Below are 57671 nucleotides of genomic sequence, written 5' to 3' on the forward strand. Positions count from 1 at the left end.
ATAGTAAGACTATTGAAAACCACTATATCACTTCTCCGGGCATCTTTTAAACTAAACTTACCCTCTTCATCTGTTTTAACACCATCTGCTTTTCCCTTTATGTTAACCGTTACATCTTTCATTGGTTCGTTGTCTTCGTTTACCACAATGCCCGATATTGAAGCTCTTGCCAAACGAGCAGCGCCGGTTGCAGCTATGTTATCAGTATATGTATGGTCTTTATCTGCCACCTCTTTTTTCTCGATAGGCATTGCTACCGGCGCAGCCGCTACCTGTGGCGGTGCTTCTGCTAGTTTTTCGGTTTCTTTAGTATAAGTGCTATATTTTGCTTGTGGTGCATCTATCACAGCAGTTGCTTGTTCTTCTTTTAATACTGCCTGTGCTTTATTTGTACTAACTGCACTTCGTTTTTGGTGCACTTGTGGGGCTAATGCATCCTGTTTTCTATTTAGGGCGGTTTTATCTTCTTCGGCTATTGGAGCACTGGCTATTGGTTCTGATAAATTTTCTTTCGGCTCAAGCTTTTCTATCGGCACCAAAGCAGTAGTATCTTCATTTTGATTACTCTCTAGCAAATAATATGTTCCGCCAAAAACTAGCAACATAGCAGCCGCAATGCTAATCGGTTTCCAGATTCTAATAATATCGAAACCAACAGCAGGTTTACTTATTGGGGTTTCGAGTCTCTTACCTAATCTTGCCTTTAAGTCAGAAATATTGGTTTCAGTAGAAACTTTATCTTTTTTGATTTTCGATATACCCTCTACCGCATCGGCATAGAAAGGCTGTTCGAGCAGAATTTTTTCTACCCGATGCATTTCCTGAAAAGTCATTTCTCCGGCCTCGTACCGTCTCAGGTCTTCGGCTGTAAGAACATTTTCAGTAACCGAACTATACTTTTTCTTTGCCATTATTTATTCTTTTCCATACAAATTTTCAAATTCCGTTTACCATTCTGAATATAGCTTTTCACTTTGTTCATATCAAACCCAGTTTGTTCGGCTATTTCTTTATAGCATTTCTCTTGCAGGTAAAACAACTCTACACACGACTTCTGTTCAAACTCTAGTTTACCAATGCAATTTTCCAATTTCTGTAAATCACCCTCCAAATCTATTGTTTCATCTGATAGATGCACAAAAGGCTCGTTTTCCATAAATTCATCATCAGAAATTTGCAAACCACCAACTTCTACTTTCCTCACCCGTAGTTGCATCAAACAATAGTTGCGGGCTACACTATGCAGCCAGTTTTTAAAATTACTTATCTGGTGCTTTTTCAAATCTTCTACCAACTGCTCAAAAATCTCCATCGTGGCATCTTTGCTTTCTTCTTCGTTACGCAGGTACTTGTAGCAAATCGAGAAAACCATTTCCATGTTTCTCTCATACAACTCTCCAAGCACGTTCAAATCGCCACTTGCCTGATAGGCCGCTATATATTCAGCATCAGTCTGGGGCTTAGATTTACGTTTGAAAAATTGCATGCGTTATGGTTTTCGGAGCTTGGTAAGACAAATTTAATTTTTTTCTAAAATTTTTATGGAATTTTTATGAAGTCTTCATCAATAGAGAAAATTACAAAGATTTCATGTTCTAACAACTCCCCAAGCCATGAAAACTTTCTGAAAACAATATTGGGGAAACTAAAATTATGGGAATTAAAATATTGCTTCTGACTTTGACTCTTTTCTTAGGGTTCTTTTTTGTACAAGACCGCACAATTACAGGCACGGTTACTTCTGCCACCGATAATATGGCTTTGCCGGGTATTACGGTTACTATAAAAGGGACAAATAAAGGAACTACAACTGATGCTAATGGGAAATACAGCATTAAAATCTCGAATTTGCACAGCACACTTGTTTTTCAAGGAATTGGGTTTACTACTGAAGAAGTAAAGATTAAGGAAAACAAATCTGTTTATGATGTAAAATTAAAAGATGCCGCTGCTAGCTTAGAAGAAGCTGTTGTAATAGGTTATAGCGTTGAAGGCTTACATAATACACAAAGGGTGTCGGTTCATAAATCAAAAATGGGAAGAGAAGCCTATGCAACAGCGCCAATGATGAACCAAATTGCGACAGCAGATTACAATACCGAAGAATATGGCACTTTTGAAGAGAATGTTTTTCATGAAACCAAGAAAGATGCACTGACTACTTTTTCGATTGATGTTGACAGAGCTGCTTACAGCAATATGCGCAGAATGATTAATAGCGGACAATTACCGCCGAAAGATGCGATTCGGATTGAAGAAATGATTAATTACTTCGATTATGATTATAAACAACCAACAGGAAAAGACCCTGTGAGTTTTCAGACCGAAATATCTGATTCACCTTGGAACAAGGGTTTGAAATTGCTTCATATTGGTTTACAGGCTAAAAAAATACCAACCGATAATCTGCCTGCATCTAATCTGGTTTTTCTGATTGATGTGTCGGGTTCAATGAGCGATTTTAATAAACTGCCTCTTTTGAAACAAGGGTTTAAACTTTTGGTTGACCAACTACGCCCTAAAGACCACGTAGCAATTGTAGTATATGCCGGAGCTGCCGGAATGGTATTGCCCTCAACCTCAGGTAAAGAAAAGACCAAAATAAAAGAAGCACTTGAAAATCTGCAAGCAGGTGGCTCAACAGCCGGAGGAGAGGGAATAAAATTAGCTTATAAAATTGCTTTAGATAATTTTATAAAAGGTGGTAACAACCGTGTTATTTTAGCAACTGATGGCGACTTTAACATAGGAGCATCAAGCGAAGCTGATTTAAAGAGTATGATAGAAGAAAAAAGAGAATCGGGGGTGTATCTGAGTGTGTTAGGTTTTGGGATGGGTAATTATAAAGATAATAAGATGGAAACACTTGCCGATAAAGGCAATGGCAACTATGCTTATATCGACGACCTACAAGAAGCCCAAAAAACATTTGTAACCGAATTTGGTGGTACGCTCTTTACTGTTGCTAAAGATGTGAAACTACAACTGGAGTTTAATCCTAAATATGTAAAAGCATATCGTTTGATTGGCTATGAAAACCGTCACTTGAATAACGAAGATTTTAACGATGATAAGAAAGATGCCGGAGATATGGGGTCGGGACATACAGTAACTGCCATTTATGAAATTATTCCGGCAGGAATCGAAAGCCTATATTTAAGCAAAGTTGACCCGCTGAAATATCAAGAATCTAAAAACCTATCGGATGTAGCAAACTCAAACGAAGTGCTTACCATAAAGCTACGCTTTAAACTCCCTGACGAAAAAACAAGTAAGCTAATGGAGGAAGTAGTTTATGACAAACATACAGCTTTTGACAAAACATCTGATAATTTCAGATTATCGGCTTCGGTTGCAGAGTTTGGTTTATTATTAAGACAATCAGCCTTTAAAGGCAATGCCAGTTTTGAACATATTATTGCTACGGCTAAATCGGCACGTGGCGAAGATGAGGAAGGCTACAGAGCCGAATTTATTAAGTTAGTAAAAACGGCTCAGTTATTATCAAACAAAGATTTGGCTAGAGATAAATAAAAACGAAAGCCCTGACGATGGTCAGGGCTTTCGTTTTTATTTACAGTTATAAGTATATGTTTCTTGTTCATCGTATGTTTCAGTGCTACTTTTCCGAGTCGCTGTCATTTTTGAAGGAAATCCTTCGGGAGTGTATTCATATTTATATGTCAATGATTCCATTTCTCCACTAAAAAAGACTAGTGCAGAAGAAGACGTTATATTATTTGAATTATAATAATAGGTCATATTTTCTCCAAACATCGCACCTGCAATTACTAATGGCAATGAGTGTTTAGATATATTAGAATTCAAAAAAACGTTCGATTTATCATCAAAGCTTATGTTCTCTAATACTGTCTGCTTACCAGTTCCTATATCTACCATTACCTTTTTAATGTTAGATTTATTATCATACTCAAAAATGAAATCCAGATTTCCTTCTTCTGATACCCCTTGAATTTTTTCAACTAAGCCTTTTGAATTTGTTGTATAAATATATTCAGAAAATGAAAGTGAGAAAAATGTATTTTGCGCATCATATTTTACTTTAGTAATATTACCTTTAGCATCATACTGGTATTGAAAAGTTTCTTTTCCATCAGAATTTATTACCATTTTAGTAAGGAGTCCGTTAGTATCATATTCATAGTTTGTAATATCGCCATCTTCATCTTTACTTTCTAATAAGTTTTGGGCATTATACTTAAATATAGTTTTGTATTCTGCTTCATCTGAGGTATAAATCATTTCATTTAGATAACACTTTTTAGCATTGCTACCATTGCTTCCATTAGTACCGTCAGGGTTATTCGTCTTACCAGTTCCATCAGGATTAGCAAGAATTACATCTTCTTTACAAGAAATCATTATGAATGTTGATAAAGCAGCTATAATCAACAGCAGTAAAGTTTTTTTCATATAGAGGTATTATTTAGATTTTTTTAATTCAGCGTGCAAAAGTACAAAAAAACACTGGCATCACAATTTTTTCGCCTAACTGTGCTGTCATAATGTGTTCAATATCAAAAATTTAGCTATTTACCTCTAAACGCTGCTTTCCTTTTTTGCAGAAATGCCATTACGCCCTCAGCAAAGTCATGTGTTTTTCCCAATAAATCCTGGTTCACAGCTTCTTGCTCCAATATCTCTTCAAGATTACTGTTTAAAGATTGGTTTAAGACTTTTTTCATCAGCCCAATAGATTTGGTGGCTGCGGTTTTGTAAGTATCTACCAATTCGTTTACGGCCTTATCAAGCTCGGCGTAAGGTACGGCTTTACTTACCAGCCCTATGTTCAGGGCTTCGTCCATAAATACTTTGCGGCCAGTACTGCAAAGCTCAAATGCTTTTTGCATACCTACCATGCGTGGTAGAAAAAACATAGAACCTGCATCTGGCATTAAGCCAATACCTACAAAAAGCTCACTCATGTAAGCATCTTTATTAGCAATTATTACATCGCAGGCCAAAGCTAAAGACATACCCGCTCCGGTAGCAATCCCATTAAGCCTACACACAACAGGTTTCTCGGCATTTCTGATAGCCCTAATCATTGGATTATAATTATCTCTCAACGATTCGCCTAATGACATAAGCCCTTTATCTAAACCTGCCTTCAGGTCGGCTCCCGAACAGAATGCTTTTTCTCCAACACCGGTTATTACAATAGCTCTTATTGTTGGGTCATGACTTGCCGTTTCAAGCGCATTTGTTATCTCTCTTATTAATTCAGTACTTAAGGCGTTATAGACTTGTGGTCTATTAAGAGTAATGGTTGCTGCGCCTTCTGAAACCTCGAAGATTATATGTTCATACATAATTGATAATCAAGTTTTTATTTAACTTTATAATTTATCTTGTCTAAAAATTGTTATATTATTTAGAGAATTAATAGACAAAATTGCCAACTAATGTGAATCCGCAAAACATTTTTATTTAAATTTTATAGTAATTCACATTGATGCAATATATTTGCAAACTTTTTTTAAAATTTCTCCAAATGGAAGTTAATCAACCATTGAATGGTAATGGTAGTGGTAATCACCACCATAATCTTGACAAAGTTTCAGCTGCTGGGCTCCTCATCGCATTAGGTATTGTTTTTGGCGACATCGGTACATCTCCTTTGTATGTATTGAAAGCTATTGCCGGAACAGAAGTGGTTGATGAAGAAATTATTCTCGGTGCTTTATCTTGTGTGTTCTGGACTCTGACACTACAAACCACTTTTAAGTATGTTGTTCTTATTCTGAGAGCCGATAATAGGGGTGAAGGGGGTATTTTCTCATTATACACACTTGTGCGCCGCCATGCCAAGTGGCTTACTATTCCGGCAATTATCGGGGGTAGTACCATGTTGGCAGATAGTGTCATTACCCCTCCTATTTCCGTTTCATCCGCTATTGAGGGGCTTACAAAAATATATCCTGACATTCAAACTGTACCGATTGTCATCGTTATTTTATCTATTTTGTTTCTGGTTCAAGCCTTAGGTACGAATGTAGTTGGAAAGGCTTTTGGGCCTATTATGCTTATCTGGTTTTTAATGCTGGGTACGTTTGGTATTATAAATGTGGTAAAAGATTTTGAAGTATTAAAAGCTATTAATCCTATGTATGGGTTAAGGCTTTTAACGCATCATCCGGGAGGTTTTTTCTTGTTGGGTTCGGTATTCTTATGTACTACAGGGGCAGAAGCACTTTATTCAGACATGGGCCACGTTGGGCGTAGCAATATCCGGATTATGTGGATATTTGTTAAATTATGTTTATTGCTAAACTATTTTGGGCAAGGCGTTTATGTGATGAGCCTGAAAGGCCAGACCATTGATGCCCGTAACCCATTCTATGATATTATGCCGGAGTGGTTCTTGCCATTTGGTATTGGTATTGCTACTATGGCTGCTATTATTGCCAGCCAAGCTATGCTTACAGGGGTATTTACCTTAATCTCGGAAGCAATCCGTTTGAACCTCTGGCCTAAAATAAAGATTAACTTCCCATCAGACCAGAAAGGCCAAATATATGTACCAAGTCTTAATATGCTGCTCTATATTGGTTGTGTTGGCGTAGTTTTATACTTCCAAAAATCATCTTTAATGGAAGCTGCATACGGATTGTCCATTGTACTAACCATGATGATGACTACCTTCTTGTTTAGCTATTACTTATATGCCAAGAAAGTAAATATGTGGATTATACTTGGCTATTTCTGTTTGTTTATATTTATTGAAACCTGCTTTCTGATTGCCAATTTACAGAAATTTACACATGGTGGCTGGGTGTCAATGCTTATTGCAGTTGTGATGATTGCAGTTATGTATATCTGGTTAAGTGCTTCTAAAATTAAAGCACGTTTGACAGAATATGAAAAACTAGATAAATATGTAGAATCTTTGAAAGAATTAAGCAAAGACATAACTGTACCAAAATATGCAACACACCTTGTGTTTTTAAGTAATGCATCAAGAGCGACAGAAATTGAGAATAAGATTATATATTCTATTTTCCAGAAACGCCCTAAACGTGCCGATGTTTACTGGTTTGTGCATGTTGATACCCTCGACGACCCCTATACGATGGAATATAAAGTAAAAACTATTGCTCCTGACGATGTTTACAAGGTCAATTTCCGATTGGGTTTCCGTGTGCCAAATAAGATAAACTTATACTTTAAGAAAGTTTTGGAAGATATGGTAAAATGCGGTGAGGTAGACATCAGAAGCCGTTATGAATCTTTGAATAAACACAATGTGATTGGCGACTTCCGTTTTGTTGTATTAGAGAAATTCCTTTCTTACGATAATCAACTTTCGTTCTTCGAAAACCTGATTATGAGAGCTTATTTCTTTATTAAAGGATATACACCATCTGAAGATAAGTGGTTTGGGCTAGATAGCAGTTCGGTTAAAGTAGAAAAAGTACCGTTAGTAATACGCCAGGCCGAGAACGTTAATCTTAAACGTATTCCTTGGCAGGCTAATAGTTAATACACTTTAAAAATTCATATATGCGTATTTTAATTACAGGAGGCGCCGGATTTGTAGGTTCGTCTTTAGCTATTGCGTTAAAACAAAATTATCCATCTTACGAAATCTTTTGTCTAGATAATCTGAGAAGAAAAGGATCTGAGCTTAATGTAGCCCGACTAACAAAACAAGGAATCAGCTTTATCCACGGTGATATTCGTAATAAAGAAGATTTTGATTCTTTACCAATTGTTGATTCTGTTATTGAAGCCTCGGCCGAGCCATCAGTATTAGCAGGTTTAAATGGGTCGCCCGATTACCTGATGAATACCAACTTATTCGGAACTGTAAACTGTCTTAACTACGCTGTTAAGTGTAAAGCAAGTTTTATATTTTTATCTACAAGCCGTATTTATCCAATCAAAACACTTGAAACCTTAGATTTTATAGAATCTGAAACACGTTTTGAATTGACTGATAATCAGAAAATAAAAGGTGTTTCGGCCAAAGGTATTGCTGAGGATTTTCCGCTTGAAGGCCCAAGGTCTTTGTATGGTACAACAAAACTGGCATCAGAATTAATTATTCAAGAATACAACGAGTTTTATAACCTCAAAACAGTTATCAACCGTTGTGGTGTATTAACAGGCCCTTGGCAAATGGGTAAAGTTGACCAGGGAGTAATGGTACTCTGGATCGCCAAGCACTTCTTTGAGCAACAACTGGCTTACATTGGTTATGGTGGTAGTGGGAAACAAACACGTGATATGCTTCACGTGGCAGACTTATACCGCTTGATAGACTGGCAGCTTCATAACATTGATAAAGTAAACGGCGAAACCATGAATGCCGGTGGAGGGGTAGAAGTAAGTGCCTCATTGCAAGAGCTTACTGCTATATGCCAGAGAATAACAGGTAAAACTATACCTATCAACAAGGTAGCAGAAAATCGCCCGGCAGATATTCGATTGTATGTAACTGATAATACGAAAGTAACCGCTCTTACAGGCTGGAAACCTGAAATAGGCATTGAACAGATTGTAGAAGAAATAACGGCCTGGTTAGCTGAAAACAGAGAAGCGCTAGAGCCAATACTTAAATAAAATAGAAAAGCCTTTCAGAAATTCTGAAAGGCTTTTCTATTTATGCCGAGTATGCTTTTACGGTTTCAAAGAAACACTTCACTTTTTCAGGGTCGGTATCAGGGTAAACACCATGCCCTAAATTGGCTATGTAGCGTTGTGTGCCAAAAGCCTCTAGCATTTGCTTGGTTTCTTTTTCTATCTCCTTAAAAGATGCATATAAAACGCATGGGTCAAGATTTCCTTGCAAAGTTTTATTAGGCAACATCTCTCTCGACTCTCTTATATCCATGTTCCAGTCTAGCCCAACCACATCGCAATTTAGTTTTGCCATATCTTTGCGGGCAAAGAATGCGCCTTTGGCAAAAACTGTAACAGGCACATCGTTAATAGCATCGCAAATTTGCGCTATATAGGGTAAAGAGAATTTTCTGTATTGCTCTGGCGATAGTACACCAGCCCAAGAGTCGAAAACCTGCACTAAATCGGCTCCGTGGCGCACTTGAGCTTTCAGATAACTAATTGTACTGTCGGTTATCTTTTGTAGTAACAGATGAGCTAATTCGGGCTCAGAATACAACATCTTCTTGGCAGCCGAGAAAGTCTTAGAGCCTTTACCTTCTATCATATAACAAAAAATAGTAAATGGTGCTCCGGCAAAGCCAATAAGTGGCACCCGGCCATTCAGTTCTTTTTTTACTATATCTAAAGCTGCCAGTACATAACCCAGGTCGGTTTCAGGGTCGCTTACTTTCAGCGCATCAATATCTTGTTTCGTTTGGATAGTCTTCGGAAAAATCGGCCCTTTGGCTTCAACCATTTCGTAGGGTAAGCCCATAGCTTCGGGCACTACCAGTATATCAGAGAAAATGATTGCTGCATCGGTTTTCAGAATATCAACAGGCTGAATAGTTACCTCAGCCGCCAGTTCGGGTGTAGTAGCTAGTTTTATAAAACTTCCTGCCTGTGCTCTTACGGCACGGTATTCGGGTAAGATTCGGCCAGCCTGGCGCATCATCCAAACGGGCACACGCTCTACGTGCTCACCCTTTGCCGCACGTAAAAGCAAATCATTCTGTAATTTCATGCCGCAAAGATAAACTAAAAGGCTTATTTTTCAATGCATAAAAAAAGCCACGAGCATTGCTCATGGCAGGTAATCAACTGAAAGTCATTGTCTTTTACTAGGTGTTCTTGACTTTAATTATTTACAGCGGTTGACGTTAAAAAATCCTTTGTAATGCGGGATTTATTTTTTTCCAGTTCTCTCTTTAAGAAGTAGGCCGGAAAAAAGCCTTTAAATCTATTAATATATTTATTTTTTGAATCTAACAAAACAAGGGTTGGATACGCATCAATGTTGTAACGGTCGGCAATATCCATACCGTCAAAGGTATCAATATTAACTTTATATACCAAAAAGTTTTTGTTAATATATGCGGCAAAATCTGGGTCTGCAAAAGTTTCATTTTCCATTTTGCGGCAGGGAATACACCACGTTGCCCAGAACTCTAGTATAATTGGCTTTTTTTGTTTTCTCGATTCCCGAAGCAAATCATCATAAGTACCATCATAAAACCTTACTTCGCTTGTATTATTTTTTTTATCACTTTTGTAAGAAGCCAACATCACTAGGGCAATTCCTACGAAACCTAATACTTTGAGTTTCATTTTCATGTACGTTATTGTTAATAAATGGGGTCATAAAACACGCTAAAGACCCTAAAACTGATATTTTTAATCAATTACAAATATTAAGCCATTTTTTTCCTGATTTTTGTAAGCACCTTTGATAACGAATAAATACAACGCTTAATTATGAAGATTTCAATGATTGGTGCAGGTAACGTGGCCTGGCATTTGAGCATTGCTTTTGAAAACCACCATCATCAGGTTTGTGAAGTGTTTAGCCGCCAGCAATCAAAAGCGAAGGCGCTTACGGCTATGTTATATCAGGCAGAGGCCAAAACAGACCTCGACTTTTCGGATAGTAAAGCCGAGCTTTTTATACTGGCAGTAGCCGACGATGCCATAGCCGAGGTATGCTCTATGCTGGTCTTACCCGAAAATGCCATACTGGCTCATACCTCAGGAACAAAAAGTCTTGAAGACCTACAAAAGCTAATAGGCTCGTTTCATGATTTACCAATCAGGTGTGCAGTTTTTTACCCACTCATGACTTTCAGTAAACAAAAAAAGATGCAACTGAAAGAAGTACCTTTTTGCATAGAGTCTGATGATGCAGAGGCCGAAAGTCAATTAGTTAGACTCGCACAAGGAATGAGTAATACTGTATATCTGGTAAGCTCACAAGAACGAAAAGTATTACACGTAGCGGCTGTTTTTGCTTGCAACTTTACTAATCATTTAATGGCATTGGCCAAAGAAATTACAAATGATGAAGATCTGGAGTTTGATTTATTGAAGCCGCTTATCAGAGAAACATTCCAGAAGGCGCTAGCAGCCGAGCATCCGGCCGATGTGCAAACAGGCCCGGCAGTTAGGGGAGATAAATCAACCATTAATAATCATTTGGTTTATTTAAACAACCGACCTGATTTATTTGAGATATATGAGATTATGAGCGAGAGTATTCAGCAATGGCATGCTTAAAAAAAGAAAGTCATCAGTATAAACTGATGACTTTCATCTATTAACTATTGCTTAGGTATTATATCAATACAAACCTTCGCAACGGTTGATACAATCTAAATCTTCGAAAGCGGCTTTCAAACGGCTAACCATGCTTTCTTCACCTTTACGCAACCATACACGTGGATCGTAATATTTTTTGTTTGGAGAGTCAGCACCTTCAGGATTACCTAATTGTCCTTGCAAGTATCCTTCTTTGTCTTTGTAGTATTTCAGGATACCTTCCCAAGTTGCCCATTGTACGTCGGTATCGATGTTCATTTTTACTGCACCGTATTTAATGGCTTCTCTGATTTCTTCACGTGAAGAACCTGAACCACCGTGGAATACGAAGTTTACCGGCAATTCGCCTGTTCCGAATTTCTCTTGGATATAATCCTGTGAGTTTTTCAAAATGATTGGCGATAATTTTACGTTACCTGGTTTGTAAACACCGTGTACATTACCAAAAGCAGCAGCAATTGTAAAGTTAGGAGAAACTTTCAATAGCTCTTCGTAAGCATAAGCTACTTCTGATGGTTGAGTATATAGTTTTGAGCTATCAACATCTGTGTTATCAACACCGTCTTCTTCACCGCCTGTTACACCTAGTTCTATTTCAAGAGTCATACCCATTTTGGCCATTCTCTCAAAATATTTCACACATATCTCGATGTTCTCTTCGATTGGCTCTTCTGAGAGGTCAATCATGTGTGAGCTGAAAAGTGGTTTGCCATGTTGCGCAAAGAATTTCTCGCCAGCGTCTAAAAGACCGTCTAACCAAGGTAATAATTTTTTCGCACAGTGGTCTGTATGTAAAACTACCGGAATGCCATACATTTCGGCAATCTGATGTACGTGAATAGCTCCAGAAATTGCGCCAGCGATTGCAGCTTCCTGATTTTTATTTGGTAATGATTTACCTGCATAAAAAGAAGCGCCACCATTTGAGAATTGCACAATAACAGGTGAATTAACGGCTTTAGCGGCTTCCATTACACCATTTACCGAATTAGTACCTACAACATTTACAGCGGGTAGGGCATAATCGTTTTCGTTGGCGTGGCGTAACAAAGCAGCAAGTGCTTCACCTGAAACTACGCCCGGCTTAATCAAAGATTGACTCATGTTAAGTTTTTTGAATTTTAAAAAGAAAAAATGTTATTATAATTGTAGATGAAGCCAATTAAAGAAATTTTACGCAAATTATGTATTTTTAAAAAATATTAATACAGAAAATACCGAAAACTTTGCTGAGGCAACATCAGTTTTAATCTATTCTAAATAAGTGATTTAGCAGATAAGGTTCTATTTTTTCTCATACAAAGCCTGAATATCAGCCGGAATTTCAATTTCCTTTATGGTTGATTTCTTCTTATCTGTTATTCTCCATCTGTGCAACCATGAAAAACCACCTTTGGCAAGCACAGTATCTTTGTGTTGATACACCTCATCTTGCAAGGCTTCGTCTAGCGTAATAAACGTAAAACCCTTATCGGTCATAACCTTACAAAGCTCGTCGAAATAGTCGGCGTTGAGTGCATTGGCATGGCATAAGAAAATATGCTTGATTGGGCGGCCTATTACTTCTTGTGTATATTTAATGTAGTAGTCGAAATAATCGCTGTTATGCTGTATGTATTTTTCGGCAATGGTTTTCATAAGGTCTTTGTTACCTGCCTTCATAGCATCCATATAGACTTTGTTAAAATACCAGTCGTCGGCCTCTATTGTTACCGGAGCATTAATATAATTGTGGTCTTTCAATACTTTCTCGAAACCATATCGCTTAACGCTATCGGCACCTACCTGTAAGAACGGATATCTGAAATACTTCTTCGGCTGCTTATACTTTTTATTGAGTTCGGTTGTTATCACTTCACCTTTTAGCAACTCTGTTTTATAATCTTCCAGCGGTGTTGTAGTAAGCGAAGGGTGGGAGAAAGTATGGTTTCCTAACTGATTACCATTGATAAGCCATTTTTCTAACATAGCTACTCGTGCATCAATCTCACCTAAGCGCATCACCGTTTTTTCGTTTACAAAACCTACTGCCTTAATCTTGTGTTTCTTTATTTTAGCCAGTAATTTATCGGTTGATTCTTGTGCGTGCTTGAGTGATAACTCTTGTACAAATGGTAGGTCGTCAATAGTTATGGCTATCTGATATTGCGCCTTAACATTTAATACCAAGAAAAAAGCGAATAAAATTTTTAAGTTTGATAGTTTTTTCATAATAAAAAAGCCACTGCTTTAACAGTGGCTTGAGGGTATATTTATTTTACAATTGTTTTCAACATTAAATCGGCTACAAACTGGTTACCGGTTTCGTTAAGGTGTACTCGATCGGTTGTTAAGATACCCGACTCTTTGTTCTGAGGGTTATTTTTTAAGTTATAAGCCAAAAACTCTTTTCTTAAATCAACCAAAGGGCAATCGAATTTTGAAGCGATGCCTCTGATAAGATTTGAGTAGTGATTCAGGTCTCCGTCTTGTGAATTACTGTTATCGTTGCGCTCGCCAATAACAGCCGGCGTACAGCAAATTACCTTTATGCCTTTCGATTGTAATTTTTTGATTATAGCAGTATAGAAACCTGTAAACTTATCGGCGTCTGTTCCTGTGCCGTGGCTTGACTTATGCCATACATCATTTACACCTATGTAGATAACTACTACGTCAGGGTTTTGAGATAGTACATCGTCTTCCATACGTAAGAACAAATCATAAACTTTATTGCCGCCTATACCTGCACCAATCAATTGGTACTTGTCTTTGATTCCTTGTTTTTCGAGCATTTCTTTCATTTTGGTAATATAACCGTTTGGACCAACGCCAGCCTGAGTTATTGAATCACCAAACAAAATTACTTTAGTGGGTTTGTCTTGTGTTAGCGAAAACATGAATAATGAGAGGACGATAAGGGTAAGCGACTTTAGGGTGTTTTTCATTTAATTTTGAGGTTGAATTGTTTAAATAATATCAAGCCTTTAAAATTAGTTTTTTTTACTCTTATTGTCAAAAGACCATTCAGAAGAGCGTTATTTTTTAATTTGTGAACAAAAAAACTCGCTCAAAAAAAATAAAACCTTACTTTTGGATTTATTTTACCTAACTAGACACGCCGTTTTATGTTAACAGTCATTGCTAAAATCTTAGTTAAAGAAGATAAGGTAGAAGAAGCCAAAAACGCTTTATCGGCATTAGTAGCACCTACATTAAAAGAAGAGGGTTGTATCGATTATGTGCTCCATCAAAGCAATGAAGACCCCAAATTATTTTTCTTTTACGAAAACTGGACCGATAAAGAAAGTCTGGAGAATCACCTGGCTAATGTACATATAGCAGAATTTTCGGCAAAAGCAGAGGATTTATTGGAGTCGCCGGCCGAATTGTTTTTCTTATCTAAAGTTTAGTCTCTAATACTTATATTAGTTGTTTCCAGGTGTTTTTTATATAGTTGTACTTGAGTGTACTTGGTAGGGCTTTCCAGAAGTATTTGTTTATTTCTACAGCAAACGATGGTTGCATATAGCAATTAATTACGCAACCTTCGCACTCTTTCAGTTTTCCTTCAAGTGCAACAATTTCTTGTACTTCGGTAGATTGATATAATTCGTAAAGATTATTATTGATAGAAAAGTCTTTAGTACCTAGATGATAGCAGGGGAGGATAAGTTTATTCTCCGGTGATATAACCAATGTTGTAGATGCTGCCTTACAAACGGGATTATCCACGTGGTTTCCACCATTCTGGCGTAGGCTTATAAATGCTTCGTTGAGATACACATTTTTTTGCTTGCCCCACCACAGTAGCTTATTAAGCGATTCTTCGGAAAGACTTCCGCCTGTTTGCACACTATTATAATCAAAAACCGGATTCAGTATCAAAACCAGATTATTCGGTTGGGTGATTTCCTTCCATACTCGTTCAATCTTATCCACATTTTGTTCAAAAACTGTGAATAAGATATCCGGTCGCTCACCATTTGCTTTAGCGATTTTGATAGAATCCAGTACTTTATCAAAGCACTTTACACCTCTCGATTGATTATGCTCTTCTTCATCGGGTGAATCGAGTGAGAAGTGGAGCATATCTATTTTACCTTTCAGGCGCTCGGCGTATTTAGGGTACAATAAGCAATTAGTTGTTACGGTGGTTATCATACCTGCGCCTTTAGCTTCTGTAAGCAATACATCGAGTTCCCGGTGCAGTAATGGTTCACCACCTGTAAAGTCAATAACTTTTACACCTAGTTTTTTCAGGTCACGAAGGTTTTCTCTAAAATTCTGAATTGTAATATAGGGTGATGGCTTCTCCCATATATCGCAAAAACTACACGTTGCATTACAACGATACGTAATGTAGTAATTACATAATACAGGATGCTTGATAAGTCTCATACTATCTACTAGCTTACTTGTTGATGATTGATAAGTATGATTTTACCCTAATACTAGCTGGCTTAATTAAGCCAGCATTTTTAACAGACTCGCCAGTTTATCTTTCAAATCTTTTCTATCTACAATGAAATCAAGGAAACCGTGCTCTAAGACAAATTCTGCAGTCTGGAAACCTTTTGGTAATTCTTTACCGATGGTCTCTTTAATAACCCTAGGGCCTGCGAATCCGATGAGCGCTTGTGGTTCAGAGATATTGAAATCACCTAACATGGCGTACGAAGCTGTAACACCACCAGTGGTTGGGTCTGTTAATAGAGATATATAAGGAATCTTTGCTTCAGCTAATTGTGCTAGTCGGGCCGAGGTTTTGGCCATCTGCATTAAAGAGAATCCTGCCTCCATCATTCGGGCGCCACCAGAGCGTGAAATCATTAGAAACGGGATTTTATTTTTCAATGCATACTCAATTCCTCTTGCTATTTTCTCACCAACAACCGAGCCCATCGACCCACCGATGAATGCAAAATCCATACAGGTGATTACGATGTCAAGGTCTGACATTTTACCATGAGCTGTACGAGCTGCGTCTTTTAAACCCGATTTTTTTTCGGTAGCACGTATTCTGTCCGGATAGGGCTTAGTGTCTACAAAATTAAGCGGGTCGCCTGAGCGTAGATCAGCATCTAATTCAGTAAAGTTTCCGTCATCAAATAGAAGATTAAAATAGGCATCAGAGCCAATTTTTTCGTGATAATTACAATGAATACATGTATAGGCATTATTTTTATGCTCACGTGAATGCATTGCTTTTTTACAGTTCGGACATTGATACCATAAACCGTCAGGCGCTTCGCGCTTCATTTCGGTTGGTGTCTGAATTCCTTTTACAGTACGCTTAAACCAAGACATATCAGAAAAAAAACGTTTTGAGGGGTCAAAGGTAAAGAATCTTGAGGTGTGATTTAAAAGTTTTTTCTTAATTTTTATAAATCTGAGGTTTAATCATATAAAAAAGCTGAGATTCATTTATCTCAGCTTTCTAATTTTGACTTAAAACGTATTGATTGGCCTACCGCTTGCGTCTCGATATGCCTTTCGCTCTACATCGTTTTCGAAATACGTTTCTTCTTTTCTTCCATCCGGGTACAATCGCGTGGCCCTTCCATTCTTCTTATTATTTTCTACCTTGGCTACGAGGCGTACATTATTATTATATATAAAGTAGCCTTTGTCGTCGTTCATCATTCCGTTTTTGAACTTGCCTACATACTTATCTCCGTTTTTAAAGTAGTAGGTACCATAGTTGTTGTACCTTCCGTTCTGAAAATTACCCACATATTTTTTCTCACCATCAGGGTAATACTCTACACCACGACCATCACGTTTTCCGTTTCTCCATTCACCTTCATATCTTTCTTTCGTTACGGTGTTTATCATTTTTCCGAAACCATTTCCACAATCACCTTCGAAACAAGCAGGGCTACGCACAATTTCACCCGAGTTATCAACAGTAGTGGGGTCTATTCTGGGCATTTCTGGTGCGCCACCCATGTTTCCATCTGTTCTTCTGATTGGGTCAATGGGTTTATTCACATCTTTATCCACATTATCCACAACATCGGTTGGTTGTCTTCTTTGTGGTGTAGGCGTATTTTCTGCTTTTGGTGGATATTGTACTTCAGGTAATGGTTTCGACTGATTCGAAGTAATTACGCTTCCGTCGCTTTTCTTCACATTTGGGTATAGGTCCTGTGCATTGCGGTATCCTTTTTCAATGGCAGCTAAGCGTCTGGTTCTTGGTGGGTGAGTACCACCATCATAATCAGAAGTAAGTTTGCTGATAGCTGCTTGAGCTTCTTTCAACGAAGCCCCCATCTGGTACATTACAAAACCCGAAAACTCGTCAGCTTCAATTTCTTTTTGCGGGTCGCTTCCGCCTTCAATAATTGTATGCCCTTGCAAGTGATGGCCTATCTCATGTGCAAGTATGCTTAATGCACCCCAGTCGGTTTTAGATATACTATTAGCTTTTTGCATAAAGGCTCCATCATACACAATCAGGCGGGTTTGTCCGTTTACTGCGGCAAAGCAGTTATCTGTATTAGGGCACTCCATCACATAAAAATTCTTTTTTAATCCACTTCTACGCACAATCTCTTCTACTGCTTTCTCTGCAACGTCTTTCGAGCGGAAACTTACCATATTGCAAATGGCCTTTTCATTAATCCGTTGCCCATAGTAATTATATCCTAAAGTACGTACGCCATTCTGCGCATTTGCTACATAGCTAAGTGTGAATAACATTGTGGACAATGTGAATAACCTATATTTCATAGTGAGATTTTGTTTAGCTTAATATGAAGATTAACGAGGAAAGTTCTTATCAATTGATGGTAGTGGTTGGGCTTAACAATACTTTAACAAATAAGTCTCATAAGCTTATGGTTTATGAGACTTATTAACAATATTAATGTGGAAAACCCTTAATTTATTGTATCACCACGTAGATTTCTGAATCTTTTTCTGGCTTCGGCGCTATAGATACTTCCGGGGAATTTCTGAAGGATTTCTCTGTACAAATCCATCGCTTTATCTTTCTGGCCTAATTTCTCCTGATATATCTTTGCTTCCAGAAATAGGGCATCATCAGCCAAGATATCGTAGTTATAATTCTTACGCAAGGTCTCGAGGTCGTCTAGTGCCTTATTAGCCTCATTAATTTTTACATAGGTATTGGCTCTTAGCCATAATATTTCATCGGCCAGGCTATGGCTTTTGTACTTCTCAAAAGCTACATTAAGTGCCTCTAAAGCTTCTTTGTTTTTGTTTTGGAAAAGCAACAGGTCAATTGAGGCATATTCACGCATGGCGGCTTCGGTTGTATCTAAGCCTATGTTATCCTGAATCAACAAACTCAATTGCATGGCATCGTTGGCGATTTCACGAGTGGTAGCTTTTTTGAGAATATCAAGAATATCTTTCGATAAATCGAACTCGCCGTTGTAGTAATGCAATTTGGCATTTTTCAATTTAGCTTCCTGGCCCAGCATATCTTCTTTCTGAGACTTTTCAACTTGCGAGTAGAGTAAGGTTGCTTCCCAAGGCTCGTTTCTTAGAACATAAATATCGCCAAGGTCTAGCTTACATTTATCTCTAAAATTATTATCACCACCTGCAATGCTGATTGCTTTTTCGAGTACTGTAATGGCTGTATCTCTTTCGTTCAAGTAAAAAGCATAGAGCTGTGCAGTGTTTCTCATGGCCTCCATTGTTTTCTGGTTCTGGCCTAAGTCAAGAAAGAGGTTCTGGTAGTCATTTATGAGCGTTCTGATAGAGGCTAAATCGACCGGATAGGTTGTCTTAATGACTTCTTCCTTGCAGTAGATAGCATTTCGTCTGGCATAGGGGTAATACTGGCCTTGTGGGTACTCTTTCATCACGTATTCGTACATCTGAATAGCGTTCTTGTACTCTTTGTTTACCAAAGCCGTTTGTGCCAGCTCAAAAACCCTTTGCCCTTCAAGTTTGTAGCGTCTGTCTAAGGCACGTGTTTGAATAAAAGCCTTGTTAAACTCTTTCTGTTGCACCAAATGCCATATTAGTATATCAGCATAGTATTGCTCATTCGGAAACTTCTGTACTTTGCTGTAAAGCACCTTTTCGAGCATTTCTATTTCAGCATCTGTTTTAAGATTATCTTGAAGCGTGGCTTTTACATATTCAACATTTCCTTCTTTAAGGCCATATTTCAACATTTCTTCAATCATGGGTTCTTTCTGCCCATTGTACAGATACGCCCTTGCAAACAAAATAGCGTACTTGTTTTCATCTTTTGCTATCTCACGGCCTTTTTTAAGCAACTGAATAACCTGTTCGGTTTTACTGTTCCGATACAGAAAGTCTTGCATTTCGTAAAGTGTCCCGTCTGACTTTGCCGCAAGGTCAATCACGTTGGCAAATTCTTTTTGTGATTCTTCAATTTTGCCTGTCATTTCCAACAACAGGGCATAGTCTGCTTTGTACGAAATGATATTCTCATTACTCTTTATCTGGCGTTTCAGAAATTTTTCGGCCTCGTCCCAATTTTTTAATTTATAAAGGGTTTGCAAGTAATTTGTGTGCACCAGCCTAACCGCATTTTTATCTTTCGACAACTTCACGTAAATCTCTTTGGCCTTTTCATATTCGCCTTGCTTGAAATATTCATTCGCCAGTTCAAGGTCTTGAGCCATTAAGTTTACTCCCATGAGAGTCATCAGCACAATTAATAAACACCTCTTCATGTTTTATAAAAAAAATAAAAATTAAATAATATTTTATTGTTGTTTTTGATTGTTATGCCTGTGGAAATGTGAATAAATATACTCTGTGGATAATGGCTTTGCAACTCATTCACATAAATAATCTCTTTTTCCACATTTTTATTTTACTATTCCACACTTATTTTATTGATAATCAATTATAAGGCCACTTATTTACACTCGCTAATGAAATATTTGTGTTGATTATTTTTACCTCTATCCACATAGTGTTTCCACGTTAATCCACTTGGTGTGAATTGAGGAAAAGGCCATAGTTTGGGGCTTATTCCACAAGCCAACTATTCTTTCCACTATCGTTATTGAATTCTCCACACACCACTCCACGAGGTAGTACACAATATGCATACAGTATCCACATATTTGTCCACAGTGTTTTTTGGATATTTTTTATTTTGAATTGACCTTTTGCCAATTCATAGAAAAGTACCCACATTTTAGTGTTTTAGAGCCACTGGCGGTGGATTGTTTTGAAGTGTTGAGATAGGTGAAAACTCTTGTTTCTTTTGATATGCAGAGAGTAGAAGTCTAGACGATTTAACCTGGAAGGTAGGGGAGATAAAATGCTTTCAGGTTGCGCATTCTTAGGTTTCAAATACTTATTGCAGTTTTATAAAAAAATTGTGGCACAAACTTCCAGTTCGCTGGTGTTATAACTTATCGAAACGATTAAGTATTTACTATCCAAACATAACATATAATAGTACATTACGAATACATATTGCGAACTGGAAGTTCGCGCCACAACTAATTCATAATAGACCTTCCCTGTTTTGTATTTTATGATGTGACACCAAGAGTGGCTTTATAGTTGATATACTACTTTTACACTATTCTATAGATATACACTATTTTAAAATATCCTCTAATAAAAAAGAAGATGGTCCGTATCAAACTATGATAGTGGAACATCTTCTTTGTATTGAATTACTCTTGACTATTTTTGATAAACTAATTTATTCTTTCTTGTCACCAATATTTACTTTTATATCTCGCAATTCAAAATTAGCTTTTACTCTTATTACCTCTTCTGAGAAATAAACTTTTTCGGGTTCTATATCATTTTCAACATTTCCATAATCCCATTGGCCATTGCCATTGCTGTCTACAATTATTCTTATCAGATATGGTTTTGGTTTAACATTGGTAAATAAGAATCTATCTTTCGTTTTTTGCTCGGCTTCTACCTTATAGGTTTCATCGACCAATTGTACGATTTTATTATCCGTATTTCCCTCAATTATCCCCTCAACGATTCCATAGTCTTCGGGTTTCAATAACGGATTTCTTAGCGTTTGCTTTGCACTTGAATCTCCTCTTATGTTCATAAACGCACCTGCTTGAAACTCAAACTTTATTTCCCTTTTTGCTGAAATTTGTTTTGTAAGTGTTAGATGTGTTTTATACATGTTCCACGCTAGCGCCTTTTCATCTAAGGGTTCTACTGTTATGGTATCGCTTAGTAGTTTGATTTTGCTAAAGTCGCTTGTTGCAATGGGGTTATCGAAATAAAATTCATAAACTAGATTATTCTCTACCGGTTCGTTTGATTTAGGGTCAGTCTGAAAAGTGAAGTTATCTTGTTTATTCCTTCTGGTTGTGCGTCTTTCCTGGTCTCTGAATTTTATCTTTTGTAAATGTGTCAACTCATTATCTGCTGAGTCTCTTACTGTAATATTAACTTTAACTGTATCAGTCTTTAGTGGAATGTTATAAAACTTTATTTCATTTCTTTGTGCTGAATACGGAAGCGTATCTGCAGGGTTCACAAATGAAACACTATAGGTCTTGATGTTTTTATCATAAATTACAGTAAAGTCTTCTGCTCTCTGGAGTGTCTTCTGATTTTTAGGTTTATCGTTATTGGCCATATATAAGGCCATATTGATATTTCGGATGTTAGTATCTAGTTTGATAGTATCTTTCACAAAGGCTATCATCTCTGTTTTATTGTCAAATCTTAGGTTACTGTTTTTATCAGTATAAGCATAGAGTCTATACTTTCCTTTTTTTAGATTCTCGAATTTGAAATTTCCGCTTGAGTCGGTTTTCAAAAAGTAGTTAGGCTTTGTCTTTTTTAGACTTAAAGAATCCTGTACTTCATACAACGATACTTGCGCATCAAGAATCGGTTGGTTTGTGAACAAGTTCTTCACATTGCCTTCTATCTCTAATGAATCAATCTTTGCCCCTGTACTAAATGCCAATTTAAGATTTTGCGCTTCATTCCTCTCATTTAGGTCTTTTATTCCTTTTTTGAAATTGAAAGTGTAGGTTGTGCTATCTTTAAATGGTTTATCGAATTTAAGAATAACACTATTTGATTTTGATTTTATGTCATAATACCCATCCTGCTCCGGAATAATGATTAACTCCTGGCGCAGTGATGTTACATCTATTAGTTCATCAAAGTATAGTTCTATCTGATTACCCTTAAAATTGGTTTGCTTATCTACCGGAATAGATTTCACTAGTTTTGGCGCAACTTCATCTTTCTTTCCACCGGTAGGCGGAACAAACTGTGCACAACTCAACAATAGATTGCTGATAATTAAAAATGCTGTTGCTCTATATAAATTCTTTTGTAACATATCTATTATGCCTATTGCTTTTGAAATGCAAAAATAAAACCCTCAAATAACATTTGAGGGTAATTAAGAAAATTTAATAGTTATTATCGACCCAGATGAATCATCAGTACTGAAATGTCAGCGGGAGAAACGCCACTTATTCGTGAGGCTTGTCCTAATGTCTGAGGTTTTAATTTTTTAAGCTTTTGTCTGGCTTCTATCGATATAGATGTTAGTTTATCATAATCGATGTTTGGTACAATGCTAAGGTTCTCGAGCTTAGCCATCTTCTCTGCCATTAATAACTCTTTCTCGATATAACTTTCGTATTTCACATGTATTACTGCCTGCTCTAATACTTCATCATCAAAACTTCCTAAATGTGTTTTTATTTCATCGCTCAGGTTTTTTATATCATCGAGTTCTATTTCTGGTCTTTTCAATATGCTATAATAAGAAGACTTTTCTCTTAGTCCTGCCGATTCTATCGATTCCAAATAAGAGTTTGCCTGATCGGGTGAAACTTTCATTTCTCTCAATGATTTTATGAGTTTCTCTGACTCTTCTCTTTTCTCAATCATTCTATCAAGGCGGCTTTGAGAGGCAAGCCCTAAATCATATCCTTTTTGAGTCAGGCGTATATCTGCATTATCTTGGCGCAACAATGTTCTGAACTCCGCTCTTGATGTAAACATACGATACGGCTCATCTGTACCTTTGTTAACCAAATCATCTATAAGCACTCCTATATATGCTTCATTTCTTTTCAAGACGAAAGCTTTCTTTTCTTGTACTTTGTTGTGGGCATTAATACCCGCAATGAGCCCTTGGCAAGCGGCCTCTTCATAACCTGTTGTGCCGTTGATTTGCCCTGCAAAGAAAAGGTTTTCAATCAGGTGAGTTTCAAGTGTAAGTTTCAACTGAGTCGGAGGGAAAAAATCGTATTCTATGGCATATCCCGGTCTGAACATCTTTGCGTTCTTAAAGCCTGGTATTAAACGTAGGGCTTCGTACTGAATATCTTCAGGTAAAGAGGTTGAGAAACCATTGATATACATTTCAACTGTATTCCATCCTTCTGGTTCTACAAATATCTGATGGCGGTCTTTATCTGCAAAGCGGTTGATTTTATCTTCTACTGACGGACAGTAGCGAGGCCCTAATCCTTTTATTCTACCACTAAACATTGGTGATCTATCAAATCCTTTTCTGAGGGTTTGGTGTACCTGTTCGTTTGTATAAGTTACGTAGCAACTTCTTTGCTTGGTAAGTCTAGGCGTATCGGTATATGAAAACTTTTCAGGATTATCATCGCCTTTTTGTTCTTCCATTTCACTCCAATCAAGCGAGCGTCCGTCTATTCTTGGCGGTGTTCCGGTTTTCATTCTCCCAGACTCAAAGCCTAACTCTATTAATTGCTCTGTAATTCCGTGTGCTGCCTTCTCCCCTGTTCTACCACCACCAAAGGTTTTTTCGCCAATATGTATCTTTCCATTCAGAAATGTTCCGTTGGTAAGTACTACCGATTTGCCTTGTATCTCAACACCCATTGAGGTCTTTACCCCTACTACCCTATTATCTTTTACAAGTATACCTACGGCCATGTCTTGCCAAACGTCTAGGTTTGGGATACTTTCCAACGTATCTCGCCACTCTTGGGCAAACATCATTCTATCGCTTTGGCAACGAGGGCTCCACATAGCGGGGCCTTTAGACCTATTCAGCATTCTGAATTGAATCATGGTCTTGTCACTTATAATTCCTGAGCGTCCGCCTAAAGCGTCTATTTCACGAACTATTTGTCCTTTTGCAACGCCACCCATCGCTGGGTTGCACGACATCTGTGCAATGGTGTGCATATTCATTGTTATCAATAGTACAGAGGAACCCATAGTAGCTGCTGAAGATGCGGCCTCGCATCCGGCATGCCCTGCCCCTACTACTATAACATCATATTCTGGAAACATGGTCTTAATTTGTTTATGGTTCCACGTGAAACTTTTTGATAGTGAAATATGTGTGCGTTCCACGTGAAACAGAAAAACTGTTATAAACTTTTGGATGAAAAACTTCCGAACTTCTATCGGGTAAAAGATATAAAACGATGAAGCCTGAAAGAAGGTTCTGATATATAAATAAAAAGGACACTCGTTAGAGTGTCCTTACAAATTTACGAAGAAATATAATTACTTAATTTTTCTGAAATAATTATCAGTTTGTTTCTTATAGAATGGGGTGTAATTAGGCGGAACTGTTCTAATTAGTTCCACTTGTTTCACCTTCTCTTGCAAGAATTTCTCCATAGATGGTGGAGCTTGGCGATTAAACTGCTGCGCTGTACGAGACTGGCGCGTTGGGTCTTCCTCTTGTTGCTTAATGGCTTTCTCTGCTTCAAGCAAGCGAGTCTGAATTTCTCTTGAGCGTTTCATTAATTCAGGGTTCACTCGTTTATTCACCAGATCAGTTTCGTTCTCGTCCATTTTCTTTTCTAGCTCCTTCAGTTCATTGCCAAGTTTCTTACCAGCCTCAGTGCCTTTAAGGTCTTCTTGTAGCTGTTGTATCATCTTACGAAGTTTCGCTTGTTCTTGCGCTAATCGGGCTGCTTCCTGCGACATCTGTTTTCCGCTTTGGTTGCCCTGCCCCATTTGTTGCATACCTTGGTTTAGTTTCTCCTGCATTTCGCCTAATGGCATTTGTGCAGGGTTCTTACTTTTCTTGCCGCTTTTACCACTGCCTGGCATGGCGTTGGCCATCATTTGCTGCATCTGGTTAAAGGTATCGCTAAGCATCAAAGCAAGGTTATTGATAGAGGTCATGGCAAATTGTTGCTTAGCCGATGCCACATTTAGTTTTCTTTCTTTAATAAACTTCACGCTTTCATCCATCGAATTACGCATAGAGGTTACTTCTTTCGTTACAAATGATTGTATCTGAAGCACACGCTTGGCAAGCGAATAAAGACTGTCTTCGATGATTTTGGCATCATCTTGTAACTTCAACTGGTCTTGCGAGAGTTTCACGAATCTAGGGTCGGTAACAGTCATATTTCTAAAGTCTTTCATTAAGCCTTCTTGGTCGAATGAAAGTTTTACAAGATTCTCCAGAATAGCTCTTAAAGCATCTATATCTTCGTTCATTTCTTTCATTTCCTGGCTTTGCATAGATTCCGACATCTGCTGTGCCATCTTCTTCATTTTATTAGCCGCATTCTTTTGGCTCTTCGATGCCGAATTGTTTTGCTTTTGGTCAAGTTGCTTTTTAGCATTCTGCTGTTCTTTCGAAATATCTTCTTGCTCCTGCTTCTGAGAGTCCATGTCTTTTTTGAGCTCTTTACTTAATTGCTCAATATCTTTCATTTTCTCTTTCATGTCCTCAAACTCTTTATTGAGTTTCTCTTGCTCTTGTTTCAGGCTCTCGTTCTTGTCATCCTTGCCATTCTCTTTATTCTGTTCTTTATTGTCCTTAGAGTCGTCGTTTTTGCCGTCTTTGTTTTGATCTTTATTATCTTTCGCATCATCTTTCTTGCCATCTTTATTCTGGTCTTTATTATCCGACTTCTCGGCCTCTTTATTCAATTGCTCCTGCTTCTTTGTTTCATCGCCAAGTTTGTCTTGTTTCTCGGCAAGTTTCTCCAGTTCTTGTGCAGTCTTCTCAACTTTTTGTTTCAATTGTAATTGTTTGAAAAGTTTAAGCGTACGGTCAATCTCTTTATCCATATTACGCTCTTTATTTTTCAGCTTTTCCAATTGCTCAATCGTTTTCTCGTCCATGTCTTTATCTAGCAGTTTCTTCAACTCTTCATACAACTTACTGGTTTCGTCGTTCATGAGTTCATTCATGAGTTTTTTCAACTGTTGCATTTTCTCCTGAAGTTGGGGGCTTTGCTGCTGAAAACGATTAGTCTTCTCCTGCATCTGGTCAAACTGCTCTTGTAAGCTTTTCAACTCATTATTTAATTCATCACGTTTACGAATCAATTCTTCCAATTGTTTCTTTTCTTGAAAATCTAAATCCTTTTTGCTTTTCAAGCGGTTTTCAAGATTAGCCAATTCATTCTTTAACTTCTTCGATTTCTCACTCAACTTCTCAAGCATATCTTCTGTTTTTTCGGCCGCTTTTTCTATTTCGGCATCATAAAGCTTAGCCGATGGGAGTGCAAGCGTCATAACAGCCGTTTTGGTACTTTTAGAGCCGTTTACGCCGTCGTTGTCCCACAGTTGAAGATAATACTCAACTTTATCGCCTGGGCTCAGTTGAAGCTCTGTCAGCGGCATTTGGTAATAAAAGCTTTGCGATACCTGTGAGCGATTAAACGCAACATCCATAGATGCATAAGGCTGGTTCTGATTATTATCTTTAATGGTCTTGTAAAAAAGCTTAAACTGAGACAAACCATAATCATCAGTAATGTTTCCGCCCAATACAATATAATTAAATAGTGTAGAGTCTTTTAATTGCTCCAATTGAATCTGTGGATACTTATCCGGAATTACATTTATATAGAAATCAACGTTCTCACGGTTGCTACTAAACTCGTTTTTGAGGTGAATCTGGTATGAAGATGAGTTTTTCAAACGTTTCACGTAAGAGAAATTATCGCCAAAGCCATCTTTTGCCAATAACTTACCTTCGTTGTCAAAGCTCAGATATAAAGAGTCTGTATTTACAGCCTTAAAATTCCATTGTACAGTTGTGCCTTCGGGTACTACAAGGTTTCCTACATTATTGAAGCCTTCGTTAGCTTTATTGAGGTATGATGGGTAGTTGAGTGCAACATCAAACGAAAGTAGATTAGGGCGGCTGATAAGCTCTAATTCAAAAGCATTAGATTTAAAGCCTGATGCCAGAAAATGGAAATCGACAGGATTCTGTACTTTAGAGAAAGTAAAAGAATAAGTTTTATTATCTTCCGAACTCATCTTGAACTTACGGTCATTAGCTACCAGATATACTGCTTCCGGTACTGCATTACCAATAAGCTTTAGGTTCAGTACAAAATCTTCGTTTTTTACTGCTTTCAGTTCATCGTTGGTTATCTCAAACTTAAAAGGAGCTTCTTCGGCAAAATCTTTCTGAAAGTACACGATTCTTTCAGTACTACTCTTAAAAAATTTAGGCGATACTGCCGCAATCAATAACACCAATACCAAAGGAGGCAAAGCATACTTGAGGTATCTTTTGTTTTCGCTTATTTTGACAGCATCGGCAAAGCGCACAAACTTCAGCTCTTGCGATTTTTGGTCTATGCTGGCTTGTAACAATGCATTTTCCTTTTCAGAAAACTGAGCCAGTTGCAGTGTATTTAACAGCCTATCCCCTACTTCCGGAAAGAATTTGCCAATTTCGTTAGCTGCTTTTTCATAAGTAAGAGGTTCGTTGAAATGCAACAAGTATAAAACAGGCTTTACTACCCAGAAAATAAGTGAGTAAAGAGCCACCCCGATAAAGGTAAATAGTAAAGCACCTCTGATAACAGAGCTAAAACGGCCAAAATACTCAATTGTATTGAGCAACAGAAACGATGATAACAAGATGGCCAAAGTAAACAAAGAACCTTTAATTAAAAGGTTTTTGTAATACTGACGTTTGTATTCATCAATCTTTTCGAAAAGAGCTTTAACTGAACTTGACATGGTATTGTATTAAAAGATTAAGGATTTTTAAGTGAACAAGTCGCCACAGCGTACTATTGAAATACTATTCTATAACGGAAAGATGCTTATAATAACCGAAGAAAATATTTTCAACAGGCACTTTATTTAAGAAACTCGCCTAATAGTGCCTGTTGAATGCAGATATTAAGCGAACTCTAAACAAAGTTCAATTGGGCAGTGGTCAGAAAAATGTAACTCCGGATAAATGGCAGCACTTTTTAAATGAAGTTGTAATGATTTAGAAGCAAAGTGATAATCGATACGCCAACCCAGATTCTTTGCCCTTGCCCCTGACCTTACTGACCACCAAGTGTAATTATGAGGGTTCTGATTAAAAAACCTGAAAGTATCGATATATCCTTCATCAATAAACCTGCCAACCCAGGCCCGCTCTTCCGGTAAAAAACCTGACGATTTTGCATTTCCTTTAGGATTATGGATGTCTATATCCTGATGACAGATATTTACATCTCCGCTAAGAACAAGGTTAGGAATGGTTTTACTGAGTTTTTCAATATAAACGAAAAAATCTTCCAGGAATTTCATTTTTAGTCCCTGGCGTTCATCACCCGACGTACCTGAGGGGAAATATGTACTAATCAATGAGAAATTATCAAAGTCGGCACGTATCATGCGCCCTTCAAAATCATATTCCGCAATACCCATTCCGTATTCCACGTGCACAGGTTTTATTTTAGAAAGAATAGCTACCCCGCTATATCCACGTTTTTGTGCCGGATACCAATAACAATGGTAACCCAATTCTTCAAACTTTGGGCTTACAAGCTCGGTTTCAGATAGTTTAATTTCTTGCAGGCAGATAGCATCTGGCTGATGATTTTTGAGCCAATCCAATAATCCCTTATTGATGGCGGCACGTATGCCATTTACATTGTAGCTGATGATTTTCATATATGTAGGCCAACTTCTTTTCTGAAATATTCTATAACAAAGTGTTTCAATAGTTTTTCTTGAGATAATAAATCAAAACTTGGCAAAGGCTGTATTAGCTTCCAATGAGGCCAGCCTGCTTCGTCTTTTCCTTCGAGCTCATAATAGCCTCCATAACTTAAAACTTTACAAATGGCTATGTGCATCAGGTCTTGTTTTTCTTCTTTACTAAAAAACTTCTTCCCCTGCCCTAGTTCTTGTACACCTATTACAAATAATACCCCGTTTAGGTCAACGGTTTTTTTTCCTAGATTTTCTTTCAGAAACATTAATAATGTTTGCCAGTTTTCTTTTAATTTGTCGTCTTCTACCATTAGCAATATTTTTATGTACAAACTTAATGAAAGCGCATGAAATGGGTAAATCATTTAATAGATATAATCTATCCGAAAACCTGTGATGCTTGTGGAGAAGCACTTTTAGGAGGAGAAAAACTGATTTGTACCAAATGCCTCGTTGGTTTACCTCGTACAAATGTACACCTAAACTCTGACGTACTCATTGAAAGGCGATTCTGGGGTAAGGTAAATATGGCTCATACGTTGGCTTATCTACACTTTGCAAAAAAGAATAAAGTACAAAAGCTATTGCATCAGCTAAAATACAAGAACAAACCTGACCTAGGCGTTTTGCTTGGAGAATTGTATGGGAGAGATTTAAAAGAAGCAGGTTTCGATAAAAACATAGATTTGATTATAGGTGTGCCGCTGCATATTGAGAAAGAAAAGCAACGAGGCTATAATCAAGCCAATTGCATAGCAGAGGGCCTCTCAAAGGCCTTAGAAGTGCCTTATGATGCCGTGGTGGCTCAAAAAGTTGTAAATACAGCTACACAAACCAAAAAGAACCGTTTTGAACGCTTTATGAACGTGAAAGATGCCTTTTATATAAGAGATAAGTCGAAGATTACAGGTAAGCGGATTGCCATTGTTGATGATGTGCTTACTACAGGTTCTACGATTGAAGCATTTGCCGAGGTATTGATTCAGAATGGCTGTGCAGCCGTTTCGGTAGTAACTATTGCCATAGCTGACTAAGCTTATCGGATATACCTATATAAAACAAAAAACCCTTTCATTCGAAAGGGTTTTTCTATGAAAACGAATTTGGGTTACAATTTTCTTTTGCCTTTCGGGCCAATGGCAATCATTGCACAACGGAAACCGATAGTTGCAGTTGAAGAATCTTGGTCTAAATAACGACGAGTACCAGGTGATAACCAGTAGGCTACATCATTCCATGAGCCACCTTTGTAAACACGTAGTTTGTTGTCTATCAATGAGTTAAAACCTTTTTTATCGTATAAGCTTTCTTCATCAAGGTAATCGCTACGACGGATTGGATTCAAATCGTTTACGTCTTGGAAAGAGTTCGGACGATACACGTCATATACCCACTCATTTACGTTTCCGGCCATGTTGTAAAGACCAAAGTCATTAGCAGGGAACTCATAAACTTCCATAGTAATGATACCACCATCGTTTTGGCGTCCGGCAATACCAGCAAAATCACCACGACCACGTTTGAAGTTAGCTAACATTGTTCCTTTCTGGCCACCTTTTGGCTTACGCATTGATGAGCCATCCCAAGGATAAATACGTTGGCTTGATTGGTTTTCGTCCATATATTGGGTACCAATCATAGCTTTTGCAGCATATTCCCACTCAGCTTCTGTCGGAAGACGGTAGCCAGGTAGTACATTACCTGTTTCGATAGCTAAACGACCACCCGCCTTAGCTTGTGGCGCTTCTGTTGTAGGGGCACTTCTGTCTCTTTTAGATGTTTTCGCTTTAGGACCAAAACGAGCTGCCATTTCACCATTTACTGCTCCGGTTCTCCATTTACAATAGTCAGATGCCTGTACCCATGAAACACCTACAACAGGATACAATCTGAAACCAGGGTAACGAAGATATTGCTCAGTAAACTGGTCGTTAAATGATAGTTTATTCATCCATACCGTAGTATCAGGTAAGGCTGTTTCATAAAATTCTTGCGACGAATCCTTTTGAATACCATGTAAATACTCAAGCCAGTGTAGATTAGTAATTTCTGTTTCGTCCATATAAAACGAAGAAACAGTTACAGTTCTTTCAAGGTTATCGCGTGAGTAGGTTACATCTTCCTCTACAGTACCCATTGTAAAACGCCCCCCCTCAATATACACAAGGTTTGGACCTGCAGGCTGACCTTTAAAGGCATTTACCTGAAAACCATCAGCTTGCTGAGCCTGTCCTTTTTTAGGTTTTTTACCTTTATTGTCTTTAGAATAGGCAATCCCGGTAGCAGTACTATTGCGACCCGGGTCGATACTCGTTCTTTTTTTGCTCGAACAACCACTTAGGATAAGCGCAAAAGCCAACGCACCCGTAATCGAACTAAAAAGTATTCTTTTCATTTTCGGAATGATTTTTGTTAATAGAATTCGTTTTGCAAAAATAGGTTATTTGATGTAAATATCTTAATCTTCTGAGAATCAAATCTTTAGAAAGGTTACTCTTTTCCGACAAATCCGCTCAATAATTTATCTAAATCATCAATGCTTTGTAAATTTTCAACGGTAAGAAGAAGCTTAGATTTTATTTCCTTTAGCGAACATCTTTTTGGATTATGTTTGATGTAATCAAGAATTCTGCCAAACTTATCTGCCTGAAAATATTCTGTTTTCTCTGAGGAAACGAAATAGCATTTCAGGATATTGTTTTTTAAAGTTAATTTTTCAAATCCTAATTGCTCTGCTTTCCATCTGATTCTTACCATTTTAACTAAATTTTGTACTTCCTGAGGCATTGGGCCAAATCTGTCAATGACCGACTTCTGGAATTGTTGTAGTTCTTGTTCCTTCTCAATATTATCTAATTGATTGTAAAGCGACAAGCGTTCCGAAATATTACTCACATAGTTTTCAGGAATAATAATCTGTAAATCGGTTTCAATCTGGCAGTCTGGCAATCTTAAATCAGTAATTGATTCCGAGAGGTCTTTCATGAATAAATCTTTGAATTCATTCTCTTTCAATTCCTGCACCGCTTCATCTAAAATCTTGTGGTAGGTCTCATAACCCAGGTCATTAATAAAGCCACTTTGTTCTGAACCTAACAGGTTACCCGCACCACGAATATCCAAGTCTCGCATAGATACTTTGAAACCATCGCCAAGGTCTGAAAACTCTTCCAATGTTTGCAGGCGTTTACGACCATCGCTAGATAATACAGAAAGTGGCGGTGTGAGTAAATAACAGAATGCTTTACGATTCGAACGCCCTACCCTGCCCCTCATCTGGTGTAAATCAGACATACCAAAATTTTGAGCCTGATTAATAATAATAGTATTGGCATTCGGAATATCAAGCCCCGACTCAATAATGTTGGTTGACACCAACACATCGTAGTCGCCCTCAATAAATTTCATCATTACTTTTTCCAAACGGTCGCCGTCCATTTGTCCATGAGCAATTCCAATTTTAGCATCAGGTACGAGTCTTAATATAATGTTGGCAATAGACTCAATATCGTTTACACGGTTGTGTACAAAGTAAACTTGTCCGCCACGCTTCAATTCATAGCTGATGGCATCTCTGATAAACTCTTCTTTAAATACATGCACCTCGGTAGTAACCGGCTGGCGGTTTGGCGGAGGTGTAGAGATAACCGATAAATCACGGGCACCCATTAAAGAAAAATGAAGTGTTCGTGGTATTGGTGTAGCTGTTAATGTAAGCACATCAACATTAAGTTTCATTTCCTTCAATCTATCTTTTGCTTTTACACCAAATTTTTGTTCTTCGTCAATAATCAAAAGACCAAGGTCTTTAAACTCAATATCTTTATTTAAGATTCGGTGCGTACCTACCAAAATATCTATCTTACCTTCTTTAAGTTTTTTCAAAGTTTCGGTAATCTCTTTAGCCGACCTGAAACGACTTATCTCACTTACATTGACCGGAAGTTTCGAAAGACGCTCGGCAAAAGTTTTATGATGCTGCATTGCCAGAATAGTAGTAGGTACCAGCACGGCTACCTGCTTACTATCGGCCACCGCTTTGAATGCTGCCCGAATAGCCACCTCGGTCTTTCCGAAGCCAACATCACCACATACCAGCCTGTCCATCGGATACGGTTTTTCCATATCGTCTTTTACATCGTTGGTAGCTTTTGCCTGGTCGGGCGTATCTTCATAGAAGAATGATGACTCCAATTCGGCTTGCATAAAACCATCACGTGAAAAAGCAAAACCCGGAGCCATGCGGCGCTTGGCATAAAGACCTATCAGCTCTTTGGCAATATCTTTTACCTGTTTCTTTACCCTCGATTTTTTATTCTCCCATTCGGCCGAGCCAAGCTTGCTCATTACCGGTGGTGCCCCTTCTTTGCCTGAGTATTTAGCTATCTTATGTAAGGAGTGGATATTAACTAAGAGGATGTCGTTATCTCGATAAATTAGCCTTACCGCCTCTTGCTCTTTGTCGCCAACTACTATTTTTTCGAGCCCTGCAAAACGCCCGATACCATAATCTATATGAGTAACAAAGTCGCCAGTTTGTAATGCTCTCAACTCTTTCATGGTAAGGGCTTTCGACTTACTGAATTTGTCTCTTACCTTGAATCGGTGGTAGCGGTCGAATATCTGATGGTCGGTATAGAAAGCTACTTTGGTTTGCTCATCAATAAAACCACCTCTAAGCGAAATCTGTAAAGCGTTGAATTTTGTGAAGGGGTCTATCTCTTCAAAAATCGAATTAAGTCGGCTTAGTTGTTTAAGCGATTCGGCCGATATAATAGTAGTAAATTGCTTCGATTGATTTTCTTTGATGTTATCAATCAAGCGTTTAAAATCTTTGTTAAATGAAGGCTGGCTTTTGCTTTGAAAGCTGATTTTTTCGGCATCCTTATAATAGCTCTTAGTGCCAAATTCAATGATTTTAAACTTCTTAATTTCATTCTGAATACTCCGACGGGTTTCGAACAATGCTTCTGGATTTTCGACGACCTGAATACCTCCGCTACGACCCACTATCTCTTGAAAATGTTGCTCTACAATTTTGAAAGAATCGTCAATAATTTCGAAACAATAAGATGCGTCTTTTATCCATATATTACTCGTATTGCGAATAAAATTAAAAAAAGTTTCTCTTGTTTCCTTAATTAATTTGTTCTGAACATCAGGAATAATGTTAATCTGATTAACCGGATGCATTGATAATTGAGATTCAGGGTTAAATAGCCTGATACTGTCTATCTCATCTCCAAAAAGTTCAATTCTGTATGGGTATTCAGAGGCATAAGAGAAAATATCAACAATACCCCCACGGATAGAAAACTGCCCTGGCTCATAAACAAAGTCGGCTTTTTCGAAATCATAAGAGATAAGCAACTCTGATATAAAGTTGATGTCAAACTCTTCGCCAACCTTTACTTGAAGCGTATTGGCAATCAATGATTTTTTGTTGATTACTTTTTCAGAAAGGGCTTCAGGGTAGGTTACAATAAGCAGATTGGCCTTTTCATTATTTAATTGATTCAAAATTTCGGCCCTTTGAAGCACATTTGCGTTATCAATCTCTTCGTATTGATAAGGTTTTTTGTATGACATCGGAAAAAGAAATACATTTTCTTCTCCTAGCAGATTTTGTAAATCATTATAAAAATAAGCCGCATCTTCCTTATCGTTCAGAATAAAAAGATTGTGCTGTGGGTTAATCTGGTAGTTTAAACTTGCCAGCACGGCATCTAAACTACCGGCTAGCCCTTTTATTTGAGTGATAGGATTCGTCTTGATGCTATCGATAGATGTACGAATAATACTATCTTCACTATAAATCTTTAATAAGTCTTTTACTTCCACTCTTTCAGAATTTTATAAATAAGAAAGGGACGCAAAAACTCTTTTGCGTCCTGAATTTCAGTACAAAAATAAAAAATAAAATTAAAACTGATTTTTACAGAGATTAATACTTTGCTAAACCCCAGATTATGTCTTGTTTATATCGCTTTTTATTTAATATTATATTTTAAGGCGAAATTAAAAATTATAAGCTTTCAATAATTCCTATCAGTTTTTTCAGGTGCTCATGGCGCTCGGCTGTTGCTTCAGGGTAACTCATGTCGAGCCTTTTAAGTTCATTAACTATTACCTTCGCTACTATCAGCCGCATATTTTTTTTATCATCGGCCGGAATAATATACCAAGGGCTTTTTTGAGTTGAAGTAGCATTTATAAGGTCTTCATAAGCCTGCTGATAATCGTTCCAGAAGCCCCGTTCCTTTACGTCCTGCTCATCAAATTTCCAGTTTTTTGTTGGGTCTTGTATACGCTCTATCAATCTTTCGGCTTGCTCTTCTTTCGATACATTCAGAAAAAACTTAACCACTCTTATTCCGTTTCTATGCAGATAAGTCTCAAAATTAGTAATGTCTTCATACCTATGTTTCCAGAGTTTATCCATGTCGTCGGTCAACTCAACAGGTAATCTCTGGTTTTGTGTTACTATTTCGGGATGCACTTTTACTACCAGAACCTCTTCATAATAAGACCTGTTAAAAACCGTGATGCTTCCACGCTGAGGTAGTTGTAAAGTTGTGCGCCACAAAAAATCATGTTCTAACTCGGTATCATTTGGGCGTTTAAACGAGTGTACATTTAAGCCTTGCGGGTTCACGCCCGAGAATACTGCCTTCAATGTACCATCCTTCCCTGCCGCATCCATTGCCTGAAATATCACAAGTAAGCCAAAGCGATTATGTGCGTACATCATACTTTGGAGCTCGTCCATTTGTTTATTTAAATCGGCCAACGAAGTTTCATAATCTTCTTTATCTTGATAAAAATCTTTAATTTTAGTTTTGGTATCGCTGATAGAAAATTTTCCGCTTCCATCAAATAAAAAATCGTTTACTTCTATTTTTTTCATAGATGTTTAAATTTTAAGGTAAGGTTCTATACAATGAGGCAAAATTTAAGATACTTGCTTAGAACTGTATATAGAACAATATTAGACCATGATAGTTTTTAAATATTCAAACCCAAACCTACTTTCACTTTATCCATTACCACATGCGTATAAAACTGTTTTACATCCGGGTTATCCATCAGATATTTTTTTGAGAATTCTTCATAATGTTTCATGTCTTTGGTATTAACTATAATTACAAAATCGTAAAGGCCTGTTACATAATAGCACTGGGTTACTTCCGGGCACGCTTCAATAAGCGACTTAAAAGCATCAACTACTTTTGAGTTTCCTAAATGAAGTGTTACATCTACAATACAGGTAATACTCATACCAATAGCATGGGAAGAAACAATTGAAATATCAGCTTCTATTACTTTCTCATCCCTGAGTTTCTTTAGCCTTCTTTGTACAGCACTTGTGCTGAGGTTTATCATCTGGCCTAATTCTTCTGCTGTTATTCTATTATTTTTCTGAAGCTGATTCAATATCTTTTTGTCGTACTCGTCTAGTGCTTGCATAATTTACCGATTTTTGGCCCTAAATGTAGTTAATTTGTGCGCTGAGGTAATGTATTTTGGTCAAAAAATATCCTTTAGAGCTTATAATTTTGCATAGTTATTTTATGAAAAGCTATTTTAAATTAAAACAAAAAATGAAAACGCTAATTACAATCGTTGCGCTATGCGTAATAACTACCTATGCTTTAAAAGCAAATGCTCAAAGTATTAATCCTACTGTTGAAACTATCACAAAACCACTAGATGTATTTATAGAAGAAAAACTCAAAGAATCTGGAATGGTAGGCCTTGGAGCCGCCATTATTGTAAATAAAGAAGTGGTATGGATAAAAGGCTATGGATATGCCGATAAAGAAGCTGGCAAACCTTTTACGCCGAATACGATTATGAACATTGGTTCTATCAGTAAAACTTTTACAGGGGTGGCTCTGATGCGAGCCGTTGAAGAAAATAAACTCTCACTCGATGAAGACATCAATAAGTATCTTCCGTTTAAAGTAGTTAATCCATATTTTCCTGACGAGAAAATTACACTAAGGCAATTGGCCATACACACCTCGGGCATTACTGACGCCTACCCTACTTATGACAGTGTGTACCACTATGGTGGCGACTCCCCTGTTCAATTAGGCGATTTTTTGAAAAACTATTTTGAGCCGACAGGTAAGTTTTATTCAAAAGAAAATTTCTTAAATCATAAGCCAGGTACTTACAGAGAATATTCAAATATTGGAGCTGCTCTTGCCGGATATATTGTTGAAATAGCCACGGGAAAAAAACTAAATGTATATACTAAGCAGCAAATTTTAAAGCCTCTGAAAATGAATAGTACAGGTTGGTTTTTTGCTGATATTAATTTATACAATCATTCAAAGCTCTATGAAAAACAAAACGACATTATTAAAAATATAGAGTTGTATGGCGAAATAACTTACCCTGATGGTGGTGTTCGGACGTCAGTTGCAGATTTATCGAAATTCTTTATTGCTTTACTTAATGAGGGTGAATACAAAAAAACAAGAATTTTAAAAAAAGCTTCTGTAAATGAAATGCTGAGGTTTCATTACACCGTAGATGATAAACCAGACAACGTAAAGCTAAATGAAAAGAATGCAGGAATTTTCTGGTCTACCAAATTAAACACTACAAGAATCGGTCATGGTGGTTCTGACCCTGGTATAAAAACTGAAATGCTTTCAGACCTCTCAAAAGATGTTGCTGTTATTTTATTTACTAATACAGCTTTACCAAATAAAGATATGAATAAATATTTTTATGGTATTTATGATGAACTACATAAGACCGGAGAAAAATTAAAGCAGGCAAAGGCAAAGCCCTGATATATGCGGGAACTCGATTTTGTTATAAGAATAAATATACTTTAACAGCAAATGAGTTTTCAATATTAATTTGAATATGGTTGATAAGTAGTATGTTTGTAATTAAAACATCTGCTTTTCAACCATGTTTTTTATATAACTATTTTTGTCAGACAAACTCAAATGTGGAATAATTCGTTTATTCAATAAAACGTTCAATAAATAAATTTTGTTAACTATTATGAAGGTACTATCAATCATATTTATTGGCGGGGCTATCGGAATCTTTGCCCTGACCGGATACAAATTCAATAAAAAGGAAACAATAATGGATCAAGAAACAGAACAAAATAAAGCTGTTGCAACATTTGGCGCAGGTTGCTTCTGGTGTGTAGAGGCAGTATTTCAGAGATTAGACGGAGTTACAAAAGTAGAGTCAGGCTATATGGGTGGTTCAACAAAGAACCCTACATATAAAGAAGTGTGTACCGGACAAACCGGTCACGTAGAGGTTACCCGGATTACCTACAATCCGCAAAAAATATCTTTTGAAGAATTACTTGAGGTTTTCTGGAAAACCCACGATCCTACCACGCTAAACCGCCAGGGTAACGATGTTGGTACACAATACCGCTCGGTAGTTTTTTATCATGATGCTAACCAAAAAGCTTTGGCCGAAAAATACAAAGGGGAGTTAAACAACGCTCATGTTTTTAATGGCCCGATTGTAACAGCCATTGAGCCGGCGCAAGAGTTTTATGTAGCAGAAGATTATCACCAGAATTATTTCAACCAGAATGGTTCGCAACCTTATTGCCAGATGGTAGTAAGACCAAAGGTTGAAAAATTTGAAAAAGTATTTAAAGATAAATTGTCTAAGAAATATCAATAGACAATAAAGAAAATAGCAAAAAGCCGTTTTGTTGATACCGACAAGGCGGCTTTTTTATTTGCCCGAAAAATAAAAATAAGCAAACATTATGTTAAATAGAATAAGTGAAAAAACGGCTCTTAAATTGGCTTTTAGCACTACTATATATATAGATTATAAATAATAATTATGAAAACAATAGAAAAAGGTGGTATTTCTGTTTGAAAGCGACTAATTTTGCACCCGAATTTTAGTTATAAGTACTTAGCTATCAATCTGAAAGCAACTGTCTATGGCTAAAAGATAAACAATTATTATACTTTTCATTTCAAAAAATCATGTCTGCATTAGTTGAAACAGCGAGTTTACTCGCTGACAGAATCAACGCGTTGGAAGAATCAGCCACGCTTGGTATGTCGAAAAAATCGCGCGAATTAGCGGCGCAGGGACACAAAGTTATTAACTTATCTGTTGGAGAGCCAGATTTCAAAACTCCAAAGCATATTTGTGATGCTGCTAAGGCAGCTATCGACAATGGTTTCCACCACTACACACCAGTAGCAGGTATTCCAGAACTCCGCAAGGCAATTGCAGACAAGCTCAAGCGTGAAAATAATCTGGATTGGAAGCCTGAAAATATTGTTGTTTCTACAGGAGCAAAACATTCGTTAGCAAACGTAATACAATGTTTAGTAAACCCGGGCGACGAAGTAATTATTCTTGCGCCATATTGGGTTAGCTATTCTGAAATGGTAAAGTTGGCAGATGGTAAGTCTGTAATTGTTGAAGGTGCATTTGACAACGATTTCAAAGTAACACCTGAGCAATTGGAAGCAGCAATTACCGACCGCACTAAAGTGGTAATGTACGCATCGCCAAATAACCCTACTGGCTCTGTTTACAGCGAAGCAGAATTAAGAGCTTTAGCTAAAGTAATAGAAGCACATGAGAATGTATTTATACTGGCTGACGAAATCTACGAATACATCAACTTTACACCGGAAGGCCATTTCAGTATTGGTTCTATTCCTGAAATAAAAGAGAGAGTTATTACTGTAAATGGTTTTGCAAAAGGCTTTGCCATGACAGGCTGGCGCTTAGGATTTATAGCAGCAGCTAAATGGATTGCAGATGGTGTAGAAAAACTACAAGGTCAGGTAACTTCGGGTACAAGCTCTATTTCGCAACGTGCTGCCGTAGTAGCATGGGAGGATATGTCGGCACCTGAAATGATGAAGCTGGCTTATTTACGTCGTAGAGAACTAGTTATTAACTTATTAAGAGAGATTCCGGGTGTGAAAGTAAATGTACCTGATGGCGCATTTTATGCGTTCCCTGATGTAAGCTCTTATTTTGGTAAATCTGATGGTACAGTAACTATCAACGACGCCGACCAGCTATGTATGTGGTTGCTTGAAAAAGCCCATGTTGCTATGGTAGGTGGCGGCTCATTCGGTGCTCCAAAATGTTTGAGAATCTCAACAGCAGCTTCTGACGAAGCGCTTACAGAAGCAATGGGCAGAGTAAAAGAAGCTTTAGCTACATTGAAATAATAATCGGTAATATACAAAAAAGCACCTGTTTATGCAGGTGCTTTTTTATTAAATGCAGTTTTAAAAGTATAATACTTTTAAAGAATATTTATTTGTAGTTTATTTTTTAAACTCAAATACAACACCAAATGTCAAACGGAAATCGTTGTTTTTACGGCCACTTAATACCACACTTTCGTAGGAGTTTTCGAGCGTACTTCTGATACCCGTTCGCTTGGTTATCTGATAGCGGAACACCAGATTTCCATTCCAACGAAAGTTTTTTTCGGTAATACTAGGCTGTATAAACAATATGTGCGAAATAAACATTTTGCCATCGCCCAGGGTGTACTCACCAAAAATACGGGTAGAGTTCCGCCACAAGTCTATATCAGGAATATCGTTATTCACTACGAAATCAGTTCCTTCATAGAGCAATACGTTTGTTACAGATATATATGCATTTTTTCTTTGTAAGAGCTTTAAGCCTACCCCTGCCCCACCAATAAGCCGTTGATTGATTTTGCGGAGATTACTTTTTTCCAAAGAGCCAAAGGCCAGATAATAGAATGTTTTTTCGTACAAGACCGTTGTCCGGAAATCAACAAAAACTTCTCGTTCGTTTAATTGTTTATTTTGTTGACCATAAACGAAGGTCGGGCTACTCGAAAATTTAAGTATCTGGCTCAGATTCCAGTCAATACCAGATGCCAATTGTATTAAGGCACGGTTTACGTTACCTGATGTAAGTGTACCGTCAGCCGACATCCGAAATTTGAATTTAGCAGGGGTATCGTCTTTAGGTTGTTCTTCTTCTTGCTTTCCTTCCTCTTCGGCTTGCTCCTCTTGCGTTGTGGTGCTATCGGGTGAAACCTGCACGGGCGGAAGATTCTCTGGTTTAAGCGTATCAGGTTCGGTGGTTTGAGCTTTTACAATAACTGCAAATAAAGAAAAAATTAAGATTAATAATTTTAGTTTCATCGGTGTTTTCTTATTCATAAAATTTAGCAAATTTTGTAAAATCTTTCTATTTTATAACTAATCATTTGATTAAAGTGTTAATTAAAAACGTATAATCTACACAAAAGACATGATAAGCGATTATCATCTTAATAACGAAAAACAATGGAAGTGGCTAAGTATCTCTCGGTGATTTTTGCAAGTATGATAAAGTTTTTCGGAGGCCCGTTAACAGGGCTAGCTCTGAAAATTACATGGATTGAAACGGCTATATGCTCGGTAATTGGAATGATGATTACAGTGGCATTAATAACGTTTTTTGGAGATTACATACAAAGATTTTTTACAAGGGTTTTTCAAAAGGGAGAACCAAAGAAAAAGAAAAAATTTACACGCTCAAATAAACTGGCGGTAAGAGTAAGACGAAAATTTGGCTTATTAGGCATCTCGTTCTTAACTCCTATACTTTTTAGCCCAATAGGTGGTGCAATTTTAGCGCTGGCTTTCAGATACCACAAAAGAGATATTATTATCAATATGTTGGTAAGTGCATGCGTGTGGGGCGTCATTCAGTGTTTATTTTTATACTATGCAAAAGATATTTTGTTCTAAGCAATAAGTTACAAATAGAAAGGGAGCGAATTTTAAAGTTCGCTCCCTTTCTATTTATAATAAATAGCTAAATCTTAACTATCCTTAGCCGTTTTAACGAAGTTCCTGCTTTTCTGATTTCCAGAATATAGCTTCCGGCGATTATATCCATAAGGCCTAGGTCAAGATACACTACTCCATTCACCAGCTTCATATAATCTTTACTTAGGTATATTTGTTTGCCGGCATTTGTATAAAGCGAGAAATCAAGTGTACTGAAATCTTCCTCTGCTGGCAATTTAATGTTACAGACGTTCTCGAAAGGATTTGGATATGCAACCCAGTCGTTTAATATATTCTCTGTAGAATCTGTTGAGCGTTTAACTTTAAACTGAACAGTTTTATAAGTAATGAGCGTATCTTTTTTATAAGCCTTAGCCGTAAGTGTATAGCTACCAATCGGGAATGTGATACCCCTACCCTCACCAAACAAATTGTAAGGCGCACGCTGAGAAACATTCTTGAATCTGTAAGGGCCTGTAAGTTCGAAATGGAAATTAACAGAGTCCAGATTACAGCGTGCCAGAATATTAAGCTTCTCTGGCAAACTTTCTGTATATAGTGTTCGGTTGTTTTCAACTATACCCCACCCTTCTATCGGAACATCAAAATAATCAGCCTTAATCAATTCAAAATCAATAACCGGCGGAATACTCTCAATATAAATATCTGTCTCGATGCTAGCCCCTTTATTATCATAAACACGAATCCTGATTTTAGTTTTTCCGAGCGAGAAAGCCCTACCATAGAAACTGAATTCAAATTTATTGAAATTAGCCCAACTTGGCCCTTCTACTACTTCCATGTAAGCAATAAAGCCATCAGGGTCTAGCACCAACGTTTCAGGGAGCCTGAAAATAAACGACTGGTTTACAACTGTCTGATAGGTATAGTCTTTAATGTTTACAAAAGGTGCTTCGTTAGGCCCTTCTTGTACCGGTGGTTTTGGAGGCTCAGGAGGATTAGGATTAGGGTTTACCGGGTCTGGATCAGGCAAATCAGGTAATGGATTATCTACTATTTGTTTTTCAAGCAAAAGGTCTTCGTCGTAGATAAATTTCAGCTTATCTCTACCATTGTGCGATTTCGCCTTCCAGTCTTCTAAAGCCGCATCTTGGCCGTCAATTAACTGCGAAAGACGATACTTTATAGAGTCGGCAAATACAATAGGTGGTGGTGATGTATTTATCCATTTTGCTCCTTCTTGCACAGCAGGTAAAATCTTTTCAAAATCTATTCCGTTATCATAGTCTATCCCAAGCATAATAAACTGTAAATCGTACTCTACGGCTTTTTTTACATAGTTTCTAAGCGCATCAGGAGTTGGTAAATCAAAATGTGCTACTTCTGTAAAATATTTCTGATGTGGCTGTAAGTTGCTATAAACCATATCAGCCTGATACCCATCGACACTTGTTTTGACAATATCAGTTTTTTCTGATAGATTCTTGAATGCATAAGTAGCCCTAAGCAAAGCCAGGTTATCTCCTACTCCGCCAAATTCGCAGGCTACTTTAAAATTCGGATCAACACTTTTAACAGCAGCCGAAAAATAGTCTATATAGTTTTTTAACAATAAGTGCCTGAACACATACCAATCTTTACCACGGCGGCCTTTAAACGAATCTTTGGTATTAAACCAGTTTACATAAGGCTCAACTTCTGAGAAGCTCTTATAAGTTGTACCCCAATAGCTATTTAGGGTACGAATGGTCTGATACTTTGTTTTAGCCCAATCTTTCCATTTAATCATCGACCACTTTGAATGGTCATAAACAGCAGGATACCCCGGGCTTGGATATTGCTGATTTTCATAAGCATAGCCTAATTCTTGCTGCGGGGTATTTACTACCGAAACAAAAATGATATGCCCTTTTTGTTGTAGGTCTTTATAGCGTTCACATACTTCTTTTACAAAGTCTCCGGCTTTTTCAATAGTGGGTTGATGCGCAAAACTGAAGTGATTGTTATCATAGTAGTAGGTAAGCGGTTTGCCTCTGAAATCAGACACAGCTTCTTCTGCATTCCAGAAACCCGGCGTAAACGAGATATGTCGGCCAAGGTGAATTCTGAGGGCTACTTTTATTTTGAGAACATTTACCGCATGGTTAATCTGGTTATCGATTTGTGCCCAATTGGCTTTTGAATTGGGTTTCTGATAAATCTTATCCCACCAAACAGTCAGCAAAGTTGAGTTACAGCCGGCATTGACCATTTTATCCATTACACTAATGCCATGATTCACATTGTCTTCTAGGTTACCAAGACCATGGCAAATATATCTTTGGGCACTTGTGTTGAAGCCACCAGTATTTATAAATAATACCAGGGTAATAAAAAAAGTAAATATTCTCATGAAGCTAAAATTTTATTACATACCACTCTTCTGTTATTTCTATATTTTTATTAAATCCACTGCGGTAACGAACAATCTCTTCGAACAAAATACTTCGTAACCCTTTATTGGCAACGTTTAGAGTTTCGAAAAATTGTTGCACATTTTCCACCGAATCAATCTTTGCATTTACTATTAATCCTTTATTAAGCAAAGTGGGCATTGTCTGATACGCACTGCTTTCTCCGGCCTCAGTAAGCAAATTCATCGACAGATGAGGTGGTTGAAAAAAGAGATTCAGCAGCTTACCTGTTATATTATAAGATGCTTTCACCTTTATCAGATGAACCAATTTTTGGTTTTCTAGCGTATCGGCAACTAAATTAAATGGCTTGCCTAATTCCCAAGATGTTTTTCTTTGTTTCTGCAGTTCTAGTGTTTTGGGTTTGTTCGATTTTTGGAGAAGTAGACGTCCATCAAAAACTTTTACAGGCTCATAGTTTTGCAGCAGACCCAGCAATGTTTGAGTCTCGTCTCCCCAAGCATATTTACCATCGATACCCTCTATGTTGTAAACTACAAAATCGGGGGCAGTGTTTGAAAGATACTTCTCCTTGTTTTTATTATCTAAAAACTCATTGTATGCCTGATATGACTGCACAACCGGCCGAGGGTTGTAATTGAGTTTATTAAAATATATATCTGTGATTTCGTTCGGTACAATATCTACACTTTTATTGCCAATTATGTTGAGTACATCTTGTGGATAAAACGGTTTTATGGCTTGTGTAGGCGTTTTGGTAATGGCCGAAAAATATTCGGGTAAAATATAAGATTTGGTTCGAAGATTATCAGTAACCTGAATCTGAATTTTACCATAAATAGGTTGATAAAAAACTACATAACTTATAAAATTCAAGGAAAACAGCACCCACCCGGACGCTTTTAACCAACTTGTTTGTGCAAAAGCAGGCAATAATAGAAATACGAGCGAAGCACTTCTCACAAACGACATTAGGTGCCCGTCGTCGGCTCTTACAAAAGCATATTTCAATAATACAAAATTACATACTCCTACACAGCCCAACAAAAACAACGTATCGAAAGATTGAACAGAAAATTGCTTTTTGCGGATAATAGAAAAAAGGAAATAGGCACAAACTACAACAAGTACACCAAATATCAAATAAGACGAAGCCACTGATTTCATCCGGCTATCAGGAAACAGCGATTGTGCCTCGTTATAGCCTTTTATTACCTGAACACTGGCATATAGATACTTTAATAAATCGGTATTTAATGCATAAGCGCTCACAAATAAAATCAGCACGGTACCAACACCGAAAATAGCAGTATAAACCAACGAAATACGCTTAGTGAAATAAGCGTATAGTAGCAATACTGCAATAAATAATAAGGCAATGATACCGTAGTTGGCCTTTATATAAAAAATGACAATGGCCATCAGAATGGTATAAGCCAGAAACCATCTATTGCTTGTTTGTAAAAATTTAAGCCCAAAAAACACACTCACATAAAATATCAGAAAACTGAGCCATTCACCATAAATAGAAGTGATAAGTAAGAATATCACAAAATGGATTAAAAGCTGATACAATTTAAGAGGCTTAGGTAAAAGATAATATAACAACAAACTGATAGAGGCAAAACAAAAAAGATCGAAAGCAAAAAACTCAAGATTACTTGTTGCAATGGCATATCGTTGCGTAAGACGCCCCAAAGGGCCGTAAGTATAAATAATGTCTTTACCAAAAACGAAACCCTTCTGATAAGCTATTTCCAAGGCTATACGCCACGAATTATCAATTCCGGCACTCGGAATATCAGAAATGCGGTAGTAAGGGAAAATTAAAACAAGCAGAAACAGAATATAAACAAGCTTTAGAATAAAAGAATTGATATTTAAGCTGAGTGTTTTCTTCAACATGAGTACGATAAATTTTCAATCGAAGGCTTTGTGCTTTATAACACAAGGCATATAATTACCTTTTTAGAGGTCAAAGGTACTAAATTTCGCTTGACTTTAAATATAATTGAAAGTGAAGCTTTAAGAAAAAGCCACTTGCTATTTTATTATTATGGCAGGTTTGAAATTACCGAATCACACCTTTGGCCAAAAAAATTATTTGTAAGAACTGACTTTGAAAATTTTAAAATCAAACAAATACGGGGTGTCAGACACTAAAAGTTTATTGTCTTCAAGCCTTGCTATCTGTATATTATAATTACCGTCAGGAAAACAAGTCTTTGATAAAATCGTTTGAAAACCTTTCGAAAACCGATAGCCACCTAATAAAAAAGATTTCAGGGAGTTTTGTTTTTGCATTACCGGGATAAGCAAAGGGGTATTATTGCTTGAATCTTTCAACATTACAAACAGAGCATTTTGTTTAGGATTGCCGCTAAGGCTTCCGTCATTTGACGACAAATAAAAAGTGTCAGAATCAGGATTTGTAACAGTTAACCGAATCGGATTCCCTTTCAAATAATTCTTTGAATCAAATGCCGGTTTTGGTAATTGATAAATCTTTCTTTCAGCCAAATTTCTTAACGTTTCATCAAAATACTCTCTATAAAAACAACCATTTAGGGTTGTATTGGCAGCATAATAATTAACAGAAATAAGCATTCGTTTATGAAACTGAAATAGCAAGTTGGGCATCACGTTAAGGAATGAATATGCAAAATAGCCTATACCCAGAAAAACCATAAAGCGATAGATATATTGCTGAAAGGTGATTCTTACTAAAAACGGTACAGTAAATAAATAGAGACCGATCCAGAGTAGATGGGTATAAACACGGTAGCGGTCAGGAAAAGCCGAAGAGGCTATATCTCTGAAAACGGCTAACCCTAAAAGCGTACCAAATCCAAAAAGGCATAAGCCGGTTGCTAGTAAATAATACAGACGTTCTTCTTTATTTAGTTTTCCGAAAACAGTATAGAAGAAAAATAACGAAATGCCAATGATTAGCACGGCACCTAAGCCCATGATTATAGCTTGCTGATTTGAAACTTTAACAATTGCACCACATAGCATCAGGAAAGAAACCAATATCTGCTTGATAGGATTTGGCTCATGCAAATATTGATTGTTGAGCAATGTAAATTTAATGAGGGCAAATATTGCTCCTATAATCAGTGCGCTTTTTACTCGTTTTTCGAGTAATAAAATAACAAATGCAATGGCAAAACCCAGAAATCCATTTCCACTACACACATAAGTGCAAGCCAGCAATAATACGCCTATGTAGAATTTATATGAAGCTTCTCGGAACGCAACCGTAAAATATAAACCCCAAAGATATAAGCTGATAATAACCGTATGCTGAAAAGTACAAAGCGCCCATAATGCGTTTTCGTACGAATACAACGACAACAAAAAGTAAGGAATGGGTATAAGCCACACCCACGAAACTTTAATAAGTTGTAATTGGCGAAAGAAGAAACCAAGCGAACATAAAAAAATAAGGTTGCCTATCAGCGTAATATATTTTATATGGATATTAGCAAAAACAATATAATAAGCCCATATAAAAAACTTGTAGATAGCAATGGGATGCTCGTTCTGAGGAATAAAGAAGATAAAAAACTTATCATGAAAAGTTTTAGCATTTGGTAAATCAATCATTAATGAATGAAGAATACCCATGTCGTCTTCGAAAGGAATATTTAAGCCAAAGAAAGAAAAAACAAATAAAAAAACGGCTATAGGAAGTAGAAATAAAAAGAGGTATAGATATATGCCATATTTAGTCATAAAACAAAGTGTGTCGTCTTGGAGTTCTGGTTTTGCTGTTTTTACTCTCTGCATAAAGGCAAGCAAAATTAGTAAATAAGTCAGTAAATAGTACTTTTTTGTGATTTACCGGTTAATAAAATACATAAAATCAATGTTTCAGGATAAATAAACAGATGTACACACAAAACAAAAATATAACAAAAACGGGGTAGGTTTTAATAACCTACCCCGTTTCTATAAATATTTCAATATAGTTACATATCGTTCAACTTGCTTTTGTTTCTGCTATATAAGAAGTAAACTATAAAGCCAAGAGCCATCCAACCCACTGCAAATTTTTGTGCTTTGCTATCTAAAAGAGCCATTAGTGCAAAGTTTGTAATGATACCAAGTGGCCCAATGATATACACCATTGGCGTTTTAAACGGTCTATCACGATTCGGGTCTCTGAAACGCAGAATCAATACCGCTAAACATACCATAGCAAAGGCAAATAAAGTACCAAAGCTAGTCATATCACTTAAGATACCGATAGGAGTAAAAGATGCAACTAATGATACTACTAAGCCTACCAATAGGGTGCTCTTCCAAGGTGTTTGCCATGTTTGATGTACTTCTTTAAAGAAGTTTGGAAGTAAACCGTCTTTTGCCATACCCAAGAACACACGTGTTTGGCCAAGCATCATCACAAGCATTACCGAAATCAACCCTGCTGTTGCAGCGGCTGTGATAACAAATACTGCCCAAGGCTGGCCAACTTTATCAAATGCCATTGCTACAGGAGCTTTCAAGGCATCGCCAGTAATATCTTTATAGTTCATCATACCAGTTAATACCAACGAAACCAATATGTAAAGAATAGTACAGATTAGTAAAGAAGCAATAATAGCAAACGGAATATCTTTTTTAGGATTGATTGCCTCACCTGCCGAAGTAGAAACTACGTCGAAACCAATATAAGCAAAGAAAATAGCAGCAGCACCGCTAAAAATCCCTTTCCAGCCATAGGCTTCTTTGGCTACACCATCTTCGTGCATAACCATTGTTGGCTCAGGAATGAATGGCTCCCAGTTTGCATAATTTACAAAGAAAATACCTACTAAAATTACGAAGATAACCGCACCTAATTTTATTATTACAATCAGGTTGTTGGTGTTAGCAGCTTCTTTAATACCTTTTACCAGAATCCAGGTTACAAGCCAGGTAATAATAAAAGCAGGAAGGTTAAGCGCAAAAGAAGCAGGCTCTAGCCCGTTTGCCTGTGCATAACTTGCTGCCGACCAAGGGTCGTTTCTGAGATAATAAGGAATATCAATACCGAATAAATGGACAAGCTTATTAAAATAGCCCGACCAGCTTACGGCAACGGTCATGGCTCCCATGGCGTATTCGAGAATCAAACCCCAACCGATAATCCATGCGAAAAGCTCACCGATAGTACCATAGGCATAAGCATACGCCGAGCCTTCAACCGGAAGCATAGAGGCAAATTCTGAATAGCAAAGTGCGGCAAATACACAGCCTATACCTGCTATAATGAATGAAAGTGCCAATGCCGGACCGGCATGATAGTGAGCAGCAGTACCTGTTAATACAAATATACCACCTCCGATAATACCCCCAATTCCGATAGCGGTAAGACTCCACTTACCCATTATACGCTTGAGTTGGCTATTTTTAATATCTGCCTCATAAGCAGACATTGGCTTTTTACGCCAAATACTGTTTTCCATACGATTTTTAGAGCTGTTTTTGGTTTGTTTTCGAATTATATTGCAATATAATGCAAAATTGCCTTGTATTACCAAACCTTTTACTCAAAAAACAAAATATTCTTTCATTTTTTGGCTCTTTACTTAAAAAAACTATTACGTATAGTATTAAGAAACTTAAAAATTAAACTCCCAGTTTTGCTTGGCTTGCAGCTAAAAGTAACTGATACAAAAGTTGTTATATTATAGAAAATATAATTGCAACATAGGTGTAAATTCTTAAAAGCTAGCCATTAAATAAGATTTCTTTTTAGTTAACTAATCCTTAATACTTTATTTAAGGGCTTTAACTTAATTTTGCCTCCGGGTTGGCTTCCAATACTATGAGTAGCTGCTCAAATCATTTTTCATAGTACGCTTCTCAGATACCTTTACAAACTCATTCAAATTCACACTTATGCGGTGCTTATGGCACGGCGTGTTTCGGTTTAAATATACAACAAAACAATTGAAAACTAATGACCAAAAAACAAACCCATTGGGTAGGGTTCCTGTGTGGAATTTTGCTTTTTTGTATTACTTTGTTTCGGGAAGCCTTCTTTCTTAGCTCTTTTTTCGGTATTTACACACTCATCTTCTTAAAGTCGGCATCTATATTGGTATTAGGCTATTTCTTTGCCCGAATCATCGACGTTAAACCTGTTAAATTTTTAATCACTGGCATTTGTTTCGAAGCCGCCACTCGGTTATTTATGCCTTTTGCATATCTATTAAATGAGCGTGTTCATAAAATATATAAATATCCTACTTTCAGGACTGTTATCATTCCGGTTACCAACTATGCCGAGCAGATAGCCCGTAATATTGGATCTGACATGGGCTCGGTACAATATTTCGAAACAGGTAGCTGCTATGATGAAGAACTCTTCTATACATTCGAACCAAGCAAATTCAGTTTTCAGCATATTGATTTTACAAACGAATACACCATTAACTCGAAAGGAGCAAGAGATGATGAGGAATCTCTTGTGAAACCTGAAATAGTTTTTATCGGCGATTCATTCACAACAGGGCTTGGTGTAAACCAGGACGAAAACTTTGCCAGTCTGGTAGAAAAGAAGTTACAAAAGAAAGCGCTTAATTTGGGAGTACCCTCTTATGGCACAGCACGAGAGTCTTTGCTTATGAAAAGATTCGATTTAGATTCTTGTAAATATATAGTGCTTCAATATTGTAGTAATGACGATGTAGAGAATCAGGCTTATGTTGCTAATAATTTTAAACTGAACAAAAGAAGCGAAAAAGACTACAAAGCGGCACAGATATACAACCAATTGGTTTTAAACTATTATCCGTTCAGATACACATACTCTTTATTTGCCAAGCGAACACTTTACCTAATAGCCGACCTGACTACTCCAAAAGCAGCAGCTGCTCCAAGTACAAAACAGATTACAAGCGAGCCATCAGAAGACTTCGTCAAGATTCTGCAAAAAATTCAAGCCGATTATCCTGATAAGAAAATTATAGTTTTTGATTTAGGCTTATTTAAAACTTTTGATGTTTTTTCTATTAAAGTCAAAAAACTAATAGAACAACATCAGTTAAAAAATGTAGAATTGCTCGACACCTCGAAGTTTATAAATTGTGAAGAATGTTATTATAATCTTGATTTTCATATCACACCTAAAGGCCACGCGATATTGGCCGATAGTTTAGCAAAACGTATAAAAATATAAAAGGCTTGAGGGACGTTCAAGCCTTAGAAAATATAATCAGAATCAGATTTTAGAATTTAGGACACGATAGCTCCTTTTTGTGGCTTCTGCTTCTTGACCTTTTTCTTTCGATAGGGTCAAACTGATAAGCTATTGAGATTTCGTGCGAGCCACCTGTTGACATACCCAAACTCGAAACGGTGATGTCGTAGCTATATCCAATCGAGACGTTATCTTGGCGTACGCCTACAAGAAAAATAAGAGCATCGTGGTTGGTACGGGTAATGTCTCTCTTTTTAATCGGAATACCTCTGTACCAAAGCCCTAGCGTGATAGGAGAGTAGGTTGCATAAAAACCTAAATCAAGCTGGTCGAATTTACCTTGTCTTTTATATAAAAAAGCCGGTGATACCGAAAACTCTCTTTCTGCATTAGCAGCATTTGAATACGGATTATCTAATGGTATTTTCAAGCCCCCACTTACGCTGAACTTCATAGGTATATATGAATCAATACTTGCAGTAGTTGTTGAAAAACTAAATTTAGGTTGATTGATATGGTGAACAGCGACACCTAACCATGATTTGCTATTATAATATAATGCACCACCACTAAAATCTACAAAATTAATATTGGGTATGCGTTGGTCAAGAATTGGGCCAAATGGGTCGTTGGTAGGATTTCCCGTTAACCCGCCATCATCATATTGGTCGCCAAAGGTTAATCCAAGGTAATTAATGCTTTTACTCGAAAAAGTGCCTTGCGCACCCAAGCGTAAAAAACTTTCTTCGTTTAATCTTAATTGGTAAGAGTAAATCCCGCTTATTTCAGTACTCTTTAGCCGGCCAGGCCCTTGAGAATCGTTCGTAGCTAAAATCCCGATACCACTGTTTATTCTTTCAAGATAATGGTCAAAAGAAAACGAACTAGTAATAAAATTGGCATTAATAGAAGGCCATTGGTTACGATAATTGGCAATCAATCTGGGTGCATAGGCGCCGCCCGCAAAAGCAGGGTTCTGGTATAAGGGTGCAGCATAAAACTGCGAAAACTGGGGATCTTGTGCCAAACTACTAAAGCAAACCGAGCACAAGAGGACAATTCGTAAATAAATTTTTTCCATTGCCTATTTTTATAGGATATAATGATGTATTTCTAAAGCAAATTTCATTCCAAAGCACTATTTTAAATTTTACGAAAAGGTTTTAATACGAATATACTACAATTTTGCTTATTCGCTTGCCAAATAACGTTGTAGCCTTGGTTTTTGGTGTAAAAGCAAGCAAAAAAGTCAATTATATACACTTAACGAAATCTTTACGAGGGGCTATCAAATATTTTCATTTTATGGCTCGTTAAAAATTATAGAAACAAAGTGATATAATTTTTGTTTATTTTTAATAAGTTAGTATTATAATATTTAACGAACTATGTGGGGTGGTATTGGTACTAATCTAAGGATTTTTTTTATTGCGGCCACATTATCCTGTATTTCACAATTCTCCTTTGGTCAGTTTTTTATAGGTGGTAAGAAATGTATAAGTATTACGCCTCCTACGCCTCCTGATCCTCTACCTCAGGGTTGGCAACCTCCAAGTGTGGATTGTAATGAGCCGACAGTCTTTTTCGATACAGAAAAAGACGCAACAGCCTGGCAGTGGGACTTCGGTGACCCTACCAGTGGAAACAACACGGCCACTACTCGTAACCCGAGGCATACTTACACTGTACCTCGCGAATATACCGTTACATTAACCCGTACTTTAGCTAGTGGCGTTGTTGAGACTGTTACTAAGCAAGTTACTATCAGTCAACCTCCACCGCAACCAAAATTCTTCAAGAAAATATCTGGTGATACCACCGTATGTGATGGTAAAACCCTCAAACTTGATCCGTATAATGTTTTACAGGGAGGTGCCAGCGCACCTAGTAATGCCACTTATCTATGGTTTCCTGGTGGCGAGACTACGCCAACTATAGATGTTACAAAAACAGGTTGTTATTCGGTAGAGGTTTTTGATGCCTTGGGTCAATGTTCGCGTACAGCAAAAATCAATGTGAAGTTTTGTTTACAAGAGGCTAGTAGTAGCGGTGGTGGTGAAAAATGGTATTTTGGTAAGGGGGCAACTCTTTCTTTTGGCTTAGATTCAACAACCATATTGCCAAGAGATACATTGGCTAATGGCGGCGGTCTTTTTGAAGACCCTGAGCAAGAAGACCCAAGGTATATTCCAGTAGAAGCAACAGAAAGCAATCCGGTAGATTCTCCGGCTGGTGTAGCAATGGTTTATAGCCCCAAAGGAGAATTAGTGTTTTATACCGATGGGGTAAAAATATATGGTAAAGATGACCAACTATTGCCATTTATGTTGCCACTTGATGACCCTGACCCGACAAATCAAACCTTGGGAGGTACCAATACTTCTGCGCAATCTTCGCTTATTATTCCTAAAAGCTCGTGTAATGAGTGTCCCCATCATCTTTATTATGTTTATACACAAAATAAAGATACAGGGCTTCTCTCATATAGCATTGTTGATTTAAGAAGAGACAATGGAAAGGGGGCTGTAGTAGAAAGAGGTATTCCTGTGTCTATTAATAGTACTCAGCAAATTGTTGCCAGAAAAACAAAAGATGAAAAAGGCTTCTTCATTTACTCGCATGATGCTGAAACAAATGAGTTTAAAGTCTTGAAGGTTGATTCAACCGGAACAACAGAAACCATACAAGCTCTTGGTCTGGATGAGTTTTCGGAAACGGGTTATATGCGAATTTCACCCGAAGGAGATAAGCTTGCGATGGCAATAGTAAAAGACGGGAAAAACTATATTGAGGTGTATGACCTTAATATTGAAAACGGAGAACTGACACTTTCGTTGAGTATTGATTTAAAAGTTGCTTCTCCGCCATCGGTTTATGGTGTTGAGTTTTCGCAAGATGGTGAGAAATTGTACACAACATTAAAAGGTAATCCGGCTAATGGCGAAAAATCATTTCTGTATCAATTAAACCTTAATCTGGGAGACCCGAATGCAATTGCTGATCAGAAAATACTGATAGATGAGTCGACTACCCAAGTCTTTGGTGCTTTACAGATGGGGCCTACCAATGCCGGGAGTGGCGGCGCTATATATATGGCCATTGATGGTAGTGATAGGGTTGCATATATATCTGTCCCCGAAGTTGTCGGGAATGCTAGTGCAGTAGGCTATGTTCCGGTTAGATTTGGATTTGGGGCTGATGTGACAGGAACAAGCCAATTGGGATTCCCGAATGTAATACATGCTAAGAAAGAAGACGAAGGAGAAGGCATTAGTGCAACTTTTGATGGTACTTGTGAAGGTAGTCCTACTGTGTTTAAAACACAAGGGATTTGTAGCCCAATGAAGTCGGAAGCCACATGGGACTTTGGTGATGGAACTACAGGAGCAGGAAATGAAGTTTCGCACACATATGCGAAAGCAGGAAAATATTATATTAAGATGACAGTAAAGGTTTATTCAGAAACACTACTTAGTAAAAACCTCAACAGTCCTGTAATAAATGGTATTTTAGGTAATGCCCTTAAAGACCACTGTAATACATTTGTAGTAGAAGATTCTGTTTACATCAAACCAACTCCGGTTGTTAATCTACCAGATTCCGCTTTTGTTTGTGTTATTGAAGGTGCCAAAACACTTTTAGATCCTAAAGCACAGAGAACTTTTGACCCAACATACCGCTGGATTACTAGTGAAACCACCCCAACTATTTTTGCTGATGCATTAGGTACATACACTGTGACAGTATCTAACAACTATGAGTCAAGAAGTGGAATTGTATCTTGCCCTGTAGAAGATAAAACTTTAGTAAAAGAGGGTTGTGAGCCAAGGTTATTTGCCCCTGAAGCTTTTTCTCCAAACGGAGATAGTATAAATGATAATTTTCAGATACACAGTGCGCATATTGAAGATTTTGACCTGAAAATTTATAATCGTTGGGGTGAAATTATATTTGAGTCCTTTGATGTTGACATGCGTTGGGATGGCAAATATAAAGGAAAAATCATGGCACCTATGATGTACGCCTTTGTAGTAAGCTATAAGAGTAAATATTTTCCGTATCGACCCAAGATAACCAAGACAGGGGGAGTAATGCTTATAAACTAAGATTTATTTGCTTATTATATCTACAGTTTTAGATACTCTCTATACCTTTGTGAGAGATTTCTGATGATGCTACTTTAATCGTTTTTGTGTAGAAACCACCGGAAAATTATTGTATATTTGGTAAATAAAAAGAGAGGTTTCTCACCGATTTCATGCGACAAGATTATATAAAAGGAGATAAAGAGGTGCTTTCGCCTGTAGAAAAAGAAATAGAAAAAGCACTAAGACCGCTTTCGTTCGATGACTTTACAGGTCAGGATAAGATTCTTGAAAATTTAAAAATCTTTGTTTTAGCTGCTAAACAAAGACAAGAGGCGCTTGACCACGTACTGCTTCATGGCCCTCCGGGTTTGGGAAAAACCACACTTTCGAATATCATTGCCAACGAGCTTGGTACAAATATCAAAATAACATCAGGCCCGGTTTTAGATAAACCTAGCGACCTGGCAGGCTTGCTGACAAACCTTGACCCGTTTGATGTCTTGTTTATTGACGAAATCCATCGCCTGAACCCCATAGTAGAAGAGTATCTTTACTCAGCTATGGAAGATTACAAGATAGACATTATGCTTGATTCGGGGCCTAATGCCCGAAGTGTACAAATCAGCCTGAATCCATTTACCCTGATTGGTGCAACAACCCGTGCAGGCTTGCTAACATCGCCTCTTAGAGCCAGATTTGGTATCAACTCACGTTTGGAGTATTATGATGCACAGCTTCTTTCTACCATAGTGAGAAGGTCTTCTCATATACTCAATACACCCATTACAGACGAAGGTGCCTTTGAAATAGCACGCCGTAGCCGTGGTACACCTCGTATTGCAAACAACCTACTCAGACGTACCCGTGACTTTGCACAAGTAAAAGGCAATGGAAAAATTACAATCGAAATTGCAGAAATAGCCCTTACCGCACTAGATGTTGACCAGGATGGACTAGATGAAATGGATAACCGTATTCTGCAAACAATCATCGATAAGTTTAAAGGTGGGCCAGTTGGCTTGTCAACAATTGCTACGGCAGTAGGCGAGGAGGCCGAGACAATAGAAGAGGTGTACGAGCCATTCCTGATTCAGGAGGGGTATCTGAAACGTACATCACGTGGAAGAGAGGCAACCGAGAAAGCCTATAAACACCTGAATATTTTGCCTAAATACCGAATGGGAGAGTTATTCTAAAAGAAAACGTCTTCAAAATGACGTATTTCAAATGCTTGCCCTACAATAATCGCAATTATATCAAAACGTATTTTGCTACGCCAGTCTTTCTGATAAACATAGTTTTCGGCTGTTTTCATGATAAGGCTGGCTTTTGCTTTTGAGATAGTCTGCTCCGGGAAACCATGCAAAACTTCGGAGCGGGCTCTTACTTCTACAAACACCAACCAATCATCTTTCTGAGCAATAATGTCTATTTCGCCTTTGCCAAAAACATAATTTCTATCACGGATTTCGTAGCCTTTTTGGCTAAGAAACTTGGCAGCCATTTCTTCGGCCTGATTTCCAGTGTCGTTATGTTGTGCCATCAGCGTTTAAGAAGAAAATCTCTATCATTAGGCAAGCTCAGCAATAACTGATTCGCCACCCACAGGGCGGTCATCGATATTAACCAGAATCTTGGCATCAAGCGGTAAGAAAATGTCAATTCTGGAGCCGAATTTGATAAATCCAAACTCATTGCCTTGTTGCACTTGTTGCCCTTCTTTCACATACCAGCATAAACGGCGAGCTAAAGCTCCGGCAATCTGGCGGAAAAGCACCTCTGTGCCGTTATCGTGTTTTACAACAATGGTTGTGCGTTCGTTATCAGTACTTGATTTCGGATGCCATGCTACAAGGTATTTGCCCGGATGATATTTGAAGTATGATACAATACCCGAGATTGGGTTAAAATTAATGTGCACATTAATCGGCGACATAAAGATAGACACTTGTCGACGTGGGCCTTTGAAATACTCTGTTTCAACAACCTCTTCAATAACTACCACTTTACCATCGGCAGGGGCAATCACCTGTTTCGAATTGATAGTTGTTGTTCGGGTAGGCTTACGGAAAAACTGAAGAATAATGATCAGAAAAACAATGCTGGCTCCAATCAG

General features: G+C 37.5%; 43 protein-coding genes (2 of these 43 only partly in view). 13 read left to right on the forward strand and 30 right to left on the reverse strand.

The window, feature by feature from the left end:
- Both WAE64_RS02165 and WAE64_RS02170 read right to left on the reverse strand, forming a co-directional pair.
- Positions 1 to 911: the 5' portion of an energy transducer TonB gene (locus WAE64_RS02165; protein WP_340234000.1), read on the reverse strand. The gene continues 421 nt to the left of window position 1, outside the view; only the first 911 of its 1332 coding nucleotides appear in the window; it begins with the start codon at positions 909 to 911; its stop codon lies beyond the left edge, outside the window.
- Positions 911 to 1486, reverse strand: coding sequence for an RNA polymerase sigma factor (locus WAE64_RS02170; RefSeq protein WP_340234002.1), 576 nt, complete (start codon positions 1484 to 1486; stop codon positions 911 to 913). The genes WAE64_RS02165 and WAE64_RS02170 overlap by 1 nt, the downstream gene beginning before the upstream one ends.
- A gap of 167 nt (positions 1487 to 1653) precedes the next feature.
- Here WAE64_RS02170 and WAE64_RS02175 point away from each other — a divergent pair, with 167 nt between their 5' ends.
- Positions 1654 to 3534, forward strand: a complete 1881-nt coding sequence (locus tag WAE64_RS02175) for a YfbK domain-containing protein (protein WP_340234004.1) — start codon at positions 1654 to 1656, stop codon at positions 3532 to 3534.
- Between the two features lie 36 nt (positions 3535 to 3570).
- Here the strand turns inward: WAE64_RS02175 and WAE64_RS02180 are convergent, their stop codons facing one another.
- Both WAE64_RS02180 and WAE64_RS02185 read right to left on the reverse strand, forming a co-directional pair.
- Positions 3571 to 4434 carry an RHS repeat domain-containing protein gene (locus tag WAE64_RS02180; RefSeq protein WP_340234006.1) on the reverse strand — a complete coding sequence of 288 codons (864 nt, stop codon included), beginning with the start codon at positions 4432 to 4434 and terminating at the stop codon, positions 3571 to 3573.
- Positions 4435 to 4550: 116 nt separating this feature from the next.
- Positions 4551 to 5333, reverse strand: coding sequence for an enoyl-CoA hydratase/isomerase family protein (locus WAE64_RS02185; RefSeq protein ID WP_340234009.1), 783 nt, complete (start codon positions 5331 to 5333; stop codon positions 4551 to 4553).
- A 182-nt stretch (positions 5334 to 5515) separates the two neighbouring features.
- On the opposite strand from WAE64_RS02185, the gene WAE64_RS02190 reads away from it, so the two are divergent.
- Complete coding sequence (locus WAE64_RS02190) at positions 5516 to 7504, forward strand: KUP/HAK/KT family potassium transporter (RefSeq protein ID WP_340234011.1); 1989 nt, start codon at positions 5516 to 5518, stop codon at positions 7502 to 7504.
- A 20-nt stretch (positions 7505 to 7524) separates the two neighbouring features.
- Positions 7525 to 8586 carry an NAD-dependent epimerase/dehydratase family protein gene (locus WAE64_RS02195; RefSeq protein ID WP_340234014.1) on the forward strand — a complete coding sequence of 354 codons (1062 nt, stop codon included), beginning with the start codon at positions 7525 to 7527 and terminating at the stop codon, positions 8584 to 8586.
- Between the two features lie 40 nt (positions 8587 to 8626).
- On the opposite strand, the gene hemE is transcribed toward WAE64_RS02195, so the two are convergent.
- Both hemE and WAE64_RS02205 read right to left on the reverse strand, forming a co-directional pair.
- Positions 8627 to 9652, reverse strand: a complete 1026-nt coding sequence (hemE, locus tag WAE64_RS02200) for a uroporphyrinogen decarboxylase (protein ID WP_340234016.1) — start codon at positions 9650 to 9652, stop codon at positions 8627 to 8629.
- Positions 9653 to 9765: 113 nt separating this feature from the next.
- Positions 9766 to 10242 (reverse strand): thioredoxin family protein, encoded by a 477-nt coding sequence (locus WAE64_RS02205; RefSeq protein ID WP_340234018.1) that lies wholly within the window; start codon positions 10240 to 10242, stop codon positions 9766 to 9768.
- Positions 10243 to 10383: 141 nt separating this feature from the next.
- Here WAE64_RS02205 and WAE64_RS02210 point away from each other — a divergent pair, with 141 nt between their 5' ends.
- Positions 10384 to 11178, forward strand: a complete 795-nt coding sequence (locus WAE64_RS02210; RefSeq protein ID WP_340234020.1) for a Rossmann-like and DUF2520 domain-containing protein — start codon at positions 10384 to 10386, stop codon at positions 11176 to 11178.
- 63 nt (positions 11179 to 11241) lie between these two features.
- On the opposite strand, the gene fbaA is transcribed toward WAE64_RS02210, so the two are convergent.
- The 3 genes from fbaA to WAE64_RS02225 form a co-directional block, all read right to left on the reverse strand.
- Positions 11242 to 12324 carry a class II fructose-bisphosphate aldolase gene (gene fbaA, locus WAE64_RS02215; RefSeq protein ID WP_340234024.1) on the reverse strand — a complete coding sequence of 361 codons (1083 nt, stop codon included), beginning with the start codon at positions 12322 to 12324 and terminating at the stop codon, positions 11242 to 11244.
- Between the two features lie 180 nt (positions 12325 to 12504).
- Positions 12505 to 13431 carry a polysaccharide deacetylase family protein gene (locus WAE64_RS02220; protein WP_340234026.1) on the reverse strand — a complete coding sequence of 309 codons (927 nt, stop codon included), beginning with the start codon at positions 13429 to 13431 and terminating at the stop codon, positions 12505 to 12507.
- 41 nt (positions 13432 to 13472) lie between these two features.
- Positions 13473 to 14147, reverse strand: coding sequence for an SGNH/GDSL hydrolase family protein (locus WAE64_RS02225; RefSeq protein ID WP_340234028.1), 675 nt, complete (start codon positions 14145 to 14147; stop codon positions 13473 to 13475).
- A gap of 180 nt (positions 14148 to 14327) precedes the next feature.
- Between WAE64_RS02225 and WAE64_RS02230 the strand changes: the two genes are divergently transcribed.
- Positions 14328 to 14612, forward strand: coding sequence for a putative quinol monooxygenase (locus tag WAE64_RS02230; protein WP_340234033.1), 285 nt, complete (start codon positions 14328 to 14330; stop codon positions 14610 to 14612).
- Between the two features lie 10 nt (positions 14613 to 14622).
- On the opposite strand, the gene WAE64_RS02235 is transcribed toward WAE64_RS02230, so the two are convergent.
- The 9 genes from WAE64_RS02235 to WAE64_RS02275 all read right to left on the reverse strand — a co-directional run bounded on the left by WAE64_RS02235 (position 14623) and on the right by WAE64_RS02275 (position 29408).
- Entirely contained in the window at positions 14623 to 15600 is a 978-nt protein-coding gene (locus WAE64_RS02235) for a radical SAM protein (protein ID WP_340234035.1), read from the reverse strand.
- Positions 15601 to 15666: 66 nt separating this feature from the next.
- Positions 15667 to 16509 carry an acetyl-CoA carboxylase, carboxyltransferase subunit beta gene (gene accD / locus WAE64_RS02240; protein WP_340234037.1) on the reverse strand — a complete coding sequence of 281 codons (843 nt, stop codon included), beginning with the start codon at positions 16507 to 16509 and terminating at the stop codon, positions 15667 to 15669.
- A 141-nt stretch (positions 16510 to 16650) separates the two neighbouring features.
- On the reverse strand, positions 16651 to 17904 hold the full coding sequence (locus tag WAE64_RS02245) for a M48 family metalloprotease (protein ID WP_340234039.1): 1254 nt from the start codon (positions 17902 to 17904) through the stop codon (positions 16651 to 16653).
- A gap of 179 nt (positions 17905 to 18083) precedes the next feature.
- Positions 18084 to 19883, reverse strand: a complete 1800-nt coding sequence (locus WAE64_RS02250) for a tetratricopeptide repeat protein (RefSeq protein WP_340234041.1) — start codon at positions 19881 to 19883, stop codon at positions 18084 to 18086.
- Between the two features lie 992 nt (positions 19884 to 20875).
- Positions 20876 to 22510 carry an Ig-like domain-containing domain gene (locus WAE64_RS02255; protein WP_340234043.1) on the reverse strand — a complete coding sequence of 545 codons (1635 nt, stop codon included), beginning with the start codon at positions 22508 to 22510 and terminating at the stop codon, positions 20876 to 20878.
- An 83-nt stretch (positions 22511 to 22593) separates the two neighbouring features.
- A complete protein-coding gene (gene mnmG / locus WAE64_RS02260; protein ID WP_340234045.1) occupies positions 22594 to 24456 on the reverse strand; it encodes a tRNA uridine-5-carboxymethylaminomethyl(34) synthesis enzyme MnmG in 1863 nt (620 codons plus the stop codon).
- Positions 24457 to 24675: 219 nt separating this feature from the next.
- Positions 24676 to 28122 carry a DUF4175 family protein gene (locus WAE64_RS02265; RefSeq protein WP_340234047.1) on the reverse strand — a complete coding sequence of 1149 codons (3447 nt, stop codon included), beginning with the start codon at positions 28120 to 28122 and terminating at the stop codon, positions 24676 to 24678.
- Between the two features lie 165 nt (positions 28123 to 28287).
- A complete protein-coding gene (locus WAE64_RS02270) occupies positions 28288 to 29055 on the reverse strand; it encodes an exodeoxyribonuclease III (RefSeq protein ID WP_340234049.1) in 768 nt (255 codons plus the stop codon).
- Positions 29052 to 29408: a hypothetical protein gene (locus WAE64_RS02275; RefSeq protein WP_340234052.1), complete on the reverse strand. Its 357-nt coding sequence runs from the start codon at positions 29406 to 29408 to the stop codon at positions 29052 to 29054. The genes WAE64_RS02270 and WAE64_RS02275 overlap by 4 nt, the downstream gene beginning before the upstream one ends.
- A 36-nt stretch (positions 29409 to 29444) precedes the next feature.
- Between WAE64_RS02275 and WAE64_RS02280 the strand changes: the two genes are divergently transcribed.
- Complete coding sequence (locus WAE64_RS02280) at positions 29445 to 30131, forward strand: ComF family protein (protein WP_340234054.1); 687 nt, start codon at positions 29445 to 29447, stop codon at positions 30129 to 30131.
- A gap of 74 nt (positions 30132 to 30205) precedes the next feature.
- Here WAE64_RS02280 and gldJ read toward each other — a convergent pair whose 3' ends face one another.
- The 4 genes from gldJ to WAE64_RS02300 form a co-directional block, all read right to left on the reverse strand.
- Positions 30206 to 31492, reverse strand: coding sequence for a gliding motility lipoprotein GldJ (gene gldJ, locus WAE64_RS02285; protein WP_340234056.1), 1287 nt, complete (start codon positions 31490 to 31492; stop codon positions 30206 to 30208).
- A 95-nt stretch (positions 31493 to 31587) separates the two neighbouring features.
- Positions 31588 to 34938: a transcription-repair coupling factor gene (mfd, locus tag WAE64_RS02290; protein WP_340234058.1), complete on the reverse strand. Its 3351-nt coding sequence runs from the start codon at positions 34936 to 34938 to the stop codon at positions 31588 to 31590.
- 184 nt (positions 34939 to 35122) lie between these two features.
- On the reverse strand, positions 35123 to 36004 hold the full coding sequence (locus tag WAE64_RS02295; protein WP_340234063.1) for a polyphosphate kinase 2 family protein: 882 nt from the start codon (positions 36002 to 36004) through the stop codon (positions 35123 to 35125).
- A 98-nt stretch (positions 36005 to 36102) separates the two neighbouring features.
- Positions 36103 to 36564, reverse strand: a complete 462-nt coding sequence (locus WAE64_RS02300) for an Lrp/AsnC family transcriptional regulator (protein ID WP_340234066.1) — start codon at positions 36562 to 36564, stop codon at positions 36103 to 36105.
- Positions 36565 to 36698: 134 nt separating this feature from the next.
- Between WAE64_RS02300 and WAE64_RS02305 the strand changes: the two genes are divergently transcribed.
- From WAE64_RS02305 to WAE64_RS02315, 3 genes are all read left to right on the forward strand, one after another.
- The gene (locus WAE64_RS02305) at positions 36699 to 37904 is read left to right on the forward strand and encodes a serine hydrolase domain-containing protein (RefSeq protein ID WP_340234068.1); all 1206 of its coding nucleotides are present in this window, start codon (positions 36699 to 36701) and stop codon (positions 37902 to 37904) included.
- Between the two features lie 307 nt (positions 37905 to 38211).
- The gene (gene msrA, locus WAE64_RS02310) at positions 38212 to 38775 is read left to right on the forward strand and encodes a peptide-methionine (S)-S-oxide reductase MsrA (protein ID WP_379977857.1); all 564 of its coding nucleotides are present in this window, start codon (positions 38212 to 38214) and stop codon (positions 38773 to 38775) included.
- 317 nt (positions 38776 to 39092) lie between these two features.
- Positions 39093 to 40307, forward strand: coding sequence for a pyridoxal phosphate-dependent aminotransferase (locus tag WAE64_RS02315; RefSeq protein WP_340234074.1), 1215 nt, complete (start codon positions 39093 to 39095; stop codon positions 40305 to 40307).
- A gap of 99 nt (positions 40308 to 40406) precedes the next feature.
- Here the strand turns inward: WAE64_RS02315 and WAE64_RS02320 are convergent, their stop codons facing one another.
- Complete coding sequence (locus WAE64_RS02320; RefSeq protein WP_340234077.1) at positions 40407 to 41285, reverse strand: DUF481 domain-containing protein; 879 nt, start codon at positions 41283 to 41285, stop codon at positions 40407 to 40409.
- Between the two features lie 126 nt (positions 41286 to 41411).
- On the opposite strand from WAE64_RS02320, the gene WAE64_RS02325 reads away from it, so the two are divergent.
- Entirely contained in the window at positions 41412 to 41858 is a 447-nt protein-coding gene (locus WAE64_RS02325; RefSeq protein ID WP_340234079.1) for a small multi-drug export protein, read from the forward strand.
- 67 nt (positions 41859 to 41925) lie between these two features.
- Here WAE64_RS02325 and WAE64_RS02330 read toward each other — a convergent pair whose 3' ends face one another.
- The 4 genes from WAE64_RS02330 to WAE64_RS02345 form a co-directional block, all read right to left on the reverse strand.
- Complete coding sequence (locus WAE64_RS02330; protein ID WP_340234081.1) at positions 41926 to 44253, reverse strand: alpha-amylase family protein; 2328 nt, start codon at positions 44251 to 44253, stop codon at positions 41926 to 41928.
- A 4-nt stretch (positions 44254 to 44257) separates the two neighbouring features.
- Positions 44258 to 46180, reverse strand: a complete 1923-nt coding sequence (locus tag WAE64_RS02335; protein ID WP_340234087.1) for a hypothetical protein — start codon at positions 46178 to 46180, stop codon at positions 44258 to 44260.
- Between the two features lie 195 nt (positions 46181 to 46375).
- Complete coding sequence (locus WAE64_RS02340; protein WP_340234089.1) at positions 46376 to 48067, reverse strand: hypothetical protein; 1692 nt, start codon at positions 48065 to 48067, stop codon at positions 46376 to 46378.
- Positions 48068 to 48249: 182 nt separating this feature from the next.
- Positions 48250 to 49728 carry an APC family permease gene (locus WAE64_RS02345; RefSeq protein ID WP_340234091.1) on the reverse strand — a complete coding sequence of 493 codons (1479 nt, stop codon included), beginning with the start codon at positions 49726 to 49728 and terminating at the stop codon, positions 48250 to 48252.
- A gap of 497 nt (positions 49729 to 50225) precedes the next feature.
- Between WAE64_RS02345 and WAE64_RS02350 the strand changes: the two genes are divergently transcribed.
- The gene (locus WAE64_RS02350) at positions 50226 to 51446 is read left to right on the forward strand and encodes an SGNH/GDSL hydrolase family protein (protein ID WP_340234093.1); all 1221 of its coding nucleotides are present in this window, start codon (positions 50226 to 50228) and stop codon (positions 51444 to 51446) included.
- Between the two features lie 49 nt (positions 51447 to 51495).
- Here WAE64_RS02350 and WAE64_RS02355 read toward each other — a convergent pair whose 3' ends face one another.
- Positions 51496 to 52548 (reverse strand): PorP/SprF family type IX secretion system membrane protein, encoded by a 1053-nt coding sequence (locus WAE64_RS02355; protein WP_340234096.1) that lies wholly within the window; start codon positions 52546 to 52548, stop codon positions 51496 to 51498.
- Positions 52549 to 53023: 475 nt separating this feature from the next.
- Between WAE64_RS02355 and WAE64_RS02360 the strand changes: the two genes are divergently transcribed.
- Both WAE64_RS02360 and ruvB read left to right on the forward strand, forming a co-directional pair.
- Positions 53024 to 55573 (forward strand): PKD domain-containing protein, encoded by a 2550-nt coding sequence (locus WAE64_RS02360; RefSeq protein WP_340234098.1) that lies wholly within the window; start codon positions 53024 to 53026, stop codon positions 55571 to 55573.
- 152 nt (positions 55574 to 55725) lie between these two features.
- On the forward strand, positions 55726 to 56751 hold the full coding sequence (gene ruvB, locus WAE64_RS02365) for a Holliday junction branch migration DNA helicase RuvB (protein WP_340234100.1): 1026 nt from the start codon (positions 55726 to 55728) through the stop codon (positions 56749 to 56751).
- On the opposite strand, the gene WAE64_RS02370 is transcribed toward ruvB, so the two are convergent.
- Entirely contained in the window at positions 56748 to 57098 is a 351-nt protein-coding gene (locus WAE64_RS02370) for a YraN family protein (RefSeq protein WP_340234102.1), read from the reverse strand. The genes ruvB and WAE64_RS02370 overlap by 4 nt on opposite strands.
- Positions 57099 to 57125: 27 nt before the next feature.
- Positions 57126 to 57671: the 3' portion of a phosphatidylserine decarboxylase family protein gene (locus WAE64_RS02375; RefSeq protein ID WP_340234104.1), read on the reverse strand. Its footprint extends 114 nt past the window's final position; only the last 546 of its 660 coding nucleotides appear in the window; its start codon lies off the right edge, out of view; it ends in the stop codon at positions 57126 to 57128.

It is taken from the genome of Emticicia soli (genome assembly GCF_037860775.1).
GTDB lineage: Bacteria > Bacteroidota > Bacteroidia > Cytophagales > Spirosomataceae > Emticicia > Emticicia soli.

Excerpts from the sequence above, each read along its gene's own strand:
- WAE64_RS02300 (WP_340234066.1), bottom strand. The coding sequence starts at position 36,564 with ATGCAAGCACTAGACGAGTACGACAAAAAGATATTGAATCAGCTTCAG.
- gldJ (WP_340234056.1), bottom strand. The coding sequence starts at position 31,492 with ATGAAAAGAATACTTTTTAGTTCGATTACGGGTGCGTTGGCTTTTGCG.
- hemE (WP_340234016.1), bottom strand. The coding sequence starts at position 9,652 with ATGAAATTACAGAATGATTTGCTTTTACGTGCGGCAAAGGGTGAGCAC.
- WAE64_RS02305 (WP_340234068.1), top strand. The coding sequence starts at position 36,699 with ATGAAAACGCTAATTACAATCGTTGCGCTATGCGTAATAACTACCTAT.
- WAE64_RS02355 (WP_340234096.1), bottom strand. The coding sequence starts at position 52,548 with ATGGAAAAAATTTATTTACGAATTGTCCTCTTGTGCTCGGTTTGCTTT.
- WAE64_RS02205 (WP_340234018.1), bottom strand. The coding sequence starts at position 10,242 with ATGAAAATGAAACTCAAAGTATTAGGTTTCGTAGGAATTGCCCTAGTG.
- fbaA (WP_340234024.1), bottom strand. The coding sequence starts at position 12,324 with ATGAGTCAATCTTTGATTAAGCCGGGCGTAGTTTCAGGTGAAGCACTT.
- accD (WP_340234037.1), bottom strand. The coding sequence starts at position 16,509 with ATGTCTTGGTTTAAGCGTACTGTAAAAGGAATTCAGACACCAACCGAA.
- WAE64_RS02295 (WP_340234063.1), bottom strand. The coding sequence starts at position 36,004 with ATGAAAAAAATAGAAGTAAACGATTTTTTATTTGATGGAAGCGGAAAA.
- WAE64_RS02350 (WP_340234093.1), top strand. The coding sequence starts at position 50,226 with ATGACCAAAAAACAAACCCATTGGGTAGGGTTCCTGTGTGGAATTTTG.
- WAE64_RS02175 (WP_340234004.1), top strand. The coding sequence starts at position 1,654 with ATGGGAATTAAAATATTGCTTCTGACTTTGACTCTTTTCTTAGGGTTC.
- WAE64_RS02315 (WP_340234074.1), top strand. The coding sequence starts at position 39,093 with ATGTCTGCATTAGTTGAAACAGCGAGTTTACTCGCTGACAGAATCAAC.
- WAE64_RS02210 (WP_340234020.1), top strand. The coding sequence starts at position 10,384 with ATGAAGATTTCAATGATTGGTGCAGGTAACGTGGCCTGGCATTTGAGC.
- WAE64_RS02245 (WP_340234039.1), bottom strand. The coding sequence starts at position 17,904 with ATGTTATTCACACTTAGCTATGTAGCAAATGCGCAGAATGGCGTACGT.
- WAE64_RS02275 (WP_340234052.1), bottom strand. The coding sequence starts at position 29,408 with ATGGTAGAAGACGACAAATTAAAAGAAAACTGGCAAACATTATTAATG.
- WAE64_RS02370 (WP_340234102.1), bottom strand. The coding sequence starts at position 57,098 with ATGGCACAACATAACGACACTGGAAATCAGGCCGAAGAAATGGCTGCC.
- WAE64_RS02225 (WP_340234028.1), bottom strand. The coding sequence starts at position 14,147 with ATGAAAAACACCCTAAAGTCGCTTACCCTTATCGTCCTCTCATTATTC.
- WAE64_RS02180 (WP_340234006.1), bottom strand. The coding sequence starts at position 4,434 with ATGAAAAAAACTTTACTGCTGTTGATTATAGCTGCTTTATCAACATTC.
- WAE64_RS02340 (WP_340234089.1), bottom strand. The coding sequence starts at position 48,067 with ATGCAGAGAGTAAAAACAGCAAAACCAGAACTCCAAGACGACACACTT.
- WAE64_RS02170 (WP_340234002.1), bottom strand. The coding sequence starts at position 1,486 with ATGCAATTTTTCAAACGTAAATCTAAGCCCCAGACTGATGCTGAATAT.
- WAE64_RS02330 (WP_340234081.1), bottom strand. The coding sequence starts at position 44,253 with ATGAGAATATTTACTTTTTTTATTACCCTGGTATTATTTATAAATACT.
- WAE64_RS02345 (WP_340234091.1), bottom strand. The coding sequence starts at position 49,728 with ATGGAAAACAGTATTTGGCGTAAAAAGCCAATGTCTGCTTATGAGGCA.
- WAE64_RS02250 (WP_340234041.1), bottom strand. The coding sequence starts at position 19,883 with ATGAAGAGGTGTTTATTAATTGTGCTGATGACTCTCATGGGAGTAAAC.
- WAE64_RS02335 (WP_340234087.1), bottom strand. The coding sequence starts at position 46,180 with ATGTTGAAGAAAACACTCAGCTTAAATATCAATTCTTTTATTCTAAAG.
- WAE64_RS02220 (WP_340234026.1), bottom strand. The coding sequence starts at position 13,431 with ATGAAAAAACTATCAAACTTAAAAATTTTATTCGCTTTTTTCTTGGTA.
- WAE64_RS02190 (WP_340234011.1), top strand. The coding sequence starts at position 5,516 with ATGGAAGTTAATCAACCATTGAATGGTAATGGTAGTGGTAATCACCAC.
- WAE64_RS02195 (WP_340234014.1), top strand. The coding sequence starts at position 7,525 with ATGCGTATTTTAATTACAGGAGGCGCCGGATTTGTAGGTTCGTCTTTA.
- msrA (WP_379977857.1), top strand. The coding sequence starts at position 38,212 with ATGGATCAAGAAACAGAACAAAATAAAGCTGTTGCAACATTTGGCGCA.
- WAE64_RS02280 (WP_340234054.1), top strand. The coding sequence starts at position 29,445 with ATGAAATGGGTAAATCATTTAATAGATATAATCTATCCGAAAACCTGT.
- WAE64_RS02255 (WP_340234043.1), bottom strand. The coding sequence starts at position 22,510 with ATGTTACAAAAGAATTTATATAGAGCAACAGCATTTTTAATTATCAGC.
- WAE64_RS02320 (WP_340234077.1), bottom strand. The coding sequence starts at position 41,285 with ATGAATAAGAAAACACCGATGAAACTAAAATTATTAATCTTAATTTTT.
- WAE64_RS02235 (WP_340234035.1), bottom strand. The coding sequence starts at position 15,600 with ATGAGACTTATCAAGCATCCTGTATTATGTAATTACTACATTACGTAT.
- mnmG (WP_340234045.1), bottom strand. The coding sequence starts at position 24,456 with ATGTTTCCAGAATATGATGTTATAGTAGTAGGGGCAGGGCATGCCGGA.
- ruvB (WP_340234100.1), top strand. The coding sequence starts at position 55,726 with ATGCGACAAGATTATATAAAAGGAGATAAAGAGGTGCTTTCGCCTGTA.
- WAE64_RS02265 (WP_340234047.1), bottom strand. The coding sequence starts at position 28,122 with ATGTCAAGTTCAGTTAAAGCTCTTTTCGAAAAGATTGATGAATACAAA.
- WAE64_RS02325 (WP_340234079.1), top strand. The coding sequence starts at position 41,412 with ATGGAAGTGGCTAAGTATCTCTCGGTGATTTTTGCAAGTATGATAAAG.
- WAE64_RS02185 (WP_340234009.1), bottom strand. The coding sequence starts at position 5,333 with ATGTATGAACATATAATCTTCGAGGTTTCAGAAGGCGCAGCAACCATT.
- WAE64_RS02270 (WP_340234049.1), bottom strand. The coding sequence starts at position 29,055 with ATGAAAATCATCAGCTACAATGTAAATGGCATACGTGCCGCCATCAAT.
- WAE64_RS02230 (WP_340234033.1), top strand. The coding sequence starts at position 14,328 with ATGTTAACAGTCATTGCTAAAATCTTAGTTAAAGAAGATAAGGTAGAA.